Annotated in this window: 51 protein-coding genes and 3 pseudogenes (1 of these 54 running past the window's edge); 29 read left to right on the top strand and 25 right to left on the bottom strand. The window is 34.9% G+C overall.

Annotated features, from left to right (window positions below):
• The 7 genes and pseudogenes from ON07_RS02090 to miaA form a co-directional block, all read left to right on the top strand.
• Nucleotides 1-813, top strand: partial view of a Gfo/Idh/MocA family protein gene (locus ON07_RS02090; protein WP_010227807.1) — the 3' portion only. The gene continues 153 nt to the left of window position 1, outside the view; 813 of the gene's 966 nt are visible here — the last part of the coding sequence; its start codon lies off the left edge, out of view; it ends in the stop codon at nt 811-813.
• Nucleotides 814-1,066: 253 nt separating this feature from the next.
• The gene (locus ON07_RS02085) at nt 1,067-1,954 is read left to right on the top strand and encodes a 3-hydroxyacyl-CoA dehydrogenase family protein (protein ID WP_010227804.1); all 888 of its coding nucleotides are present in this window, start codon (nt 1,067-1,069) and stop codon (nt 1,952-1,954) included.
• Between the two features lie 217 nt (nt 1,955-2,171).
• On the top strand, nt 2,172-3,407 hold the full coding sequence (locus ON07_RS02080; RefSeq protein WP_010227803.1) for a DUF1015 domain-containing protein: 1,236 nt from the start codon (nt 2,172-2,174) through the stop codon (nt 3,405-3,407).
• Nucleotides 3,408-3,454: 47 nt separating this feature from the next.
• Nucleotides 3,455-4,114: a YggS family pyridoxal phosphate-dependent enzyme gene (locus ON07_RS02075; protein WP_010227802.1), complete on the top strand. Its 660-nt coding sequence runs from the start codon at nt 3,455-3,457 to the stop codon at nt 4,112-4,114.
• Between the two features lie 14 nt (nt 4,115-4,128).
• Nucleotides 4,129-5,511, top strand: a complete 1,383-nt coding sequence (locus ON07_RS02070) for an exonuclease domain-containing protein (RefSeq protein ID WP_010227801.1) — start codon at nt 4,129-4,131, stop codon at nt 5,509-5,511.
• 89 nt (nt 5,512-5,600) lie between these two features.
• Entirely contained in the window at nt 5,601-6,446 is an 846-nt protein-coding gene (locus ON07_RS02065) for an ion transporter (RefSeq protein ID WP_010227800.1), read from the top strand.
• A pseudogene (miaA, locus tag ON07_RS14200) lies at nt 6,436-7,355 on the top strand (tRNA (adenosine(37)-N6)-dimethylallyltransferase MiaA). The gene ON07_RS02065 and the pseudogene miaA overlap by 11 nt, the downstream one beginning before the upstream one ends.
• Before the next feature lie 369 nt (nt 7,356-7,724).
• Here the strand turns inward: miaA and ON07_RS02055 are convergent.
• The 15 genes and pseudogenes from ON07_RS02055 to ON07_RS01985 all read right to left on the bottom strand — a co-directional run bounded on the left by ON07_RS02055 (nt 7,725) and on the right by ON07_RS01985 (nt 25,475).
• Nucleotides 7,725-12,104 (bottom strand): HYR domain-containing protein, encoded by a 4,380-nt coding sequence (locus ON07_RS02055; RefSeq protein WP_010227799.1) that lies wholly within the window; start codon nt 12,102-12,104, stop codon nt 7,725-7,727.
• 299 nt (nt 12,105-12,403) lie between these two features.
• Nucleotides 12,404-13,123, bottom strand: coding sequence for a response regulator transcription factor (locus ON07_RS02050; RefSeq protein WP_010227798.1), 720 nt, complete (start codon nt 13,121-13,123; stop codon nt 12,404-12,406).
• Between the two features lie 3 nt (nt 13,124-13,126).
• Nucleotides 13,127-14,692, bottom strand: coding sequence for a sensor histidine kinase (locus tag ON07_RS02045; RefSeq protein WP_010227797.1), 1,566 nt, complete (start codon nt 14,690-14,692; stop codon nt 13,127-13,129).
• Nucleotides 14,693-14,758: 66 nt separating this feature from the next.
• Nucleotides 14,759-15,349 carry a dephospho-CoA kinase gene (gene coaE / locus ON07_RS02040; RefSeq protein ID WP_010227796.1) on the bottom strand — a complete coding sequence of 197 codons (591 nt, stop codon included), beginning with the start codon at nt 15,347-15,349 and terminating at the stop codon, nt 14,759-14,761.
• A complete protein-coding gene (locus ON07_RS02035; protein ID WP_010227794.1) occupies nt 15,346-16,302 on the bottom strand; it encodes a CdaR family protein in 957 nt (318 codons plus the stop codon). Before ON07_RS02035 ends, coaE begins: the two co-directional genes overlap by 4 nt.
• A complete protein-coding gene (locus ON07_RS02030; protein ID WP_010227792.1) occupies nt 16,292-17,302 on the bottom strand; it encodes a glycosyltransferase in 1,011 nt (336 codons plus the stop codon). The genes ON07_RS02035 and ON07_RS02030 overlap by 11 nt, the downstream gene beginning before the upstream one ends.
• A 172-nt stretch (nt 17,303-17,474) precedes the next feature.
• Complete coding sequence (locus tag ON07_RS02025; protein WP_010227790.1) at nt 17,475-18,296, bottom strand: enoyl-ACP reductase FabI; 822 nt, start codon at nt 18,294-18,296, stop codon at nt 17,475-17,477.
• A gap of 127 nt (nt 18,297-18,423) precedes the next feature.
• Nucleotides 18,424-20,077: pseudogene (gene recN, locus ON07_RS17890) on the bottom strand (DNA repair protein RecN).
• Between the two features lie 61 nt (nt 20,078-20,138).
• The gene (gene porD, locus ON07_RS02015) at nt 20,139-21,029 is read right to left on the bottom strand and encodes a type IX secretion system protein PorD (RefSeq protein WP_010227788.1); all 891 of its coding nucleotides are present in this window, start codon (nt 21,027-21,029) and stop codon (nt 20,139-20,141) included.
• Nucleotides 21,022-22,232: pseudogene (coaBC, locus tag ON07_RS14190) on the bottom strand (bifunctional phosphopantothenoylcysteine decarboxylase/phosphopantothenate--cysteine ligase CoaBC). The gene porD and the pseudogene coaBC overlap by 8 nt, the downstream one beginning before the upstream one ends.
• Before the next feature lie 6 nt (nt 22,233-22,238).
• The gene (locus ON07_RS02005; protein ID WP_010227786.1) at nt 22,239-22,568 is read right to left on the bottom strand and encodes a DNA-directed RNA polymerase subunit omega; all 330 of its coding nucleotides are present in this window, start codon (nt 22,566-22,568) and stop codon (nt 22,239-22,241) included.
• Between the two features lie 13 nt (nt 22,569-22,581).
• Nucleotides 22,582-23,409 carry an outer membrane protein assembly factor BamD gene (locus tag ON07_RS02000; RefSeq protein WP_010227785.1) on the bottom strand — a complete coding sequence of 276 codons (828 nt, stop codon included), beginning with the start codon at nt 23,407-23,409 and terminating at the stop codon, nt 22,582-22,584.
• A gap of 163 nt (nt 23,410-23,572) precedes the next feature.
• The gene (dapA, locus tag ON07_RS01995) at nt 23,573-24,448 is read right to left on the bottom strand and encodes a 4-hydroxy-tetrahydrodipicolinate synthase (RefSeq protein WP_010227784.1); all 876 of its coding nucleotides are present in this window, start codon (nt 24,446-24,448) and stop codon (nt 23,573-23,575) included.
• Between the two features lies 1 nt (nt 24,449).
• On the bottom strand, nt 24,450-24,959 hold the full coding sequence (locus ON07_RS16515) for a DUF6913 domain-containing protein (protein ID WP_010227783.1): 510 nt from the start codon (nt 24,957-24,959) through the stop codon (nt 24,450-24,452).
• A 21-nt stretch (nt 24,960-24,980) separates the two neighbouring features.
• Nucleotides 24,981-25,475, bottom strand: a complete 495-nt coding sequence (locus tag ON07_RS01985) for a hypothetical protein (protein WP_155807111.1) — start codon at nt 25,473-25,475, stop codon at nt 24,981-24,983.
• A 368-nt stretch (nt 25,476-25,843) separates the two neighbouring features.
• Between ON07_RS01985 and ON07_RS01980 the strand changes: the two genes are divergently transcribed.
• Nucleotides 25,844-26,611 carry a 5'-nucleotidase C-terminal domain-containing protein gene (locus ON07_RS01980; protein ID WP_010227781.1) on the top strand — a complete coding sequence of 256 codons (768 nt, stop codon included), beginning with the start codon at nt 25,844-25,846 and terminating at the stop codon, nt 26,609-26,611.
• Nucleotides 26,612-26,614: 3 nt separating this feature from the next.
• Entirely contained in the window at nt 26,615-27,523 is a 909-nt protein-coding gene (locus ON07_RS01975; RefSeq protein WP_010227780.1) for a bifunctional metallophosphatase/5'-nucleotidase, read from the top strand.
• Here ON07_RS01975 and ligA read toward each other — a convergent pair.
• The 5 genes from ligA to ON07_RS01950 form a co-directional block, all read right to left on the bottom strand.
• Nucleotides 27,520-29,514 (bottom strand): NAD-dependent DNA ligase LigA, encoded by a 1,995-nt coding sequence (ligA, locus tag ON07_RS01970; RefSeq protein ID WP_010227779.1) that lies wholly within the window; start codon nt 29,512-29,514, stop codon nt 27,520-27,522. The two genes, ON07_RS01975 and ligA, sit on opposite strands and share 4 nt — an antisense overlap.
• Nucleotides 29,515-29,523: 9 nt before the next feature.
• Entirely contained in the window at nt 29,524-30,216 is a 693-nt protein-coding gene (locus ON07_RS01965; RefSeq protein WP_010227777.1) for a VOC family protein, read from the bottom strand.
• 241 nt (nt 30,217-30,457) lie between these two features.
• The gene (locus ON07_RS01960) at nt 30,458-31,069 is read right to left on the bottom strand and encodes an LOG family protein (protein WP_010227775.1); all 612 of its coding nucleotides are present in this window, start codon (nt 31,067-31,069) and stop codon (nt 30,458-30,460) included.
• 25 nt (nt 31,070-31,094) lie between these two features.
• Complete coding sequence (gene prmC, locus ON07_RS01955) at nt 31,095-31,907, bottom strand: peptide chain release factor N(5)-glutamine methyltransferase (RefSeq protein WP_237708828.1); 813 nt, start codon at nt 31,905-31,907, stop codon at nt 31,095-31,097.
• Nucleotides 31,908-31,993: 86 nt separating this feature from the next.
• A complete protein-coding gene (locus ON07_RS01950) occupies nt 31,994-32,482 on the bottom strand; it encodes a GNAT family N-acetyltransferase (protein WP_010227770.1) in 489 nt (162 codons plus the stop codon).
• 27 nt (nt 32,483-32,509) lie between these two features.
• On the opposite strand from ON07_RS01950, the gene ribD reads away from it, so the two are divergent.
• The 4 genes from ribD to ON07_RS14185 are packed head-to-tail and all read left to right on the top strand — an operon-like array spanning nt 32,510 to nt 35,604.
• Nucleotides 32,510-33,574 (top strand): bifunctional diaminohydroxyphosphoribosylaminopyrimidine deaminase/5-amino-6-(5-phosphoribosylamino)uracil reductase RibD, encoded by a 1,065-nt coding sequence (gene ribD / locus ON07_RS01945; RefSeq protein WP_010227768.1) that lies wholly within the window; start codon nt 32,510-32,512, stop codon nt 33,572-33,574.
• Nucleotides 33,567-34,175: an HAD family hydrolase gene (locus tag ON07_RS01940; RefSeq protein WP_010227766.1), complete on the top strand. Its 609-nt coding sequence runs from the start codon at nt 33,567-33,569 to the stop codon at nt 34,173-34,175. The genes ribD and ON07_RS01940 overlap by 8 nt, the downstream gene beginning before the upstream one ends.
• Nucleotides 34,172-35,044, top strand: a complete 873-nt coding sequence (locus ON07_RS01935; RefSeq protein ID WP_029331330.1) for an EamA family transporter — start codon at nt 34,172-34,174, stop codon at nt 35,042-35,044. The genes ON07_RS01940 and ON07_RS01935 overlap by 4 nt, the downstream gene beginning before the upstream one ends.
• A 5-nt stretch (nt 35,045-35,049) precedes the next feature.
• Nucleotides 35,050-35,604, top strand: coding sequence for an IMPACT family protein (locus ON07_RS14185; protein ID WP_010227762.1), 555 nt, complete (start codon nt 35,050-35,052; stop codon nt 35,602-35,604).
• A gap of 57 nt (nt 35,605-35,661) precedes the next feature.
• On the opposite strand, the gene ON07_RS01925 is transcribed toward ON07_RS14185, so the two are convergent.
• Nucleotides 35,662-36,060 (bottom strand): acyl-CoA thioesterase, encoded by a 399-nt coding sequence (locus tag ON07_RS01925; RefSeq protein ID WP_010227761.1) that lies wholly within the window; start codon nt 36,058-36,060, stop codon nt 35,662-35,664.
• Nucleotides 36,061-36,266: 206 nt separating this feature from the next.
• Here ON07_RS01925 and dnaA point away from each other — a divergent pair, with 206 nt between their 5' ends.
• From dnaA to ON07_RS01910, 3 genes are read left to right on the top strand one after another with little or no spacing between them, the layout of a single operon-like run.
• Nucleotides 36,267-37,694, top strand: a complete 1,428-nt coding sequence (dnaA, locus tag ON07_RS01920; RefSeq protein WP_010227758.1) for a chromosomal replication initiator protein DnaA — start codon at nt 36,267-36,269, stop codon at nt 37,692-37,694.
• A 10-nt stretch (nt 37,695-37,704) separates the two neighbouring features.
• On the top strand, nt 37,705-38,178 hold the full coding sequence (locus ON07_RS01915; RefSeq protein WP_010227756.1) for a low molecular weight protein-tyrosine-phosphatase: 474 nt from the start codon (nt 37,705-37,707) through the stop codon (nt 38,176-38,178).
• Nucleotides 38,179-38,193: 15 nt separating this feature from the next.
• The gene (locus tag ON07_RS01910) at nt 38,194-38,925 is read left to right on the top strand and encodes an SAM-dependent methyltransferase (RefSeq protein ID WP_010227754.1); all 732 of its coding nucleotides are present in this window, start codon (nt 38,194-38,196) and stop codon (nt 38,923-38,925) included.
• Here ON07_RS01910 and ON07_RS01905 read toward each other — a convergent pair.
• Nucleotides 38,922-39,581 carry a hypothetical protein gene (locus ON07_RS01905; RefSeq protein ID WP_029331329.1) on the bottom strand — a complete coding sequence of 220 codons (660 nt, stop codon included), beginning with the start codon at nt 39,579-39,581 and terminating at the stop codon, nt 38,922-38,924. The genes ON07_RS01910 and ON07_RS01905 overlap by 4 nt on opposite strands.
• 344 nt (nt 39,582-39,925) lie before the next feature.
• On the opposite strand from ON07_RS01905, the gene ON07_RS01900 reads away from it, so the two are divergent.
• Nucleotides 39,926-40,378 (top strand): hypothetical protein, encoded by a 453-nt coding sequence (locus tag ON07_RS01900; protein WP_010227750.1) that lies wholly within the window; start codon nt 39,926-39,928, stop codon nt 40,376-40,378.
• Between the two features lie 10 nt (nt 40,379-40,388).
• Here ON07_RS01900 and mltG read toward each other — a convergent pair whose 3' ends face one another.
• Genes mltG through dapF form a run of 3 tightly spaced genes read right to left on the bottom strand, consistent with a single transcriptional unit; the run spans nt 40,389 to nt 42,734 of the window.
• Nucleotides 40,389-41,432, bottom strand: coding sequence for an endolytic transglycosylase MltG (gene mltG, locus ON07_RS01895; protein WP_010227749.1), 1,044 nt, complete (start codon nt 41,430-41,432; stop codon nt 40,389-40,391).
• On the bottom strand, nt 41,422-41,952 hold the full coding sequence (locus tag ON07_RS01890) for a GNAT family N-acetyltransferase (protein ID WP_010227747.1): 531 nt from the start codon (nt 41,950-41,952) through the stop codon (nt 41,422-41,424). The genes mltG and ON07_RS01890 overlap by 11 nt, the downstream gene beginning before the upstream one ends.
• Nucleotides 41,946-42,734, bottom strand: a complete 789-nt coding sequence (gene dapF, locus ON07_RS01885; RefSeq protein WP_010227745.1) for a diaminopimelate epimerase — start codon at nt 42,732-42,734, stop codon at nt 41,946-41,948. The genes ON07_RS01890 and dapF overlap by 7 nt, the downstream gene beginning before the upstream one ends.
• A 135-nt stretch (nt 42,735-42,869) precedes the next feature.
• On the opposite strand from dapF, the gene ON07_RS01880 reads away from it, so the two are divergent.
• From ON07_RS01880 to ON07_RS01830, 12 genes are all read left to right on the top strand, one after another.
• Nucleotides 42,870-44,270, top strand: a complete 1,401-nt coding sequence (locus ON07_RS01880; RefSeq protein WP_010227743.1) for a trypsin-like peptidase domain-containing protein — start codon at nt 42,870-42,872, stop codon at nt 44,268-44,270.
• A 132-nt stretch (nt 44,271-44,402) separates the two neighbouring features.
• Nucleotides 44,403-45,851 (top strand): glyceraldehyde-3-phosphate dehydrogenase, encoded by a 1,449-nt coding sequence (locus tag ON07_RS01875; RefSeq protein WP_010227741.1) that lies wholly within the window; start codon nt 44,403-44,405, stop codon nt 45,849-45,851.
• Between the two features lie 171 nt (nt 45,852-46,022).
• The gene (locus tag ON07_RS01870; protein WP_010227739.1) at nt 46,023-47,207 is read left to right on the top strand and encodes a DUF748 domain-containing protein; all 1,185 of its coding nucleotides are present in this window, start codon (nt 46,023-46,025) and stop codon (nt 47,205-47,207) included.
• Between the two features lie 142 nt (nt 47,208-47,349).
• Nucleotides 47,350-47,634 (top strand): hypothetical protein, encoded by a 285-nt coding sequence (locus ON07_RS16870; RefSeq protein WP_237708827.1) that lies wholly within the window; start codon nt 47,350-47,352, stop codon nt 47,632-47,634.
• Between the two features lie 61 nt (nt 47,635-47,695).
• The gene (locus tag ON07_RS16865) at nt 47,696-47,935 is read left to right on the top strand and encodes a hypothetical protein (RefSeq protein ID WP_237708826.1); all 240 of its coding nucleotides are present in this window, start codon (nt 47,696-47,698) and stop codon (nt 47,933-47,935) included.
• A 67-nt stretch (nt 47,936-48,002) separates the two neighbouring features.
• Nucleotides 48,003-48,683 (top strand): tRNA (guanosine(37)-N1)-methyltransferase TrmD, encoded by a 681-nt coding sequence (gene trmD / locus ON07_RS01860; protein ID WP_010227737.1) that lies wholly within the window; start codon nt 48,003-48,005, stop codon nt 48,681-48,683.
• A gap of 113 nt (nt 48,684-48,796) precedes the next feature.
• Complete coding sequence (rplS, locus tag ON07_RS01855) at nt 48,797-49,150, top strand: 50S ribosomal protein L19 (RefSeq protein WP_010227735.1); 354 nt, start codon at nt 48,797-48,799, stop codon at nt 49,148-49,150.
• A 205-nt stretch (nt 49,151-49,355) separates the two neighbouring features.
• Entirely contained in the window at nt 49,356-50,780 is a 1,425-nt protein-coding gene (locus ON07_RS01850; RefSeq protein ID WP_010227733.1) for a S8 family peptidase, read from the top strand.
• Nucleotides 50,781-51,460: 680 nt separating this feature from the next.
• Nucleotides 51,461-53,677, top strand: coding sequence for an NADP-dependent isocitrate dehydrogenase (locus tag ON07_RS01845; protein ID WP_010227731.1), 2,217 nt, complete (start codon nt 51,461-51,463; stop codon nt 53,675-53,677).
• Between the two features lie 192 nt (nt 53,678-53,869).
• Entirely contained in the window at nt 53,870-56,209 is a 2,340-nt protein-coding gene (locus ON07_RS01840; RefSeq protein WP_010227729.1) for a TonB-dependent receptor, read from the top strand.
• A gap of 2 nt (nt 56,210-56,211) precedes the next feature.
• A complete protein-coding gene (locus ON07_RS01835; RefSeq protein WP_010227727.1) occupies nt 56,212-57,021 on the top strand; it encodes a DUF4249 domain-containing protein in 810 nt (269 codons plus the stop codon).
• A 23-nt stretch (nt 57,022-57,044) separates the two neighbouring features.
• Nucleotides 57,045-57,266 (top strand): DUF6095 family protein, encoded by a 222-nt coding sequence (locus ON07_RS01830; protein ID WP_010227725.1) that lies wholly within the window; start codon nt 57,045-57,047, stop codon nt 57,264-57,266.
• The last annotated feature ends 405 nt before the right edge of the window (nt 57,267-57,671 follow it).

Genomic DNA, 57,671 nt, shown 5'->3' with positions numbered 1-57,671 from the left:
GATTCTGCTGAAGCTCTCATAGAAGCTGTAGATATGATAGATGTAGTAACTCCTACTATTACTCATTTCGAAACCGCTAAAAAAGCGATCACTGCCGGAAAACATCTTTTTGTTGAAAAACCTATTACTTCCACCTATGCTGAAGCTGAAGAATTAATCGAATTAGCGAAACACCATAAAGTTAAAGGGCAAGTGGGTCATGTGGAGCGTTTTAATCCTGCATTTATTGCATGTAAAGATAAGATTGGTTATCCAATGTTTATTGAAGCGCACAGGTTGGCAGAGTTCAATCCGCGAGGGACAGATGTACCGGTGGTTTTAGATTTGATGATCCATGATATCGATGTGATTTTGAGCGTCGTACAATCCCCTGTAAAAAACGTTTATGCCAGCGGAGTCTCAGTAATTAGTGAAACTCCAGATATCGCCAATGCAAGAATTCAGTTTGAAAATGGTTGTGTTGCCAATTTAACCGCAAGTAGAATTTCGCTTAAAAATATGCGTAAGGCTCGATTTTTTCAAAAGGATGCCTATATCTCTGTAGATTTTCTTGAACGTAAATGTGAAGTGGTAAAAATGAAGGATGCACCTAAGGATCCAGATGATTTTGCAATGATCCTTCAGAATGCTGAAGGCGTTAAAAAACAGATCTATTTTGAGAATCCAACTGTAGCTGTGAATAATGCAATTTTAGATGAATTGGAATCTTTTGCGCACGCGATAAATAATAATACAGAACCGGTGGTAAGCTTAGAACAAGGTGCAAAGGCGTTAAAAGTGGCAAATATGGTAATAGAAAGTTTTAAGAAATAGAAGGTCAGTGGTTAAATTTTTATCAAAAAAAAAGATTTGTCTTGGAATGTCAGGTTGAGCGGAGTCGAAACCTCTTTTTAAACCACAAAGTTCTCGACTGCGCTCGAACAGACAAAACGAGAAATCTAATTAATTAAAATTCAACAAAATAGATGATAAAAATCGCGTATAGTTATCAGCTAACCTCTTTAAAAATATATTAACAAAAGCTGTCGGAGAATTTATACCGATACTAACTAATAAAAAAAAAAGCATGAAAAACATAGCAGTAATTGGAGCAGGAACCATGGGGAACGGAATTGCCCACACCTTTGCTCAAAGTGGATACAAAGTGAATCTGATAGACATTTCTAAGGAAAGCCTTCAAAAGGGAGTGGATACTATTTCCAAAAACCTTGACAGAATGGTGGCTAAAGAGAAAATCACTGAAGCTGATAAAAAAACAACTTTAAAAAACATAAAGACTTTTATCGACATCCCTTCAGGCGTAAAGAATGTTTCACTTGTTGTTGAAGCTGCTACAGAAAATGAAGATCTCAAATTAAAAATATTCGATCAATTAGATTCAAATTGTGATGAGGATACTATTCTAGCTACCAACACTTCTTCTATCTCTATTACCCAAATAGCTTCAAAAATTTCTAATCCATCTCGAGTGATAGGAATGCATTTTATGAACCCTGTTCCTGTAATGAAATTGGTAGAGATTATTCGAGGATACAATACCAGCGACGAGGTTACCAAAACCATCATGGATCTTTCAGAGAAACTTGGCAAAAGCCCGGTAGAAGTAAACGATTATCCTGGTTTTGTGGCCAACAGAATTTTAATGCCAATGATCAACGAGGCTATTGAAACACTTTATAACGGTGTTGCGGGAGTTTATGAGATAGATACGGTAATGAAATTAGGGATGGCACATCCAATGGGACCACTTCAATTAGCAGACTTTATAGGTTTAGATGTTTGTCATTCTATCCTTCAAGTAATGTACAAAGGTTTCAAAAATCCTAAATATGCAGCTTGCCCATTATTAACAAATATGGTGCGTGCAGGAAAATTAGGAGTGAAATCTGGAGAAGGTTTTTATGACTATTCTGAAAACAGAAAAGCAGAAAAAGTTTCAAAACAATTCAGCTAAAAAACATAAAATGTTATCTCTTTTAACCAGTATTAGAATTTAATGTCACATCGAGCGCAGTCGAGATGTTTTGCTTAGCTTTCGACTCCGCTCAAGCTGACAAAAATCTATCATTAGCTATTTTATTTACCGGTGAGATTGCGTGGAATTATAAAACACAAAATACTAGAGGGCATTTAAAAAGACTCTTTTCATAAAATCTGAAACTAAAAATTCATTGGCAAAAATAGTTCCGTTTAAAGCAGTTAGACCTACCAAAGATAAGGCGGGAATGGTCGCATCTAGGCCTTACGAAGATTATGGTGTGGGCGAATTAAAAGCCCAATTGGAATACAATCCCTTTTCTTTCCTGCATATTATTAATCCGGGTTATAAATTTCAGCATGAAATTACCGGCGAAAAACGTTTTCAGTTGGTAAAGAACCGGTATCTGGAATTTAAAGAAGAAAATATCTTTATTCAGGATGCTAGCCCGTGCTACTATTTTTATAAGATAGTTACAAGAACTAATATGTTTTCGGGGATTATTGCAGCGGCCAGCGTGCAGGACTATGAGGACAATGTTATAAAAAAGCATGAAGACACCATAGCGTATCGGGAAAACCTCTTCAAGGATTATTTAAAGGTGGTAGGTTTTAATACAGAGCCGGTGCTCCTCACCTATCCCGATTCCAAGGTTATAGATGAGCTTTTGGAAAAGGTAATGAAAAGCAAACCCGAATATGAATTTTCCACCTATAATAAAGAAACTCATTATTTATGGAAAATCTGTGATGCAGCATCCATAGATCAAATAAAATCTGAATTTGAAGCCATGCCTGCACTTTATATTGCAGATGGGCATCATCGAAGTGCTTCCTCCCATTTACTTGCAAAAGAATCTAAAGATGCAAATCCCAATCATACGGGAGAAGAGCCATATAATTATTTTATGAGCTTTCTTATTTCTGAAAGCAAACTACAGATTTTTGAATTCAGTAGATTAATTAAAGACCTCAACAGTTTATGTAAAGAGGAATTTTTAATGCAACTGGATCTTTGGTTTAGAATAGAAAGCCGAGGGCTAGAGGTATACACACCCACGAAAAAACATCATTTTAACATGTATCTGGATGGCGAATTCTATTCGTTGTATTTGCGAAAAACGAATTACGAATTCACCAATTCCCTGAGTAGTCTAGACACCTATATTTTATACGAGAAAGTACTAAAGCCCATCCTAAATATTCAGGATCTTCGTAATGATAATAGGATTGCTTATATCCATGGAAGAAATGATTTAATAGAAATTAAATCTCAAGTAGATAGCGGGAATTTTGCAGTTGGATTTGGTATGTTACCACTAACCATAGATGAACTTAAAAAAGTGGCAGACGAAGGCTTAACCATGCCTCCAAAAAGCACTTATATCGAGCCAAAACTAAGAAGCGGACTAACAATTTATGAATTTTAGCACCAGTAGTAGGTCTGTATAGGCTAATAATTACTTAATTTTAGAGAATGGAAATTTCCGAAAATATTAAACGATACCAAGATGAGCTTGGAGAGAATATAACCTTAGTTGCAATTTCTAAAACCAAACCTACCAGCGATCTCTTGGAGGCATATCAAGCAGGACAACGCGTATTTGGCGAGAATAAGATTCAGGAAATGGCTGAAAAGTGGGAAAATCTTCCTAGAGATATTCAGTGGCATATGGTTGGGCATGTACAGCGCAATAAAGTGAAATACATGGCACCATTTGTGAGTTTAATCCATGCAGTAGATAGTCTTAAGTTGCTGAAAGAGATCGATAAGGAAGCGAAAAAAAATGAGAGAACCATCTCTTGTTTGCTTCAAATTAAAATTGCTGAAGAAGAATCCAAATTTGGTTTAGATGCAGATGAAGCTAGAGAGATTCTTGCTTCAGAAGAATTTCAAGAATTGAAGAATATAAAAGTAATTGGACTAATGGGAATGGCAACTTTCTCTGACGACGAAGCAAAAGTGAGAGGGGAATTCGATTATCTAAAGTCTGTTTACGACGATCTCAAGAAAAAGCAGCCTCAATTTGAGGTGCTTTCAATGGGAATGAGCGGCGATTACAAAATAGCCGTTACCTGTGGTAGCAATATGGTAAGAATAGGAAGTGCTATCTTTGGAGAACGAAATTATAATTAAGAAGAAAAAGATTTTTGTACGCAATATTAGACATAGAGACTACCGGCGGTAAGTATAATGAAGAAGGAATTACAGAAATAGCCATTTACAAGTTTGATGGCTCCAAAGTAGTAGATCAATTTATTAGTCTTGTTAATCCAGAGCAGCCCATCCAACCATTTGTAGTTGGACTCACGGGTATTAATAATGATATGCTTCGCAATGCTCCCAAATTTTATGAAGTTGCTAAACGAATAGTAGAAATTACTACGGGATGTATTGTTGTTGCTCATAATTCTAAATTCGATCATAGAATTCTACGTTTAGAATTTCGTCGACTCGGTTTCGATTTTGAGCGCAAAACCCTTTGTACGGTAGAATTATCCAAAAAACTTATTCCGGGACAAGATTCTTATAGTTTAGGAAAACTCGTTAAATCTTTAGGAATTCCTTTAAGCGATAGACACAGAGCTAACGGAGATGCCCAGGCAACAGTAAAGTTGTTTAAAATGCTGATGGCAAAAGATCTTGAAAAAGCAATCCTTAAAGCTACCGTTAGAAACGAACCTTCCAAGCAAATAGATTCCAAACTCATCCAAATTATCGAAGAGTTACCATCGATCACGGGAGTTTACTACTTGCATAATAATGAGGGAGAAATCATATATATTGGAAAAAGCAAGAACATACGAAAGCGTATCAATCAGCATTTTACCAACGACAACCATAAATCGAAAGAAGTTCAAAAGGAAGTAGCCTCGGTAAGTTTTGAAGCCACCGGAAATGAATTAATAGCCTTGCTGAAGGAAAATGAAGAGATTAAACAGATCAAGCCCAAATACAATAAAGCCCTTAAAAAGTCTATTTTTAATTATGCCTTATATGAATCGGTAGATGAAAACGGATATATCAATTTAAATATTGGTAGAGCTAATGCCCGTAAAAAAAGCATTACCACCTTTACAAATCTACAACAGGCAAAATCTGTCTTACATAATATTGTAGAGAAATATCAACTTTGTCAGAAACTTACAGGACTGCATATGGGTAATGGAAATTGTTTCAGCTACACCATCAAATCTTGTAAAGGAGCCTGTATTCATGTAGAAACTCCTGAAGAATATAATGCTCGGATCATGGAAGTAATAGCGCTTCATAGTTTCCAAAATCAGAATATGCTAGTGATTGGACGAGGGAGAGAGATCGATGAGAAAAGCGCTCTTTTGGTAGAAGAGGGAGAATTTAAAGGAATTGGCTTTTTCAACTTAAATCACCAAATGAATAATATAGATATTGTTCGCTCTATTATTACACCTATGACGAACGATAGAGACGCACGACATATCATCCAAAGTTACCTAAGAAAAAACAACAAACTAAAGATCATCCAATTTGCTATACAGGGTACCGATTTATAATACGCAAACTGTTCCTACTACTTGCAAATTCAGTGAAGTTCCTAGTCACAGAAAATAGTTAACTTTAAGCATTCTAAAAATCTCCGTATTTGAAAAAAATAAATTTTGATAAAGATCATGCAGCCTGGAGGGTAAAGCTTTATCACATTATTTATGGAGCCGATACTCCTTTAGGGAAATTGTTTGATGTAGTGCTTCTTATTCTTATTGTATTGAGTATTATTCTGGTAATGTTGGAAAGCGTAGCCAGTTATAATATTAAGTATCACGACCAGTTCTACTTTGCAGAATGGATAATTACGATTTTCTTTACTATTGAATATATCTTGAGAATCCTTACCATAAATAAACCTAAGAATTACATTTTTAGCTTTTATGGCATTGTAGATTTACTGTCTACTATTCCGTCTTACATAATCTTTTTTGTAGGAGGAAGTAATATGTTCTTGGCAGTACGTGCTCTCCGTTTACTTAGGGTTTTTAGAATATTAAAAATTACCCGATATATTGGAGAATCTCAAAAGTTGTTAAATGCACTAAGGAATAGCCGTGCTAAGATTAGTATTTTTCTCTTCGCTGTTTTAATTATATGTATTATCACAGGAACATTAATGTATTTGGTGGAAGGACCTGAGCATGGCTTTACCAATATCCCGCTAAGTATTTATTGGGCAATAGTTACTCTTACAACGGTGGGTTTTGGAGATATACACCCTTTAACTCCTTTAGGGAGATTCATCGCTTCATTTATTATGATCGTTGGTTATGGAGTGATTGCTGTGCCTACCGGAATTGTTGGCGCAGAGATCTCTAAAGATATGAGTAAAGAGCAGGATGAAAAAAAACCTTTTGTTTGTCCAAGCTGCGGAGAAAAAGATCATAAACTTAATTCAGAATTTTGTCATCATTGCGGTAAAAAATTTAATGAAAACTAAGCTTCTTATCAGTATTGTTGGGCCAACGGCCATTGGAAAAACGGCTTTAAGCATCAAACTGGCCAAAATCTTTAAAACTGAAATTGTATCTGCCGATTCCAGGCAGTTCTATAAAGAAATCCCTATTGGTACTGCTGCTCCTAGTAAAAAAGAATTGGCTGCTGCACCTCATCATTTTATTCGTAATAGATCTATAGAAGAGGGTTATTCGGTGGGAGATTATGAGCGTGAGGCAATAGCAAAATTAGATGAACTTTTTAAAGAGCATGAAGAAATTATTCTAGTTGGTGGCAGTGGATTGTATATTAAAAGTTTAGTTGAAGCTTGGATAATTTCCCGGAGATAGCGCCAGAAATTAGAGAACAATTAAATGATAGGCTGTTAAATGAAGGTTTAGAACCTTTAAAAGCGCAGTTAGAAAGCTTAGATCCTGAATATTATAATAAAATAGATAGTAATAACCCGCATCGGGTAATACGTGCTTTAGAAATTTGTATTGGTTCTGGGAAAACATTTTCTTCGTTCTTAAATCAGCCTAAGCCTGTAAGAGATTTTAAAACTATATCCATTGGGCTTACCGCTCCCAGAGAAGAGATTTATGAGCGTATTAATCGTAGAGTAGATCTTATGATGGATGAAGGTTTATTAGAGGAGGCACAGGCTTTATATCCTAAACGCAGACTCAATGCTTTAAATACGGTAGGCTATAAAGAATTATTTTCCTTTTTTGAAGGCAGAATAGATTTGGAAACGGCTGTAGAAGAGATCAAAATGAATTCCCGCAGATATGCCAAAAGGCAATTGACGTGGTTCCGAAAAAATGAAGAAACCACCTGGTTTAACTATAAAACTCCTTTTTCTGAAATTGAAGATTTTATCAAGTCGGAGATTCGGGAAAAGTATCGGTAGCTAGAAATTTGTGAGGTAGTTTTCTACTACACTTTTGAGATGCTTCAGTCAAATGCGTTTTGTTCAGAAGGGCAACACTGTTTTATTGTCATCCCGACATAGGAGGGATCTATTTATTATATCACTGCTTCCTTGAGATTCTTCCGTCCACTACCTTACCTTCAGAATAACATTTTCCCAGTTTGTAATCCCAACGCAGAAATTATCTATTTAGGATACACTTTCATAGAGATTCTTCACTTCACTGCGCTAGATTCAGATTGACAACACAGTTTTATTATCATCCGACGTAGGTGGGATCTATTTATTAGATTACTGCTTCCTTGAGATTCCTCACTTCGTTCAGAATGACATTTTCCACTTTTGCAACTAATTAATTATCACTCTCTTAATATCAATTCCTTCAGAAGTGAATAATTTTAGGATATACACGGCATTCTGTACTCCGCTAAGATCCATGTTGTATTGCAGGTCTATTTCAGAATATTCCTTAAACATGATCATTCTCCCACGGGAGTCATATGCTTCTACCCGCTGAATAGTAACTCCCAAAGGTGTGGCAAACTGAAATGGTCCTAAAGTAGGATTTGGGTAGATAAAAATATATTCTACTTCTTCTCCCGGCCCTATTTCACAATTTCCGGTTATCCTAACTATCGCTGTGGTGCTCGAAAAATTTTCGCTGGAATCTGTAGCTGTAAAAGTCACCGTATTTTCTCCCAAATCTTTACACCCAAAAGTGAGTTTACTTAGACTGAAAGTCAAATTCTCGCAATTATCGGTAGATCCATTATCCAGCATCTCCGGGGTGATCGTTATAGATCCAAATTGATTTAGCGCGATGCTAATATCCTTTACATTGAGGATAGGTGCAGAAACATCTTTAACCGTAATAGTCACATTACATGAACCTTGAACTTCCGTATTGGAATAAGAAAGCGTAACTATATTTTCTCCCAGTTCATCACAAGTAAAAACTTCCTGACTAACAGAAAACTGAAGATCTTCTGGCCTTGCTGTAAATAACTCGGCAGCATTTAAATTGGCAATTCCATTTTCATCCAACTCTAAAATAATAGACTCCTTGCAAACAACTGTGTTGTCTGTAGTAGCAGTTATTGTAATCGTCACAGTAGCAACAGCAGAATCTGCAAAACCATCATTCACCACATAAGTAAAAGTATCTTCTCCAGTAAATCCACTATTTGGAGTATAGCTGAAAGAACCATCCGAATTAAATACCAGGTCTCCATTGGATGTTGAACTTTGTATAATAGCCGTTAGTTCATCTTGCTCTGCATCAGAATCGTTTTCTAAAACTCCGGGTGCTGAAATTGATAAGGTCATATCCTGCGCTATAGAATAGGTATCATTAATGGCTACCGGAGGGGTGTTCGCTGTATTTTCTTCAGTTAAAATCACATTAAAAGTACATGATGCAAAATTTCCGGTAGCATCCTCGATTCGAATAGTGACCTGCGTATCCTCAAAAATCACCGTTCCTACATCCGGAATTTGTTCGATTTTAGCTACCTCGCAATTATCGGAAGCTTGTGCCTGGAGCGCATAATTTGGTAATGAAAATCCGTTTGAGGGTTCAAATGTCTCATTTTGATCTCCCGGACAAATAACTACCGGATTTATACTGTCTTTTGGAAGCAATTGAAATTCACAAGTCGCTGTTTGCCCATCTAATGTTGCAGTAATCGTAATTGGTAAAGCATTATTAATAACAGTTCCTGCAGGAATCGACTGTGTTATTACAGCATCAGGATCGTTTGCAGTAATTGTAGAAGCATAATCTGGAACAGTAAATTCGCAAGCATTTCCAACCTCAAAAGTCTGATTCCCAAGACAGTTGGTTATTTGTAAATCGGCGGAATTAATGAATTTAATATTGAAATTACAGGTAATAAAATTATTGTTTTCATCGCCCACTCTAAAAGTAGCATCCCTATCTTCAGTAATCACCGTCCCTACAGCCGGGGTTTGAAAATAACTAAGCGTCGTACTGCAATTATCTGAACTGGAATATAGACTTGAAAAATCTGGAACCGTATAGGTTTTATCTGTGGTATATTCTACCAAAATTTCGCTAGGGCAGGTTATTTTTGGAGGAATAGTATCTAATACCGTAATTTCAAAACTACATTCGGCTGTATTTCCAAAGGAATCTTCAGCTTCAAAAATAACGGTAGTTGTTCCTACAGGAAATTCTGAACCAGAAGGAAGATTGGAAATTAAGCGTACAGAAACATTTCCTGAATCATCGGTAGCACTTGCGTTTGCAAATGTAACTATCGCCCCACATTCCCCGGAATCAACATTTTGGGTGATATCAGTTGGACAAGTTATCAGTGGATCTTCGTTGTCTAAACTTTCAGAAATTGTTATATCAAAACTACAGGCTGCAGTATTCCCATTTGCATCGGTTATTTCAAATGTATTCGTCGTGGTTCCTATTAAAAATTCGCTTCCAGAAGCCAAGCCTTCCGTTTGTACAATAGTTGTTTCTGAACAATTATCATTTGCAATCGGTGGCGTATAAGTAATTACTTTACCACTCTCTCCAAAAGCCACAGTTTCAGAAATAGCATTTGGACACGAAATCGTTGGGTCTTCATTATCTATTACTGTAATTGTAAAATTACATACTGAAGTATTTCCAGCTGCATCTTTAGCCTCAAAACTAACTGTATGTGTTCCTACTGAAAATTCTGAACCCGAAGGAAGATCAGATATCAGACTAACTGAAACGTTATCAGAATTATCGGTAGCTGTAGCATCTAAAAATGTTACCACTGCGCCACATTCTCCAGAATCTGTATTTCGAATAATATTATCAGGACACGTGATTTCAGGTTCTTCTATATCAGGACTTTCATTTACTGTAATAGTAAATGTGCATATAGTATTGTTTTGACTCGGATCTGAAGCCGTAAACTCGATGATGGATGTACCTATAGGGAATTCGCTACCAGATCCCAGCCCCCCTGTTTGAACGAGGATGGATGAACAATTATCTGTAGCTGTAGCCATTGGGTATTCTACTACTGCAAAATCATCCCCAGCGCTTGCCGTAACTTCAATGTCTTGTGTACACATTATAATTGGTTCTTCATTATCTTCGACTTTAATAATTGTACCACAAGATGCAGCTTCTCCATTTTCTCCAGTAACTGTCAAGGTAACCACGTTTTCGCCTAAACTAGAACAATCGAAGTTTTCTTTATCTATACTTAGTGTTACATTATCTGCTGCAGCATCGCCATCGTAAACCTGTGCTGCTATCAGTGTTGCATTTCCATCGGCATTCAAAAAAAGGGTTACAGGTTTACAGTTTGCCTCGGGAGGAGTATTATCGTCAGGTCTATATTCAACAGAAAAAGTGGCTGCAGGTTGAGGATCACATTTAAAAAAGTTAATATCCTTTAAGGCAACAGTAACCAGACCGGCAGATGTTGGTTCTATTTGTATTCTAAATATATCATTCCGTCGAAAAGCCTCTATATCGAAATCAAAATCTGCATCATCAATTTCTCCACTAAAATCCAGATCTAAAACAAAAATATTTTCACATTGATTCAAAGTTAGATCAATTGGCAATTTTAGATTGCTATTAAAGGATGTTATAATTTCGGTTTTATAATCCTCAGACAATGGTTTGTATACGTCAATTGCATAAGTTTTATCCTTCAGCAAATTAAACTTAGTTAGCAAATCTAAAGGATTCTGATATATTCCATTAAAGGTTATATCTCCATCGTAATCAGCAACATAAATATATCCAAACGAATCTACGCTAATACTAGCTGGTGAGTGATCTGCGGAAGAAGCTATAGTAGCCTTTAAACTACCTCCTGAATCAAATATTCTAATTCTACCATTAGTCCCGCCAGAATCACTTACGTAAATATTATTTTTAGAGTCTACGGTAAGTCTAAATGGATCATCTAATTCATCAATTCCAAAAAAGTCCACATAGCTATAACTAGTATTTGTTATTTTGTATACTTTAATTTTGTCATTTACTTTATTATTTGGATCAGGCCCAGTAAATTCTCCTGCATAAGTGTCAGCAACATATATCTGATTATTAGAGTCTACTGCTAATCCAGTTGGACCATAAAACTCATTTTTATCAGCACCTTGGAAACCACCAATCTCAATTAATAAAGAATAATCAATTGGACTAAAAACTTTTACAGAAAATGCATCACTATCTGCTACTAAAATTCTGTTTTCCTTGTCAATTAACAAATCAATAGGAGATTCGAATTCATTGGCTATAACTTTTTCATCTTCCCCATTAGAATTATATTTAAAAACCCCATTGCCAAATGTCAAATAAAACATTTCACCATTGTCATTCACGTCGAATGCTACGATTAAATCTTTAAATTTAAATAATAAATATTGCTTAAGTTGTTTTTGAAGTTGTTCTGTATAACTATTATTAAAATCAAACGGATTAAACCTAAAAAAATTTATTAAAAAATCATCGACAGAAGCTTGAATAATTCTAGTTGGTAAGTCAAAAGATTTAAAATTTTCAAAATCAGGGATTACTCGGTTTTCAGAAATTAAAGTTCCATTGCTAAAATTTAATTTATCTCCTATTGAGGAATTAACAGCATCCTTGAATTTAAGTAATACTTCAATCGGATTTGAATCTGTAGGTCCCGGTGCTTGTGGGCTCGAAATTTGTACTTGATTCTGCCCCACCACACTCCACGAAGAAAAAAGCATAAAAAACAATACGCAAAAAAACAGCATAGCGTTCCTCTTAGGGCGTAAGCTTGAGTAAGGTGAAGACATAAGTTAATAGGGTAATTATGTTTCATTATATATGCTTAGAATTACAAAGATAATGCCGTTTAACGGATTATATTGTGCTTACCTGTTAAGTTTAAAATACAAAAGGACTGTATAAAAGTTGAGATCGGATTTATAGGGTTTATAACTTCAAGAAAATTCTCAAAATTAGATCCCCAAAAATACCTACTTACTTTTATACAGTCCCTTTAAGAAACTGAAATTTCTTCTATTTAGGCGTCGCCCTCTTTATTTTTAACTACCAATCTAAATCCTTCCCCGTGAATGTTTAAAATCTCTACATTCTCATCTACTTTTAGATACTTACGAAGTTTCGCGATATACACATCCATACTTCTGGATGTAAAGTAATTATCGTCTCTCCATATCTTGGTAAGTGCCAATTCTCTTGGCATCAAATCGTTTTCATGCAAAGCCAACAATCTCAATAATTCGTTCTCTTTTGGAGAAAGTTTTATTGGCTCTTGATCTTTATACGTCAAGAATCTTAGCTTAGAATTTAAATGCAGTCCACCAATTTGAAATTCAAATTGTTTACTGTCTGCAACACTATCTGTAGCTTTACGCTGCATAATGGCTTTAATTTTCATTAAAAGCACTTCACTATCAAAAGGTTTGTTTAGGTAATCATCTGCCCCTACTTTATATCCTTTTAATACATCTTCTTTCATCGCTTTTGCGGTTAAGAAAATAATTGGCACATCCTCGTTTTTATCGCGAATTTCCTTGGCAAGTGTAAATCCGTCTTTATAAGGCATCATTACATCTAGAATACAAAGATCGAAATCGTCTTTTTTAAACTTTTCAAAACCTTCCATCCCATTTTTAGCATGAGTGACTTCGTAGTCGTTCATCGCTAAATAATCTTTTAGTACCGTTCCAAAATTAGGATCGTCTTCTACTAATAAAATTTTCTTGTTTTCAGTTTCCATATATTACGTTATTAGTGGTAATTTAATTATAAATGTACTTCCTTTTCCGCGTTCACTTTCTACATGAATTGTAGCGTGATGGTCGTCAAGGATTCTTTTTACATATGCAAGACCTAAACCATGGCCTTTTACATTATGAATATCTCCGGTATGTTCCCGGTAAAATTTTTCAAATATTTTTTTCTGAACCGCTTTACTCATTCCGGAACCTTGATCTCTAATCTTCAAAATTATGGAATTTCTAACGTTTTCTGTGTAAATATCAATTTTAGGCTCTTCTATCGAATATTTTATAGCGTTATCTAAGATATTTACGATCACATTTGTTAAATGATCTTCATTTCCTAAAACAGAAGATTTTAAGGCTCCAAAATGATTTTTAATATACCCGTTTCTATCTTCAACAATCAATTCTACATGGGTTAGCGCGTCTTCTATTAATTCATGAAGTTGTAAACGTTCCTTTTTAAGATCCAGTTCGTTCTTCTCCAGCTTGGAAATTTGCAGTACATTTTCTACCTGTGCATGCATTCTCTTATTTTCATCCCGAATCATTTGCAAGTAACGCGAAACCTTTGATTGGTCATTAACAACCTTCGGATTCTTAATCGCATCTAAAGCTAAATTTATAGTAGCAATAGGAGTTTTAAACTCATGCGTCATATTATTTATAAAATCTGTCTTTATCTGCGAGATCTGTCTTTGCTTAATTAATTGCGATAACGCACTAGAATACGCAATCACAATGATTAGTGTGAAGAGTATAGACAATGCTGCCATTAAAATCACAGATGATAGTACAACCTCTTTTTTCTCTGTAAAATTAACCAAGAGCTGATAATTACTATTTCCTGAAACATCTACAAATAATGGAACCGAATATGTTGATGGGGAATCCATTATGAAATTATCTGAATGTACTTTCGTAGCCAGAGAATTGGTATAAACCCCATATTCAAAAGAAGATTTCAAATTATAATTTTGTAATTCCTCTTTTATGGTTTGCTCTACTAACTGCCTAGAAAGTCTTTTATGGATCGGGATTTTAGCGGTAAATTCAGAAATATAGGCACTTAACATTTCCTTTTCTGCCTCCTCCATTCTCATTAAACGCTCTATACGCTCTTCTGCAGAAAGTCTCCCGGGCACTTGATCCTTATTTAAAAAATCGTTTACCCTGTTGTTAATTAAGTTAGCAAGCTCTATACTATCTGAAGCCGAAACCAAAAAATTAGAAGATTCCTTAAAATCCTCTCCTAAAACTTCATTATAATCTCCATTGGAACCGTTCCCGTTTTGATATTTATTAATACCGAAAAATTTATCGAGATTATTGCTATTTAATTTTAATGCGGTGCTGTCCTCAAAATCAAAATTAAACCAAAAAGCCTCTAATTCCTTATTTTGAAGCTCTTTAGAAACATTAATAAGCACCTGTTTGGCATTATAAGAAAACTGTTCTTCCTTATCATCTACAGTACTTTTTATCCAATACCCCTGAACGAAAATTATCCCGATAAGCGATAAGCTCATCAGTACAACGAGGAGAAAGAATAATTTTTTATTCATGCCTCAAAAATAAGATTTTAACATTTAGAGCCTTACGCATTTAACCAAATGTTAACAAAACAAATATCAGTTTTTACTAGTGTTTATAAGAATTTCGTGAAGATTTCGCACTTGCTTTTTGGTTGAAGAAAGATTTTTATTAATTATTTCGAAATTAGATAATTTTCGTTTTTTATCATCGCTCCATTGATGCTGAATTCGAGCTTCAATTTCATCTACAGAACTATCATCCCGAGCTTGTAATCTCGAAATCCGATCGTCCATAGGAGCTGTGACTAATATTATAAGGTCGCATTTTTTATAACCTCCTTTTTCAAAAAGTATTGCCGCTTCATATAACACGTATGGGCTGTCTTGATTATTCATCCATTGCTGAAAATCTAAACCCACTGCAGGATGTACAATTTGGTTTAATTGTTCCAGTTTTTCCGGAGAATTAAAAACCTGATTTGCAATATATTTCCTGTCTAAAAGTCCATCTTTGTAGGCCTGCTCACCAAATAAGGATATAATCTTAGACTTCACTTCTTTATTGGTATTCATCAAAGATTTCCCGGCATCATCTGCAATATAAACCGGAACTCCCATTTCCTTAAAAAAATTAGCCACGGTAGTTTTCCCACTACCCATTCCACCGGTAAGTCCTATTATCTTCATCGCTTAATTACAAATTGAATTTTTTTCTCATTAAGTCTGATATTATTCACCTGATCTGGCTTTTCGAGAATTTGAGCAATTAGAAAGCCGTCACTGTCTTGCGCATTATTAAAATCTACCGCCACTACAAATGAAGAGGAATCAATTTCATCAAAGTCATTTAAACTTACCTGATAAAATATCACCACTTCTTTAGGGAAGATCACAACATTAGTTCCTTCCGGCACATTCAGTAATTTGATTGGGATTTCCACTTTTCCTTCGGTAAATTTCTCGGTTCTAACAGAGTAACTTACTTCCTCTTGAAATAGTGAAATTTCATTAAGACCTGTAGTTTCCAGCTTTACTTTCCCCTTAACATCATTACTGATATTATTAATTTTTATAGGCTTCGTTTTAATGGAATTTAATGTATCTAAAATATTAGCCGGCCCACTAAGCATAACAGAATCCGGTTGTATTTTAATTTCTTCCAATGCTGAATAGCCTACCGCGAAACTGAGATCTATGGACGATAAAACCGCCACTTTTTTAACCGCTCGCTGCTCGAAGCTTATTTTAATATTTTTCTGAAGTAAATCTGCTTTCTCATAATCCAGATTTAACTGAGATAGAATAGCCGTTTTTTGTAATTCGAGATCATAAATCAAAGAATTCCCATCTTCAGTGGCGTCACTGATGTCTATGGCAATATTTTGAGGAAACACTCGATTCCATGCAATATAAAATCCGCGATCTCTAACTCTCAAGTCAAGTGTTTTTGGAGTATCTCCAACTAGAATTTTATCTTTCGGAAGGTTGGTGTACGTAATGGGCATTTCCAATACCTCTGTATATTCTTTAGAAAATTGGACAACCACCCATATCACAGCAGAAAACCCAAGAAAAAATGAGAAAGTCTTTAAAGGCCCTCTTTTTATCCATGGTTTTTTCTCTTTCAATTTAGTTTTCATTGGTGAAAAATAGCTTAGGAAATGCTTCCTGTGGTTGCATTTTTAAAAATTTCAGCTTCCAGATAGATTTAAAAAAACCTATTCCATAACCTAAAAACTGAATACAGGTTGCTACTATGGCAGCAGTTCCAATATAAACACTTTTATTTTTTATTCCCGCATCTATTCCGATAATTAAAAAATAGACTAGATAAAACCATGCAAAAAGCGGAAATCCTAATAAGCCTATTATAAGAGAAAACACAAATCCGGCAAGAAACAAACTTGGGAACCAGAAAGTGATTTTGGCCGATTCCGGATGCCATGAATTTAAAATTGGCCGAACCTTTCCAAATTTATTTACCTGAGTATAGAATTTATCCCAATCTATTCGGCGTTTATGAAAAACTACCGCATCGGGAATAAGTATGGTATTGAATCCCTCTTTTTGTAATCTTAATGCAAGATCCGGGTCTTCTCCCGGATGAATTAATCCAAAACCGCCGGATGCTAAAAATGCCTTTTTCGAGAGTCCCATATTAAAACTTCTGGGCTGAAATTTATTTACTGCTTGCTTCTTCCCTCTAATTCCTCCGGTTGTTAGCAAAGAGGTCATAGAATAATTAATTGCTTTTTGAAGATCTGTGAAGCTTTCGTGTGCTGCATCCGGGCCACCAAAACAATCGGAAAAGTTATTAGATAAAAACGAATCTACTTCCTGTAAATAGTTTTTAGGAAGCAGAACATCTGAGTCCAGAATGAGAAAATAATCCCCTTTGGCCAGCTTCATCCCGTAATTCCTGGAATCTCCAGGGCCGGTATTTTCTTTAGAGTAATAACTGATGTTCAACGTATCGCTGAATCCCTTGATTACCTCTTCCGAAGAAATCGTAGAGCCATCTTCTACAATCACTATTTCAAAACTGCGATTAAAATCCAATTCCTGCATACTTTGCAACAACTCACGGATTTCCTCCGGGCGATTGTAAACAGGGATAATAAATGAATATTCTAATTGCATTTTTTAAATAAATTCTATTTCAAAAATTTTAAGGTAAAATTAAGCCCCGACACTCGGGGCTTAATTTTAGATATTTTAAATAATGTCAGGTTTAGCGTAATCAAAACATCCTTTTTACGTAAAAAGTTCTCGACTCCGCTCGAACTGACCCTAATTTTTTTAGTTCTACTCTCTACTCCATATCCTTCATAAACGTTTCCATCACTTGCTGGCTCACTCCCATGTTGGAGAATCCACCATCGTTGTAAAGGTTTTGCAGGGTTACTCTTTTCGTAAGATCAGAGAATAAAGAAATGGTATAGTTTGCACAATCAATTGCCGTTGCATTTCCAAGAGGCGACATTTTATCGGCATAAGCGATAAAGCCATCAAATCCCTTTACACCTTGCCCTGCCGTAGTTGGCGTTGGAGATTGAGAAATAGTATTAACTCTTACTTTTTTATCTTTTCCGAAAAAGTACCCAAAACTACGCGCGATAGATTCTAGATACGCTTTGTTGTCTGCCATGTCATTGTAATCTGGGAACACACGCTGTGCAGCCATATACGTTAATGCCACGATACTTCCCCACTCATTCATAGCATCTTTTTTGTAAAGCGCTTGCATGGTTTTGTGGAAAGAAACTGCAGAAACATCCCATCCTTTTGTGGTATAATCGTAATTCATATCTGTATAGTGATTTCCTTTTCTCACATTTACAGACATTCCAATTGAATGCAATACAAAATCTAATTTTCCGCCAAGGATCTCTTGAGCTTTATCTACTAAATTTTCAAGATCTTCTACTTTCGTAGCATCTGCAGGAATAATTTGGGAATTCGTTTTTTCAGCAAGCTGATTGATACTTCCCATTCTCATTGCTATTGGCGCATTGGTAAGCACAAAACTTCCACCTTCTTCGTGAACACGCTCTGCAGTTTTCCAAGCGATAGAATTTTCATCTAAAGCTCCAAAAATAATTCCTCTTTTCCCTTTAAGTAGATTGTATGACATGTATATTGTTTTTTATGATTGTATTAGCTGGTAAATATAATAAACTTCAAAACAAGAACCACAGGCTAAGCCTACGAGTTCTGTCCCGATAATTATCGGGACGGGGAATTAAACCCTCAATGAGGGATTAATTGAGTAGTGCTTTGGCATGCGCCATCGCCGATTCACTTTTGGTATTTCCACCAAGCATCATGGCAAGTTCCTCAATTCTATCGTCTATTGTGAGTTCTTCAATTTTGGTAACCGTAGTTTCGCCGATATCTTCCTTGAAAATTTTGAAATGTTTGCTTCCTTTTCCTGCAATTTGCGGTAAATGCGTGATCGCAATTACCTGCATACTTAAGCCCATTTTTTGAAGGATATCTCCCATTTTTTGTGCGATATCTCCGGAAACTCCGGTGTCTATTTCATCAAAAACGATGGTTGGCAAGTTGCTTTGTGTAGCAAGAATACTTTTTACAGCAAGCATAATTCGTGATAATTCTCCTCCGGAGGCTGCTTTTTTAAGCTCGTTAAAATCGCCTCCTTTATTGGCCGATAAATACCAATTCAAATGGTCTTGCCCATTAGCAAAGAATTCTGATTGCTGTGTAAGCTCAATTTTTAATCGCGCATTTGGCATCCCAAGTTCCGCAACAATTTTCTCCACAGTTTTCACAAAGTCAGGAACGATTTTTTTACGCTTTGTAGATATTTCTAAAGAAATTCGTTCTAATTCCTTTTTACTTTTCAGAAGTTCCTGCTGAAGTTTTTCTAAATCGGCATCGGCATTTTCTATAAGTGCTACTTTTTCGTTTAAAGCATTAGTAATCTCTAATAATTCTTCTACACTGCCGGCCGCATGTTTTTTCTGCAAATTATGAATAAGCTGCAATTTTGCATTCACCTGCTCCAATTCTTCAGGATTGGCTTCAACCCGCTCCAACGAATTTTCCAATTCCTGTGCAACATCATCCAGCTCTATGATCACACTTTCTATTCTTTCTTGAAGCGAAGCATAATTTGCTGAAAATTTCGAAATCTTCGAGAGATTTGTTTTTACTTCTTTAAGCCCGGACAGACTTCCAACATCCTCTTGTTGGATCTGGTTTACCGCTAATCCTAAATGCTCTGTAAGGGTTTCTACATTACTCAGCTCTTCGTAACGCTCTTCCAATTCCTCTTGTTCTCCGGCTTTAAGTTTTGCTTCCTGCAATTCATTCAGTAAAAAAAGGTTGTAATCATGCTCTTTTAAGGCTTGAGACTGATCTTCTTTTAGAATAGTTAATTGCTGCTGAAGTTTTTTTATGCTCCTTTAATCCTTTTTTATATTTCTGAAGGCTTTCCTGATTCTTAGCCAAAGTATCCAACACCTGAAATTGATATTGGTTCTCACCCAAACTCAAAGTCTGATGTTGCCCATGAATATCAATTAAAAAGTCACCTAGTTTAACAAGCACCGGTAAGGTAACAGGAGTATCATTTATAAATGCTCTGGATTTCCCTGAAGCTAGAATTTCTCTTCTTATGATAGTTTGCTCTTCAAAATCCAGATCTTCGGCTTCAAAAAAGCCTTTTAAGGAGTAATTAGAAATATCAAAAACGCCTTCTATAATGCATTTATTCTTTGCATTTCTAATAGCGCTATAATCTGCCCTTTTTCCAAGTAAGAGACCTAAAGCCCCTAACATAATGGATTTTCCAGCACCAGTTTCTCCGGTGATTATGGTAAAGCCTTGCTGAAGATTGATTTTGATATCTTCAATTAAAGCGTAGTTTTTAATGGATAATTCGGTAAGCAAGTCGTGTGAATTTTAAGGCTAAATATACGTGAGAATTTCTTCGGAATCAAAAAGGAACCGACTAGAATTGAAGCTTGCTCCAATTTTCAGCATATAGCGGAGCTATTCTATTTAAAGCCTCTTTAAGTTCTGTAACCGGAACGCTTGGCCCTCCACTAAAAATCTGTTCAATTTCCTGAGCTTTTGCATCAAAGAATACTCGCATTAAAAGAGAATTCGGCCTGGAATCACTCATCTTTCTAAGGTTCAAGATAGAAGCAGCCACGGCTTGTTTGCCTTTTGTAACATCTTTATGCATGGTATCTAATCCTAACCTATGATATTGATACAAGCTTGTTCTATAACCTAAAAAAGCATTGGATAAAAGATCTGCATTTAATCTATATCGGGATCGGGTGCCATCTGAGCCTCTCCAACCGGAAGAATTTCCTTGCTGGGCTGTGGTAACTATGCGGTTAGCTTCTTCATAAAAAGGGGTTCCGCCTTCCTGTGAAAATGTATCTGCATCTAAACCTAGGATTGTATAAACATAATAAGAGATTACAGATATAAGATTCGAAGAATACGTGTTTTCACTGTAATTTAATGGTTCGAATTCCCGATAGGTAAATGTAAACTGCTCGTCGTTAAAATTAAAAACAGGGGAAATTAAAGTAGATCCAAAAACCGGTCTGGAAGATTGTACTTGAATGGTTCCTGTAAATGTTTCATTATCGAAACTGGAGATATTTATAAAAACACTGCAATTAATGCGTTCCTGATTTTGATAGGAAGTTCCTGTCCAAGTTGTTTTATTGATAAACTCTGATAAGGCAGTCTGCAAAGTTTTAAAAACTGTCAAATTGCTTTGCCCTGTTTGCTCTGCATTTACAATTACCTCACAATTGAGTTCCTGTGCGCTCACAATGGAAACACAGAAAAACAAACCTAGCATCAAAATTAATTTACTCATGGAATAAAGATAGTACTTCCTTTAATATATCCTGCGCTACTTCAGCCTTAGACTTTAGTTCAAAATTTTTGATTTCAGATCTAGAAATTATGCTGATTTTATTAGTGTCTTTTTTAAAACCTGCACCTTTATCCTGAAGGGAATTGAGCACAATAAAGTCTAAATTCTTTCTTTCTAATTTCGATTTTGCGTTTTCTACCTCATTATTTGTTTCCAAAGCAAAACCAATTAATTTTTGTTGTTTTTTAATCTTTCCTAAAGATGCTAAAATATCCTGAGTAGGAATCAACTCGATGTTCAAATTAGCATCTTTCTTTTTTATTTTCTGATTGATTACCTCCTTAGGCTTATAATCTGAAACTGCCGCAGCTGCTATTACAACGTCTTGATCCTCAAAATAAGTATGCGCTGCCTCATACATTTCTTGAGCATTTGTAACTCTAATCAGTTTAATACTGGATGAATCTAATTGTAAATGTGTGGGACCGGTAATAAGAATCACCTGTGCTCCAAGTTTCGCTGCTTCCTTTGCAAGCTCAAATCCCATTTTTCCGCTGGAATGATTTCCTATAAATCGAACAGGATCTATAGCTTCATACGTTGGTCCTGCAGTAATAAGCACTTTTTTTATTCCGAAGTGGTAATTGCGATGAAAGATCTTTTTCTACAAAAGAGACTATATTCTCTGGTTCTGCCATTCTCCCTTCTCCCACCAAACCGCTGGCAAGTTCTCCTGATTCTGCCGGAATCATAATATTACCATATGATTGTAGCGTTTCTAAGCTGGTTTTTGTTGCTGGATGCAAATACATATCCAGATCCATAGCCGGAGCAAAATAGACCGGGCACTTAGCTGAAAGATAGGTTGCAAGTAAGATATTATCGCTACTGCCGGAAGCCATTTTAGATAACGTATTGGCTGTCGCAGGGGCTATAAGCATAAAATCGGCCCAAAGGCCGAGTTCTACGTGATTATTCCAGGTGGCATTTTCATCTTCCTCATTTGTGAAGGTAGAAATGACCTCATTTTTAGAAAGTGTGGATAAGGTAAGTGGGGTAATAAATTCTTTAGCCGAAGGAGTCATAACAACTTTAACCTGCGCTCCGGCTTTTATAAATAATCTTACCAAGGAGGCTGTTTTATAGGCAGCAATACCAGAAGTTATTCCCAACAGTATTTTTTTTGCCTTCTAGCACTCCCATCTTAGCTTATGCTTCAGAAGATTCCTTTGTATCTCTGTAGTAAATTTTATCGTCTAACCATTCTTGAACTGCCAAAGAATGTGGTTTTGGCAATTTTTCGTAGAATTTAGACACTTCAATTTGCTCCTTATTTTCGAAAACCTCATCTAAGCTATCGTTATAAGTAGCAAATTCATCCAATTTCTCCAAAAGCTCTTTTTTAATCTCAGAGTTTATTTGAGTAGCTCTCTTTGAGATCACAGAAATAGCCTCATATATATTATTTGTTGGAGCATCTACTAAATTCTTATCGATTGTAGTAGTATTAATTGGCGCATTAATTTTTTTGTAATCCATCATCTATATCTTATTAAAAATTTTGTAATCTCGCTTCTAAGTCCTGAAAACTAACTTGTATTGGTTCATAATACTCACTTCCTTCAGGGTAATATTTATTGTAATTTGTGTAGAATCCTTTTGCAGTATCTAATCGTTCTTTCATCAAATACTCATAACTGTTAATTGCCAGTTCGTAAGCAGAATCGAATCTGTAATAAAAGGCTGCTTCTCTAAATGGAGAACCCGGATACTCTTTAATGAAATTATTAAAGGCCACGATTGCAGACTTATAATTTTCGGTATGGTGATATTGCTTAGCAATCTCATAAGCTTTTTTCTCCAGCTTAATACGCAACTCTGCCACATATTCATTAGCCTGATCTAAAAACTCTCCGTTAGGATATTTATCTATATACTCTTGAAGCTCTCCAATAGCTTTTACCGTTTCCGCCTGATCTAAATCGTATCTAGGAGAATCCAAGTAATAACTTTTTGCGCTTTTAAAAGCAGCTTCTTCTGCTTTCTCACTATTTGGATACGATGCCACAAAACGTTCAAATTGATATGCAGCCAATTGATTATCCCCTAATTGATAATACGTATCTGCAAATAAAAAGGTTAATTTTTCTCCCTGAGGTTTGCCTCTATATTGTGGAACAATCTGTTCGAAAATACGAAGTGCTTTTCTAAATGTAGATTTACTGTTTTCTACGATTGCTTGATTGTAAAGCTCCTCGGCCAAAGTATATTTTTTACCTGCATCGTCGCTCTTAAGTACCTTCTGGTATTCACTGCAAGATGCCAGCATTAAAAACACACCTAATAATAATAAACCTTTTTTCATATTTTGTAAAAACATCTGGCAAAAGTACTCTTTTCTACGATATTAAAAAAACTTTAAAGTATCGCAAATAGCAGTCTTTCATTAAATAATAAGCTCGGGCCTAATCCGTGAGACCTAAAAGAAAAAGCCTTTTCAAAAATCCAGCTTAGCCTAGTAAATTCACACCCTCTCCGAATGATTAATATTGATCTATAAATACCTGTATTTCCTGCTTCAGTTTATCTGAAACTTTTACCAGTGGCAAACGCAGCACTGACTTACAAGTTTTCTTTGCTTCTAATAACGATTTAATTCCCGCCGGATTGCCTTCAGCAAAAATCATATCTATAGAAGGTGCTATTTTATAGTGCAATTTATAGGCATCTTTCACCTTTCTTTGCAAACCTAGACGCACCATCTCGGAAAATTCTTTTGGCAGACCTTGTCCAATAACCGAAATCACTCCGTGTCCTCCGGCAAGAACCATTGGTAAAGTGATCATATCATCTCCTGAAATCACCAGAAAATCTTTTGGCACTATAGAAATAAGTTTCATAGCTTGAACTATATCTCCTGCTGCTTCTTTTATTCCAATGATATTTTTAAAATCTGTAGCCAGCCTTTTTACAGTTTCAGGCAACACATTAGAAGCTGTTCTTCCCGGAACATTATATAAAATAATTGGTTTTGGTGAAACCGCAGCCAATGCCTTATAATGCTGGTAGATTCCTTCTTGAGAAGGCTTATTGTAATATGGAGAAACAGATAAAATAGCATCGAAAGCCTCAAGATCTGTACTCTGAAATTCATTAACTAAAGCTGCTGTATTGTTACCTCCAATCCCTAACACCAATGGTAATATCCCATCGTTAGTTTCTATAATGGTCTTTTTTACTAGTTCTTTCTCTGAACTGCTTAAGGTTGCGCTTTCCCCTGTGGTGCCAAGGACTACAATATATTCTATTCCATTTTCAATTTGATCTTTCACCAAATTCTTAAGACCTTCAACATCTACGGTATAATCTTCTTTAAAAGGGGTGATAATTGCAACTCCCGTACCTATAAACTTATTCATGCTAAGTGTTTTTAAACTGATTTAAAAATTTTAATATTTCTGAAGTAAAAACTTCAGCATCATCTCCAGATCTTATAACCACATCTAGAATTTTCTCGCTATTTGGATCGTTTCCAAGCTTTAAACATGCAGCCAAATTTGTAGTTAACAAATTTATTGGCACATGATTTTCTTCAGCAAAAGTAATGAGTAAATCGACGTGATTTTTAGTAAAATCTAATAATTCTTTATTATTAAGCTTCCCTAGAAAACTTATATCATCTTCAACAAAAATTAGGCCATCAAACTCCGGAAAATCTTCGCCTTTCATTTTGTATAGTATCACCTTGAAATTAAGATCTTTCAGATTAAGTTCCTTTTTTAATCTCAATAAAACTGGGAGTGACCTTATATGAACAGAATCTAATAATAGTACTCCAGAGGTAATCGGCAATTTTAATTCGCCTGAAGAGAAGTTGTTACTATTGGCAATTCTTCTTTTGACCAGCGAAAGCTTAATACTTTTTAGCATAAATAACTTTAAGAAACTTGATTATGTAAAATTCATCAACTTCAATCTTTTTTCTGAAGTCACAAAATATAACACAAGAAATATCGAGCTTCCTAATCTAATAATACTTTCAGATATCTCTACACTTATATCCTTAAAATAGAAGACTCCCATATCCCGTAATACATTGGCGAAAATCAAGCTTATTGCCAGAGAAATAAAAAACATCGATTTTTTAGAGAAAGAATTTAAATAATAGACCATTGCAGTTACACCGAGTGCACCTAAATTAAGATAATAAAACGTGTATATAAGTGAGGTAATATCACTGGCAATATAGATTCTAATTTCACTTATATGAAGAAATAACAAGTACGTATTCAATCCTATGATAGCAAAAAGATAGAAAAACATAAAATAGTTCATGCTTTTCATTTTGAAGTGATTGGTAGCATCCATGATTAGAAACAGATAACTAACGGCCTGAATGAGTAAAGTGATTTCATTAAAAAACCAAAGTTCATGATATATTTCCAAGAAATAGGAAATTATAGTAAAAGCAACAAATAAATAAAAATAGAGATTGTAAGAATTACGTTTATTAAAAAACAAAAAAAAACGCGACAATATAAAAACCCATGTGGCTTAGCATATTAAGCCAGAACAAATTATTAAAAAGTGCATATACATTGGTAAGCAATAGGCTTAAAAATGCAATTGCGCAAAATATTCTCAATTTCATAGGGATAATCAAGACTCTAAAAGTAAGATTTCCTCTTCTAAAAACAGATCTCTCAATAAAATTTATTTGAACAACTACTGATACGCTTCAACATTAAGAGAATTCTAAAAATTTCATTTCAAATAACTGTTTATATTTGTGATTTTTTGCGAAATCCATAATAATGAATTTTAGACCCTACTCCATCTTACTAGTATTTTTAGTGTTATTTGCGTGTAAAAATAACGCGCACATAACATCCTCCCCTTCAGAGATCAACGGAAAAAGATTTCCAATTGATAATACAATTTCTCCCGATCCGGAAATTGAAGATTTTATTAGACCCTATTCCAATCATTTGAATGCTACTTTAGATAGTACACTAGCCTATAACCCCAGGAATTTGAATAAAAGTGACGGGAAGCTTAATACTGCAATAGGAAATATGATGGCAGATTTAGTGATGGCCCAAGCAAATCCGATTTTTAAATCCAGAACCGGTTTCGAAATAGATATGGTTCTTCTAAATCATGGAGGGATTAGATCTGGAATTGGGGAGGGAGCGGTTACCACCAGAACCGGGTTTAAGTTAATGCCTTTTGAAAATGAAATAGTTGTTGCAGAACTTTCCGGAAAAAAGATGTTGGAACTACTAAACTATTTAGAAAATGCCAAAATTGCGCATCCTATAAGTGGGCTCGAATTAAAAGTTGATGGAAATTTTAAAACTATAAGCGCTTTAATAAGAGAAGAGCCTATTAATACTGAAAAAACCTATTTCGTGGCAACTTCGGATTATTTGCAACAAGGCGGCGATAGCATGAATTTCTTTAAAAACCCGTCGAATCTTTATAAACTAGATTACAAGCTTAGAAATGCTATCATAGATCATTTTAAAAAAGTAGATACTCTTAAAACCAGTATAGACAATAGGTATATCCAAATTCTTTAAGTCATGAAAAGGAGAAATTTTATTCAGCAAACAGCTGCAACCGGAGCATTTATAGGATTAGGTGGATTATCGCTTTCATTTTCTAAAAACAACAAAAAGCACATTACAATCTTACATACTAATGATGTGCATAGCCATATTGAACCCTTTGGACCAAATGATTCCAGAAACCCCAATATGGGTGGAGTGGCAAGAAGAGCTACTTTGGTAGAACAAATTAGAGCTGAGAATCCTAATACCTTATTACTGGATGCAGGAGATATTTTTCAAGGAACGCCCTATTTTAATTTTTACGGTGGAGAGCTGGAATTTAAGCTAATGAGTAAATTAAAATATGATGCCGCAACCTTAGGAAATCATGATTTTGATAACGGTTTAAGTGGACTGTTAGCCCAAATGCCTCATGCAGAATTCGATTTTATATCATCGAATTACGATTTTAGCAACACCATTTTAGACGGACAAACCTCTCGTTTAAAAATTTTCATGAAAGACGGTGTAAAAATTGGTGTTTTTGGCATTGGTATCGAGCTTAATGGATTGGTAAACGAAAGTTTATATAAAGAAACCAAATATTTAGATCCTATAGAGATTGCTACCGAGATAACTAGAATCCTTAAAACAGAGCAAAAATGCGATTTGGTAATTTGCTTATCTCATTTAGGTTACGAATACAAAAATGAATCTAAGATCTCAGATGTGCTTTTAGCTAAAAAAACAAAGGATATCGATTTAATTATTGGTGGACATACCCACACTTTTCTGGATAAACCCACAGTTCTTGAAAATCTTGAAGGCAAAAAAGTACTTGTTAACCAAGTTGGTTGCTATGGCTTATATTTAGGTAGAATCGACTTTTATCTGGATAACGAGAACAACTTAAACGCAAGCGGAATAAGTATTGGGGTTTAATTTAGTTTCTCAAGAAACTCGTCTTCACTTAAAATTTGAGTTCCCAGATTTTCAGCTTTCGCTAATTTACTTGGGCCCATATTTTCTCCTGCTACCAGAAAATTTGTTTTTGCTGAAATAGAACTAGAAACTTTTCCCCCATTATCTTCTATCAGCTTCTTTAAATCTGTTCTAGAAACCTTAGAAAAAACACCGGAGATCACAAAAGTATTTCCCAGAAGAATATCGGTTTGATTTGCCAATTTTTCTGCAGATATTTCCAACTGCAAGCCATAATCCATCAGCCTTTTTATAGTATTTTTATTTTCTTCTGAAGCAAAAAACTCAGTGACACTTTGGGCAATTCGTTCCCCAATTTCATCCACATTTACAAGATCTTCGGCTGAAGCTTGCATCAAATTAACGATACTCTTATAGTGTTTAGCCAGTTTTTTTGCTACCGTTTCTCCCACATAACGAATCCCTAATGCAAACAATACGCGCTCAAATGGAATTTCTTTGGAAGCTTGGACCCCATTTATCAAATTATCTGCAGATTTTTCTGCCATTCGCTCCAATGGCAATACATCTTCCTTTTTCAGGGTATATAGGTCGGCGTAATTGTGAATCAATCCGGCTTTTACCAGCAAAGCGACTGTTTCTCCGCCAAGGCCTTCAATATCCATGGCTTTTCGGGAAATATAATGCTGAATTCTCCCTACAATCTGAGGTAAGCAACCATTATAATTCGGGCAATAATGCTGCGCCTCGCCCTCTGCCCTAACTAAGTCTGTTCCACACTCCGGACATTGTTTGATATATTGGGTTTCTTCAGAATTAGGATCACGCTGAGTGAAATCTACCCCGATTATTTTAGGGATGATCTCTCCCCCTTTTTCAACAAAAACTGTATCGCCTTCGCGAATATCCAGTTTCTGAATCTGATCGGCATTGTGTAATGAAGCTCTTTTTACAATAGTTCCTGCCAACTGCACAGGATCTAAATTTGCAACCGGAGTAATTGCTCCGGTTCGCCCTACCTGATACGTGATCTCTCGTAATTTCGTTGATTCCCGTTCTGCTTTGAACTTATAAGCAATCGCCCAACGTGGCGATTTTGCGGTGCTTCCCAATTCCTCTTGCTGATACAGGTTATTCACCTTTATAACAACTCCATCTGTTTCGTACGGCAAATCATGCCTGTGGACATCCCAATACTGTATGAACTTAAGAACTTCGTCTATATTCTTTACTAGCTTAGCTTCACTTGGCACTTTGAACCCCCAGTCTCTGGTTTTTTGCAAGCTTTCAAACTGAGTTTTTATGGAAAGATCTTTCCCAACTAAACCGTAAGGCAAGCATTCTAAAGGTCTTTTGGCAACCTCTGCACTATCTTGCATTTTTAAACTTCCAGAAGCAGTATTTCTTGGGTTGGAGAAAGGTTCTTCCCCAATTTCTACGCGTTCTGCATTCATTTTTACAAAACCTTCAAAAGGTAAAACGATCTCCCCACGAATCGCAAATTTATCTGGGTAATCCCCTTTCAATGTGAGTGGGACACTTCGTATTGTTCTAATATTATTGGTTACATCATCCCCTTGAAAACCATCTCCACGAGTAATAGCACGTGCTAACTTCCCATTTTCATAGGTTAAGCTTATAGAAGCCCCATCGTATTTTAGCTCGCAAACATATTCCAAATCTCCATCCACCATTTTTTTTACTCTGGCCTCCCATTCTTCCAACTCTTCTTTAGAATATGAATTAGAAAGAGATTGCATAGGAAAATCATGAACAACGGTATCAAAACTCTTAGTGATGGCGCCACCAACACGTTGTGTAGGCGAAGAAGGATCAAAGAATTCAGGATGTTTTTCTTCCAAACCCTGTAATTCCTTCAATTTCATATCGAAGTCGAAGTCGCTAATTTCAGGAGAATCCAACACATAATACTTATAATTATGCTGCTCTAATTCGTCCCTAAGTTGTTTGATCTTTTCTTCTGTAGTCATGTATAAAAATTATGCTGAATAATTATTGGGTAAGGCATCTAAAAACTTCAATTTTTCTCCTGTGTATTGAAAGTTATACTCCTTTTCGATATGTGAAAACTGTATTTTAAATGCTGAATTATAGGCGGTATCTCCCGTGGGGAACCAAGTTTTAAGATTGCTATTGATGGTTATTAGCAAACCCTCATCGTCTCCAATAGCACAGAATTTTTCAAAATTTCCATCGAATATTTCTAAGTTCGCATTGTTATTTAAAATCTGATATTTTTCCTGAATATCATCCGTTGCCAAACCAATCTCACTAATTCCTAAAATACTTTTTTCTGAAAAGTCTTTTGATGATTCCCCGTTAAAATTTCTTCGAGAAATAAATTCCATAATATTCTTATCTGCATCATAAAAATAAAGAGATTTCGCATTCCAACCTTTAAAATCTATGATCTCAAAATTTTCATATTTTAAAACATTTACTCGATTCTTCAACCACATTAAAGCTTGCTCTTCCTTTTTATCCGGAATATGAAAAGCTATATGGTAAGGCGTAAAATTGTTGTCTTCTTGAAAATTTAGAACAGAATAACCAAGTTGTATTTCGAATAAATTTGCTGAAACATTAAATATTTCAAGACCAAGAACATCCTTGTAAAACTGTTGTTGTTTTACAGTATTCTTACAACCTATTTCCAGTCTTGTAATTTTCATAATTCAATTCCTTACAGTTCTGACAAATTTCCAGAATCAATCTGTACAATAATCTTTATAATATGTCATCCCGACCTTCGGAGGGATTTCTTTGCTTAGTATTATTTTACTCTATTGAGATTCTTCAGTCCACTATATTACCTCCAGAATGACAAATCTCATTTTTAAAACTAAAATTTCCTATAATAAGTTTTCCTTCTCCACAGAACTCCTTTTATCATATCTACTTGGAATATTAAAATCACGTCTGGTTTTTATTCATCCATTTTGGTACCGGCATTGGCTCAAAGTGTTTCATCTTCTTTATTAATTCTTCAATGTTATCCGCCACTAAAACCAGATTCATATTAGATTCTTTCAACAAACCTTTAGCGACCATTTTATCTAACATCGCCAAAAGATCATCATAATAATTATTGCTATTTAAGATCCCAATTGGATGCTTATGCAAACCTAATTGTCCCCACGTTAGGATCTCGAAAAGCTCTTCCAGAGTTCCAAATCCGCCCGGCAAAGCAATAAAACCCTCACTGAGATCATGCATTTTCAACTTTCGCTCGTGCATATTATCTGTGGTAATTAGTTCTGTTAAACCGGTATGAACCACTTCTTTGGTCTTTAAAAAATCCGGAATTACGCCGGTTGCTGAACCCTTATTATCCAAAACTCCTTGCGCAACCTGTCCCATTAAGCCCAGTTTACTGCCGCCATAAACCAATTTTATATTGTTTACAGCCAAATATTTCCCGACTTGATATGCTTCCTTGAAAATCTCAGAATCTACACCATCGCTGCTGGCGCAAAACACTGCTATACTCTTTAAGTTATTCCTGTAATTATTATGAGTTTTCAAACGGGGCTAGATTTTAAATTATATGTTAGCGTTTAATTCCTTTTATCATCCTGAAATTACCAAAAAGATCCCTTTTAAGCGTGGTACTAAAACCGGCATTTTTTATCAATTGTTCTGTTTCTTCAGCAAGATATTGATTGATTTCAAAATATAAGCGTCCACCTGTACCTAAACTTTCATTTGCCAGCTTTGTAATAGCTTCATAAAAAATAAGGGGATCGTTATCTCGCACATAAAGTGCTCCGTCCGGTTCATTTTCAAGAACATTCCTATTCATTTCCTTTTTTTCCAAATCCCTTACATACGGCGGATTGGATACAATGATATCAAAAAAATTAAAAGCTTGCTTAAGATTAAGAATATCTTGATTTTCAAATTTCACTTCTACTTCGTTCGCTTCGGCATTATTGGAAGCCACTTTTAAAGCTTCTTCTGAAATATCTAAAGCCGTAAGCTTGGCCTCCGGTAGATTCTTAGCTAAACTAATTGCAATACATCCGGTTCCTGTACCAATATCTACAATTTTGGGAGCTGAAATTTTATTTTTTGAAAGATCTAAAAGAATCCAAGAAACCAATTCTTCTGTTTCGGGTCTTGGTATTAATACGTTTGTATTCACTTGGAATTTTAATCCGAAGAACTCAGTTTCCCCTAGTATATACTGTATTGGCTCGTGCTGCTGCAACCTCAGCGAAATTTCATCAAACAGATTTATATTTCCAGAAGAAATCTCTTTTTTCGGATCCAGCGCCAACTCCAATCGCGTCACCTTTAAATAATGTGCTATTAAAATATTGAAAAACGAGTTGATCTCCTCTACAGGATATTCGTTTTTCAAAGCAAGCCCAAATTGTTTTTTATATTCTGAAAGTAACAATAATCTAAATTGTTTTCTGAATTAAGAACTAAGCTGTCTTCATCGATCTAATCTAGATCTTTGATCATCCACATAGTACAGTTATAATGCCCGGTATCTCCCATTGGCTTTTCAAGATTTCTAAATCCTGTACGATTGTAAAGGCTTCTGGCATTTTCCATATACGGCAATGTCTCCAAGTAACATTGCTCATAACCTACAGATTTCGCATAAAGCAAGCAAGTTTGCATCATCGCAGCTCCAATCCCCCTGCCTCGAGCAACAGGTAGAAAATACATTTTTTGAAGCTCACAAATTGTCTCATCAGCATTTAATAATGGACCAATTCCTGAACCTCCAATAATTTCACCATTCTCTTCGACCACAAAATATTGCATTTTGTTAGTATCGTAGTTAGCAAACATATCGTCCAAGGATTTATCCTCATAAGCAGTACCAACTTTAGGCACTCCCATTTCTATTAAAACTTCTCTTATCACCTTCGCAACACTCTGGTTGTCTTTTGGTTGAATCTCACGTATTTTAAAACTGCACATTCTTCTAATTAATCCTATTTTTGTGATGTGAAGATACACGAAAAATATATAAAAAGGTGCATTCAATTAGCCAAAAATGGACTAGGAACCACCTATCCAAATCCGATGGTTGGAAGTGTTATCGTTCACGAAAATAAGATCATTGGTGAAGGCTGGCATCGCAAAGCTGGAGAGCCTCACGCAGAGGTTAATGCTATAAATTCTGTTAAGGATAAATCACTTTTAAAAAAGGCGACGATTTATGTGAGCTTAGAACCTTGTTCCCATTACGGAAAAACTCCTCCTTGTAGCGATTTAATTATCGCAAGTGGCATTAAAAAAATCGTGATTGGCAGCATAGATCCGTTTCCAGCAGTTTCCGGAAAAGGAATTAAAAAGCTGATGGATGCAGGCTGCCAGGTTACTTTAGGAATTCTGGACACAGAATGCAACACTCTGAATAAGCGATTTTTCACCTTTCATAAACATCAAAGGCCTTATATTATATTAAAATGGGCACAAAGTGTAGATGGTTTTATTGCACCTATTTCTTCTGAAGAAAATCATACTCGGAAACCAGTGTGGATCACCAATAAATATTCCCAACAATTAGTGCATAAATGGCGGAGCGAAGAAGCCGCGATTTTAGTGGGCACAAATACAGCGGTATTGGACAATCCTAAGCTGAATACTCGTCTTTGGGAAGGCACAAATCCCGTAAGAATATTAATAGATCAGCATTTGAGGTTAACCGAGGATTCTGCGCTTTTAGACAAGAGCATCAAAACCATTGTAATTTGTGGTGAAGAGTCCCAGAATTCAAATTCTAAAACTTCCTCGGAATATTTAGTTTTTGAACATATAGATTTCAAAAAGGAGGTCACCTCTCAAATTTGTCAAGTCCTTTATAAACACTCCATTCAGTCTGTAATTATTGAAGGAGGGTCCAGAACACTTCAATCCTTTATAGATTCCGGTCTTTGGGATGAGGCACGAGTGTTTACGGGAGAAGTTCAATTTGGAAAGGGAATAAAAGCCCCCGTTTTTGATGCTGAAATAAAATTGAAGCAAGAATTTACTGGAGATACTTTAAGAATTTATTCCAATGATTAAAACCATAATATTCGATTTTGGCGATGTATTTATCAATCTTGATAAACCCGCAACCATTAGAGAGCTTAAAAAATTAAACATTGAAGTGTTTCCGGAAGACATCCTGCATATTAATAAGGATTATGAAATGGGGCTAGTTTCTACGGAATCATTTATTACTTCCTATATAGATACTTATTCGTCTCTTACTCCCGAAAGTATGACTACGGCATGGAATTCTATATTAATGGATTTTCCTAAATACCGATTTCAGTTTATCAAAAAGCTTTCAGAAGACAAGAATTATAAATTCATTCTTTTAAGCAACACCAATGAGATTCATATAGATTGGATTAAGGAAAAAGTTCCATTTTTCGAAGAATTCAAATCTTGTTTCGATGCATTTTATTTATCACATGAAATAAATTTAAGAAAGCCGAATTTAGATATTTTTGAATATGTGCTGAATAAGGATCAACTAAAAGCTGAAGAATGCTTATTTATTGATGATACCATAGAAAATACCAAAGCTGCCGAAAAATTAGGGATTCATACATGGAATCTTGAACCGACACGAGAGGATGTAATTGATCTATTCACCACCAACAAAGCATTATTTTGATATACCTACTACTTAGCATTCTTTCGTCCAGTATCATTTTTGTGGTTTTTAAATTGTTCAAACGATTTGAGATCAACACCCTTCAGGCGATCATTGTTAATTATTTTATTGCGTGTGCGGTAGGTTATTTTGGATTTGTAGAAGATGCTAATATCAGCGAAATTCCTTCTAAACCTTGGTTTTATGGCACGCTAATTCTTGGATTACTTTTTATTATTGTGTTCAACCTTGCCGCAATCACCACACAGCGTAGCGGACTTTCGGTAGTTTCAGTAGCTACAAAAATGTCTGTAGCAATTCCTGTATTATTTGGAATTCTTTATTTTAATGAAAGCGCGGGAATTTTAAAAATAGTAGGAGTTGTTCTGGCATTAATCGCAGTTTACTTAAGTTCTATAAAAGCCAATACGGGGATTGCGATCAAGAAAAAAAACCTCATTTATCCAATCTTGGTGTTTTTAGGGAGTGGACTTATAGATACACTTATTAAATTTATAGAATCCGGATATGTAAATAAAACCGATGTTGCCCTTTTCTCTTCAACCATATTTTCTGTGGCTGGAACTATTGGAGTTTTAGTCTTAACTTTTCAAGGAATTACGGGTAATTTGAAAATTACAGGAAGGAATATTATTGGAGGAATCGTTCTTGGAATCCCAAATTTCTTCTCCATCCACTTCCTTGTGATGGCCCTTAGAAATAACGGATTTGACAGTTCCACCATTTTCACAATTAACAACGTCGCGATAGTTTTAGTCTCTACGGTACTGGGAATTATATTATTTAAAGAAAAATTAATAACCAAGAATTGGATTGGGATCGTGCTAGCGATTATTAGTATCCTTTTGGTTGCAAATAGCGGAATTTAACTATTGTGAAGGACACTTATAAAAGTATAACCAAAGCTTCGGAAGAAGTTATTTTTAAAGACCGGAATTCAAAATTCTACGGGTATGCTTTCCCTATTAAATCTGAAGATGAGGTGAAGGAAATCATAGATGATCTTAAAAAGAAACATCATCAAGCTAGACATTGGTGCTATGCTTGGCAGTTAGGAAAAGAAGAGCAAGAGCATCAGTTTAGAGCCAACGACGATGGAGAACCATCCAATTCTGCCGGAATGCCAATTTATGGGCAAATTCAGTCTTTTGAAGTCACCAATATTTTAATTGTAGTAGTTCGTTATTTTGGTGGAGTAAAGCTTGGCGTTGGCGGATTGATTAATGCGTACAGAAGTGCGGCACAAATGGCTCTTGAAAACAGCAATATCCTAAAACGCACCATTGACGATCGCTATGTAATACAATTCGATTATCCCGAAATGAATGTAGTAATGCGAATTATAAAAGAGCATAATCTTAATGTGATAGATCAGCAATTAGCATTGGACTGCAAAATTTTTATTTCAGTAAGAAAAAAAAGAATCTGAAACTATTTTCGAAAAATTTTCAGGTGTTTATAAAGTTGAAATTAAAAAAATAGAGAATTAGCCCTTCAACTTATTTAAAACATATTCCGGGCATCTTATTGGTTTTCTAGAATGGGTATCCATGAACACTAATACTGTATTTGCTGTTGTTAGCAACTCTTCATCTTGATTATAGATTTCATAATCGAATTCAATTTTAACACTTGGAATCTTCTTTAATTTTGTAACGATTTTAAGTTGATCGTCGAACATTGCAGATTTCAGAAATTTAAAATGAAGCTCATAAACAGGCAACATCACCCCTTCTTTTTCCATAGATCTATAAGAAACACCTAAGGTATCAAGCCAGTCTAGACGGGCTATTTCTAAATAATCGGCATAGTTTCCATGATGCACTACACCCATCTGATCTGTTTCTGCATATCTGACTTTAACATAAGTATTATGACTTTTCATAGGATTTTTTCAGGATAAGTTAGGTAGGTTTTGTACTTTCATCGAACGAAGCAAGTATGCATAAAATTTTATTGAAATTCAACACTAAAAGCATTTTTTTTATTAGATATTTTGTTCACATATTTGTTCTGCGAGAAGTTAAAACCAAATTTGAGCTTTTCAAATTTTTAACGATCTACTAACCATTTTATAACCAAGTAACAAGCATGTCAAAAACTGCGCAATCAGTTTGGAATAGCTGTCTAGCTTTTATCAAAGATAACATCACACCCCAAGCTTATAAAACTTGGTTTGAACCTATACAAGCAGTAAAACTTACAGATTGTGCTCTAAGTATACAGGTACCCTCAAAATTCTTTTATGAATGGTTGGAGGAACACTATGTAAAACTTTTGAAAGTTTCACTTACTAAAGAGTTAGGCGAAAAAGCAAAATTGGTGTATGTTATTAAAATGGAGAACACCTACGGAAACAAACTTCCATTTACTGAAAAAATACCTAGCACACAACGAACTCAAATGCGTTCCCAAGAAGTAGACGTGCCTATTAAGAATAAAAATCCAGAGCTTAGAAACCCTTTTATTATACCTGGAATTAGAAATGTTAAGATAGAATCTCAGCTTAATCCAAACTATAGTTTCGAAAATTTTCTTGAAGGTGATTCTAACAGGCTAGCGCGCTCGGCAGGTTTAGCAGTATCCAATAAACCGGGAGGAACTTCTTTCAACCCTTTATTGATTTTTGGAGGCGTAGGACTTGGAAAAACACATTTATCCCATGCTATTGGGGTAGATATTAAAGATAAATATCCAGAAAAAACGGTTTTATATATTTCCGCAGAAAAATTCACGCAACAATATATAGAGTCTGTTAAAAAAAATAATAGAAATGATTTCATTCATTTCTATCAGATTATAGATGTGCTGATAGTAGATGATATTCAATTATTATCCGGTAAAGCAGGAACTCAAGATGTGTTCTTTCATATTTTTAACCATCTTCATCAAAACGGGAAACAGGTTATTTTAACCAGTGATAAGGCACCTGTAGATATGCAAGATATCGAGCAACGCTTATTATCTCGTTTTAAATGGGGACTTTCAGCAGAATTACAACACCCGGATTTTGAAACCCGCGTTTCCATAATTAAAAATAAATTATATCGTGACGGTGTAGAAATGCCGGAAGATATTATTGAATTTTTAGCGAATAATATTAAAACGAACATACGAGAATTAGAAGGCGCAATCATATCGCTTATCGCTCATTCTTCCTTTAACAAAAAAGACATCACGCTAGAATTAGCTACAAAAATTGTAGATAATTATGTGAAGAACACCAAGCGTGAAGTATCTATAGATTATATCCAAAAGATCGTAAGTGATTATTTCCAAATGGATGTAGAAACACTTCAATCTAAAACCAGAAAAAGACATATTGTACAGGCTAGACAACTTGCTATGTTCTTTGCTAAGAAATTAACTAAGGCATCACTCGCGAGTATTGGTAGCCAAATTGGCAAGAGAGATCACGCCACAGTGCTTCATGCTTGCAAAACAGTAGATAATTTAGCCGCTACAGATAAGCAATTCAAGAAATTCGTAGAAGACCTTAATAAAAAACTGACTCTATAATTTACAGTTTATGAAAACCAACGTTTTAATGGTGTGTCTCGGAAACATCTGTAGATCGCCACTAGCCGAAGGAATTCTAAAGTCCAAAACAGATCCTCAAAAAGTATATGTAGATTCTGCCGGCACTGGGGATTATCATGTTGGAGACCAGCCTGATCCTCGATCGATCGCCATCGCAAAAAAACATAGTTTAGATATCACTTTACAAAGAGGAAGACAATTTAGCATTCGAGATTTCGATAATTTTGACCTTATTTATGTCATGGATACTTTTAATTATGCCGATGTGATTGCGCTGGCGAGAAATGAAGAAGATAAAAAGAAGGTGAAACTTATATCGGACGAAATATTTCCCGGTGAAAATGTAGATGTTCCAGATCCTTATCAAGGTTTAGCTGAAGGCTTCAAAAACGTTTACAAAATGCTAGATGAAGCCTGCGAAGTTATCGCCAATAAATTGGAAGCGAAGCAGCAGCCTAAATAACATCCATTTATAATTATGAGCAATTCCATCTTTCGATTCTCTGGAAAATTATATTTAATTCCAACCACCTTAGGCGAGTCTAAAATTTCTGAAGTTCTTCCAGATTCCATATCTACTATTATTGAAAAAATAGATCATTATATTGTGGAGAACGAAAAGACTGCCAGAAGATCTATAAAACAAGTACTTCCCGAAAAACAACAGTCTTTTTTAAAGCTAAACACCCTAAATAAACATACTGATATTTCTATTTTATCGACATTTTTAGAGCCATGCCAAGACGGAATAGATGTTGGGTTGCTTAGTGAAGCGGGATGTCCAGGAGTTGCCGATCCAGGTGCTGAAATTGTAAAACTGGCACATGAAATGGGAATTCAAGTAGTGCCATTGGTAGGACCATCTTCTATTCTTTTGGCTATGATGGGAAGCGGAATGAATGGTCAGAGTTTTACTTTTAATGGGTATTTACCAATAGATAAGAAGGAACGAAAACAAGAGCTAAAAACTTTGGAAAGAATTTCTTCAGAAAAAAATCAGGCACAGCTTTTTATAGAAACTCCATATAGAAATAATCAATTAGTTGAAGATCTAGTACAGGTTTTAAACCCTGCCACGAAACTCTGTATCGCCTGCGATCTAACCTTGGCAACTGAATATATCATTACCAAATCTGTTTTGGAATGGTCGAAAACAAAAGTAGACCTTCATAAAAGGCCTACTATGTTTATAATTCAAAAAGATTTTTAAGAAATAGCTACAATAGCTTTAGCTTTTCTCTCTGGTTGCACGAAAGAAGTGTCATATCCAGAAAACTTCTTCATATAATATCCGATAGTAGTTCCAAAAGCATCACTAAATGCGTTTGCTCCCCAACTTCTAAGGTATTTCTTTACACTCCCCGGCCCTGCAAGATGTGCTGCAGCCAATATTCCAGATTCTGTAATAAGAATTCCATTAATTCGTTTTCCAACGAATCTCTTTATATCTCTTTTTAAAATCCATTTGTTTCTAGATGCATTCGCATAAAATGCTGCTTCTTGCAACTCTGGAGAATCCAAAAATAATTGAGTATCATATACTCCAATTAATTTCAAAGTTCCTTTACCAAATTGGTATTTCCCCATGTAACCATATTGATTGATGGTTTTATAATTACCTCGAGATTCTTTGAAACCCAAAGCTTCCTTAAAGCCAACATAAGATTTCCCAAGTTTAGGAGTAGCCTTAACATCCTCAAGGATTTCTTCTGGCATATCCTCTGTATTGGGAACAGTATATTCTAAAGGTTCAAGTGAAGAGGTGGCATATCCTTCTAAATTTGCAGCTTCCTTTGTAGAAAAGCTAAAAAATATAGCACCAGATAAAATTGGTAGAATTGAAAATTTTGCAACTTTCTTTTTCATAATGTTTTGATTCTGAGAAGCAATTGGTTTTAATATATAATATTTAGTACCCTTCTCAATTTCGCCGTGCAAAGATACATTAATTTTTAATAATTTGATTTACAGCCTGTTAAACAAAACACAAGATTTTGACCACTCTCTTAATTATTTTAACTAACTGATATTTAGAAAGTTAAATGTATTGTAACAACTTTTCATTTATTATATTTTTAATAATTGTCTGAAATAAAAAAATCAAGGGCTCTAAAAGCTCCTTTTCCCCTGCAGGATTTGATAGAATTTCACTGAATAAAAACCATCACCCTATAAATCAAATTGAAAACTTTAATTTTTATTTTTCTTATATGCCTTTCTTGTGTATAGGCCAGTATAGAAATACTTTTTCTAACGACTCTTATTTTTTTATCAGTGCTGGCGCCGATATAAGAAATGCAGTTTATAAGGGAACTGTAAATGAACGAGGTTTTGATGGTGTTTTCCGTTTCGGAGTTAGAAAAGAGGAACTTCAAGTGGAGGCATTTTATGAAATTTTCAATATTATAAATTACAAAGCTTTTGGAGCTAATTTAAGCTATGTTCTTAGGAGGGATAAAAAACTAACTCCATTACTAGGAATAGAATTAGGCATGATACAAAGGCCTAAGCACTTATATCCTTCCTTAGCCGCACTAAGCGAATTAGATTATCACTTCGGACCCTTCTTTATCTATATTAAAGGTGAGATAAAAGTGCGACCAGATATAAATGATAAAATTAAAGGCTCGGTTTACGGAGGCTTGGGTTATAAATTTAAATAATTCTGAAAAATTATCTATTTACTCCTTGTGCATTGATCCATCGCACATACGCCTGTTTATTTCTATTGTGCTGAGCCAAATTTTCAGCAAATTTATGATATCCAAAATTCTCCACATCGGCAACGAAATAGAAATACTTATGCTTCCCATAATTTAAAACCGCATCTATAGAAGAAATATCGGGCATGGCAATTGGACCCGGAGGAAGGGAGATATTCATATACGTATTGTAAGGAGATTCCAATTTAAGGTCTTTGTAAAGCACCCTTTTTATAACCGTATCGAAATTCCCGGATTTCTCTTTTATAGCATAGATCACTGTGGGATCTGCTTCCAACTTCCAACCACTATTAAACCTATTCATGTACACACCAGCAACCTTAGGTCGCTCATCTACCTTCGCGGTTTCTTTCTGAACTATGGAAGCCACCACGGTTACCTGATTTGGTGTTAATCCAATTTCTTTAGCTTTATCTAATCTGTTCTGGTTCCAGAATCTTTTATATTCTGTTAGCATCCGTTCTCTAAAACCTTCTGCAGAAGTATTCCAAAAGAATTCATACTTATTCGGGATATATAAGCCTAGTGCTTCTTCCTTATTTAAATTATTAGCATTTAAAAAAGCTTCATCTTTCATCGTATTTAATAACGAAACGCTATCTGCTTCAATTTGAACTGCAATTCTCCCTGCAAGATCTTCCAATCGTTCTTGGTTATTGAACACCACTGAGACCGGAGTATTCTGACTGCGAAGCACATTCACCAGATCATTATTATTCATGCCCTTTTTCAGAATATATTTTCCAGCTTTCACATTTGCCGCATAACCTTTTTTCTGGGCGACAACATCAAACGAAGAAAGATCATCCAGTAGTGGGCGTAAACTATCTATCGCAGTTTGATACGTTGCTCCCGTTGGAATATAAACTGTTTTAGTACTACTTTCGAATTTCGTGTTCGGTGAGAAAATTGAATTATAAACGGAATAACTATAGATCCCTAATGCTACAAGCCCAAGAAGGGCGATAATCCAAAGAATTTTTTTAATATACATTATTTATTAATTGGTAAAGAATTTCGTCCTTAAATTTTCCGCTTACTAAAATCCAGTCTTTTTTAGTCCCCACGGGTTTAAAATTACATTTTTCAAATAATTTGATACTGGCTAAATTATCTGCGGTAACATTTGCATATAATTGATGCAAACCTAAATGAGTAAAACAATAATTGCTGATTAGCTTTAGAACTTCTGCGCCATAGCCTTTTCCACGATTTTCATCATTTACAATCAGGATCCCTAACGCAGCTCTGCGATCTTTAGGTTCTAGATCGAATACATCTATTAAACCAATTGGTGTATCATCTTGCCTACAGATCATTAACCGCAGCTGTTTTACATCAAAAATATCACGATGGGAATTTTGCAGGAATTTCTTGATTAAAAAGCGAGAATATGGCACTCTGGTAGCACTTATTTCCCAAAAATCTTCCGCGTTTTCCACCTCCAGAACAAAATCCAGATCTTCGGGCTCCAATGCCCTTAAATACACTTTATCTCCTTTTAAAGTTAACATTCAAACTTTCCTTTAAAAACTCTAGCAGTTGGCCCTGTAAGCCAGATATTATGATACGCTCCATTATTATTTTCAAAAGACACCTTAAGCTTTCCTCCAGGCGTTTCCAAATTTATGGTATTCGCATCGGTTTTTCCTATCGCATTAACAGCAATGGCTACTGCGGTAACTCCAGTTCCACAAGAATAAGTTTCATCTTCTACTCCTCTCTCATAAGTTCTCACTAAAAAGGTAGTATCATCTTTTTGCTGAACAAAATTCACATTAGTTCCGCCACTGGATTTATATTTTTCTGAATATCTAATGGATGCCCCTTCTCTTTTTACATTGATATCACCAACTTGTTCTGAAAACAAAATATGATGAGGAGATCCGGTGTCCAGAAACAACTCATCTTCATTTATTCCTTTCGCCATTACATCTTGCATTTTTAAACTCACAATATCTCCATCTATTGTTGCCTCATGAAGACCATCTATCGCATTAAAAGTTGCTTTATCATTAATGATCCCAAGAAGTTTTGCAAATGCCACCAAGCATCTTCCACCATTACCGCACATACTACTCTGGTTGCCATCGGAATTATAATAGACCATCTTAAAGTCTTCTGAAGCTTCTTCAGAATTTTCCAAAAGGATCAAGCCATCGGCTCCAATTCCAAATCTTCGATGACAAAGATTATGGACTAGATTGGTATTATTTTTGGAGAATACATCATTGCGATTATCAATCATTATAAAATCATTTCCTGTGCCGTGGAATTTATAAAAAGGGATATTCATGTATGCTAATTTGGATAAAACAAATATACAACAATCGCATAAAAACAATCGTTGTATAGATGGGCTTTTAAAGCGATTTTATAGTAAGCATTAGAATGATTAGTTATTTTATCGAAATAAAAATTATAATAAAAAATGAAACAGTTTATTAAATTACTTGGTGTTTCCGTATTAGGTGGTGTTTTAACATTAGGCTCTTACAAACTAATTATTGAGGAAAATGATGTCTTTTTGGATCATTCCCCTATAGAACAAGAATCTTCTTCGTTTATTCCCGTAGCTAATTCTAATAATATCTACGGAACAAATGCCGACTTTACCGAGGCTGCCGAAAAGACAGTTCACTCTGTTGTCCATGTAAAAAATGTCGCGATTTTTAATAAATCTAATAGTATTTGGGATTATTACTCTAGAGGAGGTAATACCGGAAAAGCTTTACAAGGCTCTGGTTCAGGAGTAATTATTTCGCCAGATGGATACATCATTACCAATAATCACGTAATTAAAGGTGCCGGAGAAGTTGAAGTAACTTTAAATAATAATCAAACATATTTGGCTGAAGTAATTGGAGTTGATACAAAGGCAGATATAGCATTAATAAAGATTGATGCCACAGATCTTGAATATATTCCGTTTGGAAATTCGAACGATATTAAACTTGGAGAATGGGTGTTAGCCGTTGGTAACCCTTTTAATTTAACCTCTACAGTTACCGCAGGAATTGTAAGTGCAAAAGCTAGAGATTTGAATGCCTATGATGGTTCCCCACAATCCTTTATTCAAACCGATGCTGCTATAAATCCCGGAAATAGCGGGGGCGCTTTGGTGGATATAGACGGAAAACTTGTTGGAATTAATACCGCAATTACTTCTCAAACCGGTAGTTATATTGGTTATGGTTTTGCTGTTCCATCCAATAACGCCAGAAAGATCGTAGAGGACATTATGGAATATGGGAATGTACAGCAAGGAATACTGGGAATAAAAGGTCAAAATGTAAATCAAATAATTTCTAAACAGTTTGATCTCCCAACTTCCCAAGGAGTTATAGTTGCCGATGTTGATAGCGGAAGTGGCGCAGCGCTAGCCGGCATAAAGCAAGGAGATGTTATAAGACGAATAGACAATATTGAAATTAGAAAAATGTCTGACCTAACCGGATATTTAGGCTCTAAAAGACCTAAAGATGTGGTAAATGTGAAAGTTATTAGAGATGGTAAAGAACGAGAAGTTGCAGTAAAATTAGTTAAATATGAAACGTTTGCCATTCAACAAATTGGTTTAGAGGTTGCTAATGCTTCTAAAGCCGAACTTAGAGAATATAATACTTCAAATGGTGTGAAAATTTCTCGAGCCTTAAAAGGAGACAAACAATCTCAGGCACTTATTGGAATTATCATTACCAAAATAAACAATCAAAAAGTAAATGATATTGAAGATGTAAAACGGGTTCTAAATTCTAAAAACTCCTCGGAGCCTATTAGTGTTACTTTTGTGAATAAAGAGGGAAAGGAACAAACCTATATTTGGAGGTAGATACCAATACATAAAAAGTATGACCTACTGTAATTTTAGCAGTAGGTTATTTTTTTTACAAATATTTCACGAAAACGTTTGAAATCTATACTTTTGCAGCGTCTAAAAACACACAACATAACTCAACAAAAAATGGGATTTAACGAAGTTTACGAAAAAGAACTTGCTTTTCAAGCAGACCGCAGGCGTGCCTCTGTGGAGTTTATTAAAATAATAAGCGATCTATGGTACGATAAGTCTATAGAATTGGTGTTATTCAGAAATCAACTAATCAATAGAAATGTAAGTGACATTCTAAACCTACATGAATATGCAGGGGCTTTTGTTGAAAAGCCAATCTCCATTTTCGATTCTGTAGAAATTGCTCAGGCTATAAAAGATCTAGATCTTCCGCCTGCAAAATTAGATATTGGAAAGTTAACCTACGAATATCACTTAGAAGATGTAGATTATAACAATGCAAAAGCGTTTATCTCCTCTAAATTAAAAGACGCAAAAGATTATCAAGATATCACACCAAAAGACGTTGTTCTTTATGGTTTCGGAAGAATTGGTAGATTGGTTGCAAGGGAATTAATGACTAGAACTGGAGTTGGAAATCAAATGAGACTTCGAGCAATTGTAACTCGAGGTAAAGTTGATGCAACTGTTTTAGAAAAAAGAGCTTCTCTTTTAAGAAGCGATTCTGTTCACGGAGATTTTTCAGGAACTGTAAATATAGATGTGGAGAATTCTTCTTTAATAATAAATGGAACTACGGTTCATATTATTTCAGCAAATAATCCAGAAGACATCGACTATACTGAGTACGGAATTAATGATGCTCTTATTATAGACAATACTGGTGCTTTTAGAGACAAAGAAGCATTATCTAGACATTTAAGTTCTAAAGGAGCTAGTAAGGTATTACTTACTGCACCCGGAAAAGGAATTCCAAATATAGTTCATGGTGTTAATCATACAGAACATAACCCAGACGAAATTTCTATTTTTTCTGCGGCTTCTTGTACCACCAATGCAATTACCCCAGTTTTAAAGGCTATTCAAGATTCTCTTGGAGTTGTGCATGGACATTTAGAAACAATTCATGCATACACCAACGATCAAAACTTGGTAGATAATATGCACAGTAAATATAGAAGAGGCCGTGCTGCAGCTTTAAATATGGTAATTACTGAAACTGGCGCAGGACAAGCGGTGACGAAAGCATTACCAATTTTTGATGGTAAATTAACTTCCAATGCAATTAGAGTTCCTGTACCAAACGGATCTTTGGCTATTCTTAATCTAGAAGTGGAAGCTGCAACTTCTGTTGAAGGTGTAAATAATATCTTAAAGAAATATGCTTTAGAGGGAGATTTAGTAGAGCAAATAAAATACTCTATCGATAATGAGTTGGTATCTTCAGATATTGTTGGTTCGTCAGCTCCTGCAATTTACGACAGTAATGCAACCATTGCCACTGCCGATGGGAAGAATATCGTACTTTATATCTGGTATGATAACGAATATGGGTACAGCCACCAAGTAATTAGATTAGCAAAGTACATTTCTAAAGTAAGACGTTTTACATATTACTAGTAGAAATAAAAACTGATCAATTCATATAGAAAAAGGCTCGGAAAATTTTCCCGAGCCTTTTTTATTTAGACTCCTTAGTTGTTTCTTTAAATCAGTTAAATCCAACTCTTAAAATGCTTGGCTTTTAAGGGCTAATTATTTTAAGTAATTTGCATATTCAATAGCAAACCAATGACTTCAGAAAAAAAGAAAAAAAGGAAGGCATATAAAAAGAAGCGATATACCGCTCCATTAGTAATTTTGGTTTTATTAATTGCTGCAAGAATTTATCTGCCATATTGGTTAAAAGACCATGTAAATGAAGTTTTAGCAGAAATTCCCGGATATTATGGGCAGGTAGAAGATATAGATGTTTCGCTTTATCGAGGAGCTTATGAGATAAAGGGAATGTATTTAAATAAAGTAAATGCAGATACCCAAGTTCCATTTCTTAATTTCCCATCTAATGATATTTCTATTGAATGGAAATCACTCCTCAAAGGAAAGATTGTAAGTGAAATTATTATGTATAGACCAGAGGTTATCTATATTTTTGAAGATCAAGATGAAGAAATTCCTGAAGAAGAAGGTGGCTCTGCAGATATAGATGATTGGACAAAAGTACTAACAGATCTTGTCCCGATAGACATTAACCATTTTGAAGCTCACAACGCCAAAGTGGCATTCGTAGAACTTCAAAAGGATCCCAATATAGATCTCCACATAAATAATATAGAGTTGGTTGCCGATAATTTAAGGAATGTAGTTGGAGCCGATAGAACACTCCCCTCTTCTATTACTGCGACTGGAGTTACCGTTGGACAAGGAAGTATGAAACTGGACGGGAAAGTAAATCTTGTAAAAGAAATTCCGGACATGGATTTAAGCCTTTCTATTGAAGATGGAGATGTTACAGCGCTAAATAATTTTACGAGACCTTATGCGGGAATAGACTTTGAAAGTGGAACTTTTGGGCTGTATAGTGAAGTTGCAATTGCCGATGGTTATATGAAAGGTTATCTAAAACCCTTACTTACAGATACAAAACTAATAGGCAAGGAAGATGGGTTTTTAGGGGTGTTATGGGAAGGCTTTGTTGGCTTTTTCAAGTTTCTTTTAAAAAATCAAAGTACAGATACTCTAGCAACAAAAGTTCCATTAGAAGGCGACTTAAATAACGTAGAAGCTGGAGTATGGCCAACAGTATTTAATATATTTGAAAATGCCTGGATCAATGCATTTTCCGGAGAAGTAGACGACGATATTGAATTTAAAGATGCTTTTAAAGAAAAGGAATTATCCAAAGAAGAGAAAAAAGAATTAAGACAGGAGAAAAGAGCTGAACGAATAGAAGAACGAAAAAATGATGACAATTAAATAGCCGGCTTAAAAGAAAAATTCCAATTTAAAATATAGCGATTCTTTAAATGAAAACCATTAAAATCGCATTAATTGAAAATTTTAGCAATAACTATTTTTTAGGTACGTTGTTAGGAATACCAAACCAAAAAACATTACAATGAATAAATTATTATTACTAGGGTTATCAATCCTCTTTTTTACATTTTCGGCGACTGCTCAAGAAATAAAAGAAAGCGAAAATCCTGTCGAAGATGAATTTAACAGTATTATTGAAAATTCGAATGACTATCAGGGCTACAAAGTAGTAGACTACAGCGATCTAATTAAGCTGAAACAGAATACGGCAAGTTTTATTTCAAATTTAAACAATGAAATAGTCACTCAAAAAAACACCATAGATCAGCAGCAAAAAGAGATTACACAATTAAAAAAAAGATCTTGAAAGTACACAGAATAATTTAAAAGAAGTAACCGCAGAAAAAGATGCTATCACCTTTTTAGGTATGCCTTTTAGTAAAGGAACATATATGGCACTTATGTGGGGAATTGTAGCTGTCTTAATTTTATTGTTGCTTTTCTTTATTTTCCAATATAAGAAAGGCCATGTACAAACTTCTGAGGCAAGGCGTAATCTTACAGAAACAGAAAAGGAATTTGAAGCTTTTAAAGCTAAGGCATTGCTAAAAGAGCAAAGACTTGGTAGATTATTGCAAGACGAAAGAAATAAAGCTAGTGATCGGTAAATAAGGTTTCCCCACAAGCTATAGCTTATACATATTTCGCATCTTTGCAGGAGTAAAATAAATTAGAATGCGCATAGATATAATAACAGTTGTACCCGATATTCTTACCAGTCCGTTTGAAGTTTCCATTCTAAAAAGAGCGATTGAAAAAGGGCTTGTAGAGGTACATTTACACAATCTTCGAGATTACGTTACCGATAATTATAAGCAAATAGACGACTATCAATTTGGTGGTGGTGCAGGAATGGTTATGATGATAGAGCCAATAGATAAATGCATTACAGATCTAAGATCTCAACGGGATTATGATGATATTATCTATATGACCCCGGATGGAGAGCGTTTCGATCAAAAAACTGCTAATACAATCTCATTAAAGGAAAATATCATCATTCTTTGCGGGCATTATAAGGGAGTAGATCAACGAGTTCGGGATCATTTTATAACCAAAGAGATCTCTATTGGCGATTATGTATTATCTGGAGGAGAATTAGCTGCCGCAATTGTATGCGATGCTGTTATAAGATTAATTCCAGGGGTATTAGGAAATGAAACTTCAGCACTTACAGATTCTTTTCAGGATGATCTCTTAGCACCACCGGTCTATACGAGACCAGCAAATTATAAAGGTTGGAAAGTTCCGGAGGTTTTAACTTCGGGAAATTTCCCTAAAATTGAATCTTGGAGAGAGGATCAGTCGTACGAAAGAACTAAAAAATTACGTCCCGATCTTTTAGGAGAAGATTAAATTAAGTTTTCTCTTGTTTATAGTTTTAAATTATTTAATTTTGCACTCGTTTCTATATTAACCTCTGGCGAGATCCGTGAATGTTGATTTAGACTATATTAAAAATATTAGATATGGAATCCCTAATTAAATTCGTTCAAGACGAATTCGTTACAAGGAAAGAATTTCCTGAATATTCAGCAGGTGACACTATTACTGTGTACTATGAAATTAAGGAAGGTGCTAAAACTCGTACTCAGTTTTTTAGAGGTGTAGTTATTCAAGTTAAAGGAACTGGTTCTTCAAAAACTTTTACCATCAGAAAGATGAGTGGTACTGTTGGGGTAGAACGTATCTTCCCGGTAAACTTGCCTGCATTACAAAAAATCGAAGTTAATAAGCGTGGTGCTGTAAGAAGAGCTCGTATTTATTACTTTAGAGGTCTTACTGGTAAAAAAGCCCGTATTAAAGAACTTAGAAGAAAATAACAATCTTTCTTCTGAAGAAATTAAAAAGCCCCTTAATTGGGGCTTTTTTTTATATCCTAATTAAAAAACACCTACAAAACTTGACATTTCATGTTTAAAATTCAGCAGTTAATCGAAAAACTGATTTAGACTAAAAAAAATTACGTTTTATACATACTTATTTATCTATATTCGAGCTACTTATTAATAATAACTAAAAATAAACATGAAAAGCACATCACATTTATTAAAAACATTTTTATTGGTATGCTGCACGGCATTTGTATTTACATCTTGTGAAAAAGATGAAGTTACAGAGAATTCTTCAGATGTAGTAAATATTGACCTTCAAGAGCCAGTATTTAAAAATTATATGGTAATTACTAAAAGTACTGAATTAACTAAAAGTGCTGAAGATTTTCTAAAGGCCTCTGGAGGAAATATATTAAGTACTATTCCTGAAATTGGAATTGCAATTGTTCATTCCAATGATTCAGATTTTATGCAAAAAGCAATGAAAGGATCCGAAATTCAATCTGTTGTTCCAGATTACGAAATCCAATGGATTCCATCTACAGAAAATGAGCCTACAAGCATGGATGTTTCAGCAGAAGCTTTAAGCCCAAGTGCGGGTGATTCTGAACCTTCATATATTCGTCTATGGGGTATGGATGCAATAGATGCTCCAGAGGCCTGGAGTGCGGGTTATACTGGTAAAGGAGCAAGTGTGTTTGTTCTTGACTCGGGTATAGACAGGGATAATGTTGAATTTTCTCAAACCCTTAATAAAGATCTTTCAGCTTCATTTGTACCAGGTGAAACTTATTACACAAGACCTGGAAGATTTACTAATCATGGTACCCACGTTGCTGGAACTATAAATGCTAATAAAAATAATTTTGGTGTAATAGGAGTTGCTTACGAAGCAGAACTTGTTGCTGTAAAAGTTTTATCTGAGTTCACCGGTAGTGGTGCCTTTAGCTCTATAAACGCAGGTGTAGTGTATGCAGGTAACAACAATGCCGATGTTGTTAATATGAGCCTTGGTGCTACGTTAAGCAAAAATGGAAAATTAACCGATGCTGATGGTAACCCGTTTAAAATACCGGCTAAATTTATTCAAGAGATTATTAAAGCACAACAGAGAGCAATTGATTATGCTTTTAATAATGGGGTAACAATAATTGCATCTGCAGGAAACGATGGGGTAAATTATGACGGTAATGGAGCTGATACTAAATTGCCTGGAAGCTTAAATAATGTTATTACAATTTCAGCAACTGCTCCAGAAGGATGGCATCCATTCGCTAATCCAGATACAAATTTTGATATTCCTGCAAGTTATACAACTTATGGAAGATCTTTAGTTGATCTTGCAGCCCCTGGTGGTGATGGTGATGTATCCGCTTTGGATATGGTATTTAGTGTTGCTAGTGGTGTGGACGCATTTAACTATTTTGCTGGAACAAGTATGGCTGCACCACATGCATCTGGCGTAGCTGCTTTGATCATTGCTAAAAATGGTGGACAAATGAGTCCTCATGATGTTGCAAAACAAATGATAAATACTGCAGATAAAGTAGGTGGAAACGGACAAAGCCTTTTCTTTGGTAAAGGAAGAGTAAATGCATTTAGAGCAGTTACAGATTAATTTATATTTAAAAGAAAATAAAAAGCCCCTTAGTCGGGGCTTTTTTATTGCTCGAAATTTCCAAAAAAATTTAAAAAACACACGAATATAATTAACAAAAGTTAATAACCCATGATTATAACCTGTTGAAAACTAATTAGTTAAATTACTTGATAATTTATGGTTTCTGTCGTAAATTTAAAAGTACTTTTAAAAAATATGGAAGAATGACAAAAGGATTTCTCCATTTCAAGAAGTACTGTAAAGTAATTTCTTTACATAGGTTCTTATCTTCTATATAACGCATATTTTGCTAAGCAAAAGTAGTTTGAAAGATTTGAACATCTTTGATATAATTTAAGCGCGTTTGTGAGTAAATTGTATCATGTGGAGTAACGCACGAAGTAAGTGTGGTAATTGACTTATGAACGATCTTAGATGATCCAGCGGTAAAGCGTTACTTCGTCAGGAGCCATTTCAATATACAAGGTATGTTGAAATGGCTTTTTTAATGCTAAAATTTATATAAAACCCTGGGATTACGAGTTTAGCCTCTATGATAAAATAGCTAAAAACCCTATCTTCGCGACACGTTGGATTTCACATCCAAATAATTCAATTTTAAAATTTAATAACCAATCGATAAGCCTTTGGAGATTTAATTTTTCTAAATGCAGATTGAGAAGAAATAATTTAACTACATGACACAAAAATCTAAAATAGTTTATACAAAAACAGATGAAGCTCCAATGCTTGCTACATTTTCTTTCCTACCAATTGTAAGAAGTTTTACAAAATCATCAAATATAGAAATCGAAGCAAAAGATATTTCTTTAGCAGCAAGAATTCTAGCTTCGTTTAATGATGTTCTCCCGGACGATCAAAAAGTATCAGATTCTTTGAAAGAATTAGGAGAACTGGTTACAAAACCGGAAGCCAATATTATTAAACTTCCAAACATAAGTGCTTCAGAACCTCAATTAGAGGCAGCCATTAAGGAACTTCAAGAAAAAGGATTTGATTTGCCAGATTATCCAGGCGAACCAAAGAATGAAGATGAAAAGAATATTAAGCAACGCTACGACAAAGTTAAAGGTAGTGCAGTAAATCCGGTTCTTAGGGAAGGAAATTCAGACAGAAGAGCGCCAAAAGCAGTTAAAAATTACGCAAAGGAAAATCCACATTCAATGGGTAAATGGGATGCCGATTCTAAAACTCATATCGCAACTATGGAATCTGGAGACTTCTTTCATAATGAAAAGTCTTTAACATGTGATCATGAAGATATCTTAAGCATCGAGTTAGAAGATGCTAATGGAAAAACTACCGTTTTAAAAGAAAACTTAAAAGTTCTTGATGGTGAGATCATCGACGCTAGCGTAATGAGTAAATCTGCACTTATCTCATTTCTGAATGAGCAAATTGCGGATGCTAAAGAAAAAAACATCTTGTTTTCATTACACATGAAAGCGACAATGATGAAGGTTTCTGATCCTATTATTTTTGGTCATGCTGTGCGTACATTCTTCAAAGATCTTTTTGAAAAATATAACGATACATTTAATGAGATTGGAGTAAATGTAAATAGTGGATTGGGAGATCTTTTAAATGCGTTATCTGAATTATCTGAAAGCAAAAGAGAGGAAATTGAAGCTGATTTAAAAGAAGGTTTTAAAAATGGACCTTCTCTAGCCATGGTAAATTCAGATAAAGGAATTACCAATTTACATGTTCCTAGTGATGTAATTATAGATGCTTCTATGCCTGCAATGATTAGAACATCCGGGAAAATGTGGAATTCTAATGGAGCGCTGCAAGACACAAAAGCGGTGATTCCAGATAGCAGTTATGCCGGAGTATACCAAGCAACTATAGACTTTTGTAAAGAAAATGGAGCTTTCGATCCTACTACAATGGGAACGGTTCCCAATGTTGGACTTATGGCTCAAAAAGCTGAAGAATATGGGTCTCACGATAAAACTTTTGAAATTCCTTCGAATGGAACTGTAAAAGTGAAAAACTCCAAAGGAGAAGTAATTATTCAGCACAATGTAGAAGAAGGAGATATTTGGAGAATGTGTCAGGTAAAAGATGCTCCTATTCAAGATTGGGTGAAGTTGGCTGTTTCCAGAGCTAAGTCATCGGGGATGCCGGCTATTTTCTGGTTAGATGAAAATAGAAACCATGATGCAGAAGTTATTAAAAAAGTAAAGAAGTATTTAGCTGAAGCAAATACCGAAGGATTAGATATTCAAATAATGGCTCCTTTTGAAGCTACTAACTATACATTAAAAAGAGTAAAAGCTGGACAAGACACTATTTCTGTAAGTGGAAATGTACTTAGAGATTATTTAACAGATCTTTTTCCAATATTAGAATTAGGAACTAGTGCAAAGATGTTATCTATTGTTCCTCTTATGAATGGTGGTGGCCTATTTGAAACTGGTGCAGGAGGTTCTGCTCCAAAACATATCCAGCAGTTTTTAGAAGAAGGGCATTTACGTTGGGATTCCTTAGGTGAATTTTTGGCCTTGGCTGTTTCCCTAGAACACTTAGGTGAAAAATTTGATAATAAGAAGGCGATCATTCTTTCTGAAACTTTAGATGAAGCTACAGAAGAGTTTTTACGCAACGACAAATCTCCTTCGAGAAAGGTGAATGAGTTGGACAATAGAGGAAGTCACTTCTATTTAGCTCTTTATTGGGCTCAAGGCTTAGCCGCTCAAAACAAAGATCAAAGCCTTAAAGAAGAATTCTCTAAAATTGCGCAAGAATTAGCAATTAATGAAACTAAGATTCTTCAGGATCTTATAAATGCGCAAGGCAAAAAAGTAAACATCGATGGGTATTATTATCCAAACGAAGATCTAACTTCAAACGCAATGCGTCCAAGTGAAACATTGAATAGTATTTTATAGAACAAAGAACAACATATATTTAAAAAGCCCTGTTCCTACCGTTCAGGGCTTTTTATTTGATTATATACCAGTTCTCTTATAGTTAAACAGGTTGAAAATCTTTCTTAAGAACAAACCCCATTCCCAAAAAATAATCTTACAAAACCTATATTTACAATAAAAAATTGAAAAAGTTAATTTCTACATTTTTTTTTGTTTTCGTTTATAATCATTCAAGCTCAAGATACTTACACCATCAATGGTGTTATTAAAGATGCATCCAGTAACGAAACTCTTTACGGAGTTAACATTTTGGTGGCTAATTTAAATGCGGGTGTTGTTACTAACGAATATGGCTTTTACTCCATAAAACTTCCAAGAGGCACTCATACATTCACGATAACTTACCTAGGTTATAAAACCGAGGAAGTTGTATTAGATATTACAAAGAATGGCACTTATAATTTCTCATTAATCGAAACTTCAGAAACCTTAGAGGAAGTTATTATTACAGAGGATTCAGAAAAGCTCAATATTAGGAGTGCGGAGATGAGTGTTAATAAATTGGACATTAACACTATTCAAAAATTACCGGTGGTTTTCGGAGAGGTAGATGTGGTTAAATCTCTTTTATTGTTGCCAGGAGTATCTAATACCGGTGAAGGATCTTCAGGATTCAATGTACGCGGCGGAGCAGTAGGTCAGAATTTAATTTTATTAGATGAAGCAACCATTTACAACTCTTCTCATTTATTCGGTTTGTTTTCTGTTTTTAACCCAGATGCAATCAAGAATTTAAAATTATATAAAGGTGGTATTCCAGCCAAATATGGTGGCAGAGTTTCCTCTGTTCTAGAGATTTTTCAAAAAGATGGAAATAGTAAAGAATTTAAAGCAAATGGTGGAATAGGGATTATATCAAGTAGGATTTTGGCCGAAGGTCCAATAGTTAAAGATAAAAGCTCCTTTTTAATTGGGGGAAGAAGTTCTTATGCCCATTTATTTTTAAAACTTACCGACAATCAGAATTCAGCATATTTTTATGATCTAAATACGAAATTAAGCTATCGAGTAGATGATAGTAATACCATCTTATTTTCAGGCTATTTTGGAAGAGATGTGTTTAATATTAATGAGAGTTTTAAAAACACATATGGAAACGCCGTTTTTAACTTGAGGTGGAATCATATCCTTTCAGATAACATCTTCACAAACCTATCAGTGATTTATAGTGATTATTATTATGGGCTTACGTTAGATTTTGTAGAATTTAATTGGAATAGCGGTATCAAGAACTTCAATCTTAAATATGATTTTAATCATTATATAAATGATGATTTCAGTTTAGATTATGGAATTCAAAATACCTATTACGAATTTAATCCGGGGGAAATTGAACCGAGCACTCCAACTTCAGGGATTATAGATTTCAATCTCACAAAAAAATATGCGTTTGAAAGTGCGTTATATATAGCTGTTAAACATCGGTTAAGTGAAAAACTATCTACTGAATACGGTTTGCGCTTTAGTAACTTTTTTAGACTAGGCCAAACAGCGCTCAATTTATATGAAAATGATGAAGCAGTAGTTTTTAATAATGATTTTAAGATTTACGAAAAAGCTGAACCTATCGGCACAAAAACACTTGCAAAATCGAAGGTTGAAAAATACTTTTTTGCTCTAGAACCCCGCGCAGCTGTAGCATACAGTTTTAACAATAATCAATCTGTGAAATTGAGCTATAACAGAATGGTACAAAACTTACATCTCATCACCAATACAAGTTCCCCTACTCCCTTAGATATTTGGTCACCAAGCGGTAAGTATATAGATCCGCAGGTATTAGATCAAATCGCCATTGGATATTTTCAAAATTTTAAGAATGATAGTTATTCTATTGAGGTAGAAAGTTTTTATAAAGATATAAGGAACAGAATTAATTATATAGATGGTGCAAATTTAGTGGCCAATAATGCAATCGAACAAGTTATATTATCGGGAAAGGCCAGAGCGTATGGTCTAGAATTATTACTTAAGAAAAATAAAGGACGATTTACAGGATGGTTAGCCTATACCCTATCAAAGTCTGAACAAAAGACACCTGGAAGAACAGCATTAGAAACAGGCATAAATAATGGAAACTGGTATAATACGGCATACGATAAAACACATGATATTTCAGTAACTACTAGTTATGAAGTAGATAAGAAATGGCAATTAAGCTCGAATTTCATCTATCAAACCGGGTTGCCTACAACATTTCCAACAGGGCAATATAGCTTTGAAGGTTTGGTTGTTCCTGTATATTCCCCTAGAAATAGTGAACGTTTACCTGCATATCACAGGTTAGATATAGCTGCAACTTATACCCCGGCCAAAAATAAAAACCGTAAGTACAAATCTTCATGGAATTTTGGGATTTATAATATCTATGCTAGGAAAAATGCGGTTTCATTAAGTTTCCGAAATAATGAAGATACAGGACAAAATGAAGCTGTAAGATTGTCACTTTTTGGTATTATTCCATCCGTAACCTATAACTTCAAATTTTAGTTATGAGAACACTTCTAAATTTATTTCTATCCACAATACTTATCTTCTTATTCTCCTGTGAAGAAGTTGTAGAAGTAGATTTACAAGAATCTGAACCTCGATTAGTTGTGGAAGCATCCATCATATGGGAAAAAGAAACATCAGGAAATAATCAAATAATAATTTTAAGCACTACGGCGTCGTTTTTTAATTCTGAAAATCCACCTGCAGAAGGTGCCTTAGTTATAGTCAGTTCCTCAATCGAAGAAGTATATGAATTCAGTGAAGTTGCACCAGGTGTCTATGAGAATAATAATTTTAAACCTGAAATAGATGAAACATACACCCTATCAATTAATTACAACAACGAAATTTATACAGCTAGTGAAAAGATGATTTCTGTGGTAGATTTGGAAAATGTAGAACAATCTTTAAATGGAGGATTTGGAGGAGATGATATAGAGTTAAAAGCATATTATTCAGATCCGTCAGAAGTGGAAAATTTTTATCTCTTCAAATTCTTTTTTGATGATTCTTCACTTCAAATTTATAATGATGAATTTACTAATGGAAATAGAACTTTTGCCTATTTTTCAGATGAAGACTTAAAAACCGGCGATCAGGTAAATTTCCAAATTCAAGGAATTTCAGAAAGATTTTATGAATATCTTTATATATTAAGTTCACAGGCGGGAGAAAATAATGGCGGCCCATTCCAAACCCAGCCAACAACCGTTCGTGGAAATATAATAAACACTACAAATGCAGAAAATTTTGCGTTTGGATATTTTAGATTATCCCAGTCGGATACACTAATTTATGAAGTCGATTAATATTAAATTTGATAAAAGTTTATATGAAGCACACCAATAGAGAACTACTAGGAAAAGGAATAAAATATTTGGCAGGAGCACTTCCTTTAATACTTTTAGGACCGGTAGTGCTTTATTCCGCATTTCATAATAAGGAACATCCATATTACATTTTTGTATTAATATTTGGACTCCTTGCTTTTTCCGGTGCTATAATCTTAATGTTTTTAGGGATCAAAACCATTATGAAAGCGCTATTTGATTGATTTTACTAATGCACTTAAGCCTCGGTATAGGGTTTAAAATTAATAGACTGAAACTCCTTCTTTGATTTATTACAGATTTCCAATTTATTAAAATTTTACTACTCACTTTTCACATTTAACTTTTCACTTCTCACATCTCAATACTCACTTCTCACTTCTTTTTATGCGTCCCACTACGGCTACGCCTTGTGCCGGGCTTTCCGCGCTACGCGGTAGCTCGCTACAATCCCTGGCCGGGTCTCATTGAGACTTTATGTATAGCAAGGGCAACATACCTGTTCTCAAGTAGATTCCATATAGAAACTTCCACAAACACAAAACCCCCGGCGTCGTTGGACACCGGGGGTTTTAAAGATTACTACAAACAAAAAAAGACCCTTACTTTCCAGTAAAGGTCTTTCAAAA

This window comes from Gillisia marina, from assembly GCF_000258765.1.
Taxonomy (GTDB): domain Bacteria; phylum Bacteroidota; class Bacteroidia; order Flavobacteriales; family Flavobacteriaceae; genus Gillisia; species Gillisia marina.
Note: the sequence above shows the minus strand (reverse complement) of the source record. Positions and strands in the feature narration are given on the sequence as shown.

Excerpts from the sequence above, each read along its gene's own strand:
- ON07_RS01835 (WP_010227727.1), top strand. The coding sequence starts at position 56,212 with ATGAGAACACTTCTAAATTTATTTCTATCCACAATACTTATCTTCTTA.
- ON07_RS01890 (WP_010227747.1), bottom strand. The coding sequence starts at position 41,952 with ATGTTAACTTTAAAAGGAGATAAAGTGTATTTAAGGGCATTGGAGCCC.
- ON07_RS01900 (WP_010227750.1), top strand. The coding sequence starts at position 39,926 with ATGCCTTTCTTGTGTATAGGCCAGTATAGAAATACTTTTTCTAACGAC.
- dapF (WP_010227745.1), bottom strand. The coding sequence starts at position 42,734 with ATGAATATCCCTTTTTATAAATTCCACGGCACAGGAAATGATTTTATA.
- dapA (WP_010227784.1), bottom strand. The coding sequence starts at position 24,448 with ATGAATAAGTTTATAGGTACGGGAGTTGCAATTATCACCCCTTTTAAA.
- ON07_RS01910 (WP_010227754.1), top strand. The coding sequence starts at position 38,194 with ATGAGCAATTCCATCTTTCGATTCTCTGGAAAATTATATTTAATTCCA.
- ON07_RS01880 (WP_010227743.1), top strand. The coding sequence starts at position 42,870 with ATGAAACAGTTTATTAAATTACTTGGTGTTTCCGTATTAGGTGGTGTT.
- trmD (WP_010227737.1), top strand. The coding sequence starts at position 48,003 with ATGCGCATAGATATAATAACAGTTGTACCCGATATTCTTACCAGTCCG.
- ON07_RS01915 (WP_010227756.1), top strand. The coding sequence starts at position 37,705 with ATGAAAACCAACGTTTTAATGGTGTGTCTCGGAAACATCTGTAGATCG.
- ON07_RS02085 (WP_010227804.1), top strand. The coding sequence starts at position 1,067 with ATGAAAAACATAGCAGTAATTGGAGCAGGAACCATGGGGAACGGAATT.
- ON07_RS01870 (WP_010227739.1), top strand. The coding sequence starts at position 46,023 with ATGACTTCAGAAAAAAAGAAAAAAAGGAAGGCATATAAAAAGAAGCGA.
- ON07_RS02035 (WP_010227794.1), bottom strand. The coding sequence starts at position 16,302 with ATGAAAACTAAATTGAAAGAGAAAAAACCATGGATAAAAAGAGGGCCT.
- ON07_RS16870 (WP_237708827.1), top strand. The coding sequence starts at position 47,350 with ATGAATAAATTATTATTACTAGGGTTATCAATCCTCTTTTTTACATTT.
- ON07_RS01830 (WP_010227725.1), top strand. The coding sequence starts at position 57,045 with ATGAAGCACACCAATAGAGAACTACTAGGAAAAGGAATAAAATATTTG.
- ON07_RS02045 (WP_010227797.1), bottom strand. The coding sequence starts at position 14,692 with ATGAATAAAAAATTATTCTTTCTCCTCGTTGTACTGATGAGCTTATCG.
- coaE (WP_010227796.1), bottom strand. The coding sequence starts at position 15,349 with ATGAAGATAATAGGACTTACCGGTGGAATGGGTAGTGGGAAAACTACC.
- ligA (WP_010227779.1), bottom strand. The coding sequence starts at position 29,514 with ATGACTACAGAAGAAAAGATCAAACAACTTAGGGACGAATTAGAGCAG.
- ON07_RS01875 (WP_010227741.1), top strand. The coding sequence starts at position 44,403 with ATGGGATTTAACGAAGTTTACGAAAAAGAACTTGCTTTTCAAGCAGAC.
- ON07_RS02000 (WP_010227785.1), bottom strand. The coding sequence starts at position 23,409 with ATGTTTTTACAAAATATGAAAAAAGGTTTATTATTATTAGGTGTGTTT.
- porD (WP_010227788.1), bottom strand. The coding sequence starts at position 21,029 with ATGAGTAAATTAATTTTGATGCTAGGTTTGTTTTTCTGTGTTTCCATT.
- ON07_RS02075 (WP_010227802.1), top strand. The coding sequence starts at position 3,455 with ATGGAAATTTCCGAAAATATTAAACGATACCAAGATGAGCTTGGAGAG.
- ON07_RS02005 (WP_010227786.1), bottom strand. The coding sequence starts at position 22,568 with ATGGATTACAAAAAAATTAATGCGCCAATTAATACTACTACAATCGAT.
- ON07_RS02025 (WP_010227790.1), bottom strand. The coding sequence starts at position 18,296 with ATGTCATACAATCTACTTAAAGGGAAAAGAGGAATTATTTTTGGAGCT.
- ON07_RS02055 (WP_010227799.1), bottom strand. The coding sequence starts at position 12,104 with ATGCTTTTTTCTTCGTGGAGTGTGGTGGGGCAGAATCAAGTACAAATT.
- ON07_RS01850 (WP_010227733.1), top strand. The coding sequence starts at position 49,356 with ATGAAAAGCACATCACATTTATTAAAAACATTTTTATTGGTATGCTGC.
- ON07_RS01965 (WP_010227777.1), bottom strand. The coding sequence starts at position 30,216 with ATGAAAATTACAAGACTGGAAATAGGTTGTAAGAATACTGTAAAACAA.
- ON07_RS01905 (WP_029331329.1), bottom strand. The coding sequence starts at position 39,581 with ATGAAAAAGAAAGTTGCAAAATTTTCAATTCTACCAATTTTATCTGGT.
- ON07_RS01975 (WP_010227780.1), top strand. The coding sequence starts at position 26,615 with ATGAAAAGGAGAAATTTTATTCAGCAAACAGCTGCAACCGGAGCATTT.
- ON07_RS01925 (WP_010227761.1), bottom strand. The coding sequence starts at position 36,060 with ATGAAAAGTCATAATACTTATGTTAAAGTCAGATATGCAGAAACAGAT.
- mltG (WP_010227749.1), bottom strand. The coding sequence starts at position 41,432 with ATGTATATTAAAAAAATTCTTTGGATTATCGCCCTTCTTGGGCTTGTA.
- ON07_RS01980 (WP_010227781.1), top strand. The coding sequence starts at position 25,844 with ATGAATTTTAGACCCTACTCCATCTTACTAGTATTTTTAGTGTTATTT.
- ON07_RS01845 (WP_010227731.1), top strand. The coding sequence starts at position 51,461 with ATGACACAAAAATCTAAAATAGTTTATACAAAAACAGATGAAGCTCCA.
- rplS (WP_010227735.1), top strand. The coding sequence starts at position 48,797 with ATGGAATCCCTAATTAAATTCGTTCAAGACGAATTCGTTACAAGGAAA.
- ON07_RS01950 (WP_010227770.1), bottom strand. The coding sequence starts at position 32,482 with ATGTGCAGTTTTAAAATACGTGAGATTCAACCAAAAGACAACCAGAGT.
- ON07_RS02050 (WP_010227798.1), bottom strand. The coding sequence starts at position 13,123 with ATGGAAACTGAAAACAAGAAAATTTTATTAGTAGAAGACGATCCTAAT.
- ON07_RS16515 (WP_010227783.1), bottom strand. The coding sequence starts at position 24,959 with ATGCTAAAAAGTATTAAGCTTTCGCTGGTCAAAAGAAGAATTGCCAAT.
- dnaA (WP_010227758.1), top strand. The coding sequence starts at position 36,267 with ATGTCAAAAACTGCGCAATCAGTTTGGAATAGCTGTCTAGCTTTTATC.
- ON07_RS01940 (WP_010227766.1), top strand. The coding sequence starts at position 33,567 with ATGATTAAAACCATAATATTCGATTTTGGCGATGTATTTATCAATCTT.
- ON07_RS16865 (WP_237708826.1), top strand. The coding sequence starts at position 47,696 with ATGCCTTTTAGTAAAGGAACATATATGGCACTTATGTGGGGAATTGTA.
- ON07_RS02030 (WP_010227792.1), bottom strand. The coding sequence starts at position 17,302 with ATGCAATTAGAATATTCATTTATTATCCCTGTTTACAATCGCCCGGAG.